General features: G+C 64.4%; 52 protein-coding genes, 2 tRNA genes and 1 pseudogene (2 of these 55 cut by a window edge). 24 read left to right on the top strand and 31 right to left on the bottom strand.

Annotated features, from left to right (window positions below; translation table 11 throughout):
* A protein-coding gene (locus CI15_RS17650; protein WP_062129595.1) for an aspartate/glutamate racemase family protein crosses the window boundary here: on the top strand, nt 1-338 show its end. It extends 361 nt beyond the left edge of the window; 338 of the gene's 699 nt are visible here — the last part of the coding sequence; its start codon lies beyond the left edge, outside the window; the stop codon is at nt 336-338.
* A gap of 149 nt (nt 339-487) precedes the next feature.
* Here the strand turns inward: CI15_RS17650 and CI15_RS17645 are convergent.
* Nucleotides 488-564 (bottom strand) — tRNA-Met (locus tag CI15_RS17645).
* Nucleotides 565-793: 229 nt separating this feature from the next.
* On the opposite strand from CI15_RS17645, the gene xth reads away from it, so the two are divergent.
* A complete protein-coding gene (xth, locus tag CI15_RS17640; RefSeq protein WP_062129594.1) occupies nt 794-1570 on the top strand; it encodes an exodeoxyribonuclease III in 777 nt (258 codons plus the stop codon).
* A gap of 48 nt (nt 1571-1618) precedes the next feature.
* Here the strand turns inward: xth and CI15_RS17635 are convergent, their stop codons facing one another.
* The 4 genes from CI15_RS17635 to glnA form a co-directional block, all read right to left on the bottom strand.
* Nucleotides 1619-3799: a prolyl oligopeptidase family serine peptidase gene (locus CI15_RS17635; protein WP_062129593.1), complete on the bottom strand. Its 2181-nt coding sequence runs from the start codon at nt 3797-3799 to the stop codon at nt 1619-1621.
* Nucleotides 3800-3954: 155 nt separating this feature from the next.
* A complete protein-coding gene (gene ntrC, locus CI15_RS17630) occupies nt 3955-5493 on the bottom strand; it encodes a nitrogen regulation protein NR(I) (protein WP_062129592.1) in 1539 nt (512 codons plus the stop codon).
* A gap of 36 nt (nt 5494-5529) precedes the next feature.
* A complete protein-coding gene (gene glnL, locus CI15_RS17625; RefSeq protein ID WP_062129591.1) occupies nt 5530-6672 on the bottom strand; it encodes a nitrogen regulation protein NR(II) in 1143 nt (380 codons plus the stop codon).
* Between the two features lie 191 nt (nt 6673-6863).
* Nucleotides 6864-8279 (bottom strand): type I glutamate--ammonia ligase, encoded by a 1416-nt coding sequence (gene glnA, locus CI15_RS17620; protein WP_062129590.1) that lies wholly within the window; start codon nt 8277-8279, stop codon nt 6864-6866.
* Between the two features lie 454 nt (nt 8280-8733).
* Between glnA and CI15_RS17615 the strand changes: the two genes are divergently transcribed.
* Nucleotides 8734-9198 carry a rhodanese-like domain-containing protein gene (locus CI15_RS17615; protein ID WP_062129589.1) on the top strand — a complete coding sequence of 155 codons (465 nt, stop codon included), beginning with the start codon at nt 8734-8736 and terminating at the stop codon, nt 9196-9198.
* A gap of 210 nt (nt 9199-9408) precedes the next feature.
* Here the strand turns inward: CI15_RS17615 and CI15_RS17610 are convergent, their stop codons facing one another.
* The 5 genes from CI15_RS17610 to CI15_RS17590 form a co-directional block, all read right to left on the bottom strand.
* Entirely contained in the window at nt 9409-12315 is a 2907-nt protein-coding gene (locus CI15_RS17610; protein ID WP_153041132.1) for a GH92 family glycosyl hydrolase, read from the bottom strand.
* 400 nt (nt 12316-12715) lie between these two features.
* On the bottom strand, nt 12716-13552 hold the full coding sequence (locus CI15_RS17605; RefSeq protein ID WP_062129587.1) for a competence/damage-inducible protein A: 837 nt from the start codon (nt 13550-13552) through the stop codon (nt 12716-12718).
* 19 nt (nt 13553-13571) lie between these two features.
* Nucleotides 13572-14405 carry an EI24 domain-containing protein gene (locus CI15_RS17600; protein WP_062129586.1) on the bottom strand — a complete coding sequence of 278 codons (834 nt, stop codon included), beginning with the start codon at nt 14403-14405 and terminating at the stop codon, nt 13572-13574.
* Between the two features lie 196 nt (nt 14406-14601).
* The gene (locus CI15_RS17595; RefSeq protein ID WP_062129585.1) at nt 14602-15600 is read right to left on the bottom strand and encodes a sterol desaturase family protein; all 999 of its coding nucleotides are present in this window, start codon (nt 15598-15600) and stop codon (nt 14602-14604) included.
* 69 nt (nt 15601-15669) lie between these two features.
* The gene (locus CI15_RS17590) at nt 15670-16689 is read right to left on the bottom strand and encodes a YVTN family beta-propeller repeat protein (RefSeq protein WP_062129584.1); all 1020 of its coding nucleotides are present in this window, start codon (nt 16687-16689) and stop codon (nt 15670-15672) included.
* Between the two features lie 701 nt (nt 16690-17390).
* Here CI15_RS17590 and CI15_RS37720 point away from each other — a divergent pair.
* Nucleotides 17391-17867 (top strand): annotated as a pseudogene (locus CI15_RS37720) (YadA-like family protein); the annotation flags it as partial.
* Between the two features lie 149 nt (nt 17868-18016).
* On the opposite strand, the gene hrpA reads toward CI15_RS37720, so the two are convergent.
* Complete coding sequence (gene hrpA / locus CI15_RS17585) at nt 18017-22612, bottom strand: ATP-dependent RNA helicase HrpA (protein ID WP_062129583.1); 4596 nt, start codon at nt 22610-22612, stop codon at nt 18017-18019.
* A gap of 23 nt (nt 22613-22635) precedes the next feature.
* Here hrpA and argA point away from each other — a divergent pair, with 23 nt between their 5' ends.
* The 3 genes from argA (at nt 22636) to proP (ending at nt 26594) form a co-directional block, all read left to right on the top strand.
* Entirely contained in the window at nt 22636-24024 is a 1389-nt protein-coding gene (argA, locus tag CI15_RS17580; protein WP_062129582.1) for an amino-acid N-acetyltransferase, read from the top strand.
* Nucleotides 24025-24101: 77 nt separating this feature from the next.
* Nucleotides 24102-24374: an oxidative damage protection protein gene (locus CI15_RS17575; RefSeq protein ID WP_026228676.1), complete on the top strand. Its 273-nt coding sequence runs from the start codon at nt 24102-24104 to the stop codon at nt 24372-24374.
* Between the two features lie 750 nt (nt 24375-25124).
* Nucleotides 25125-26594: a glycine betaine/L-proline transporter ProP gene (gene proP / locus CI15_RS17570; protein WP_062129897.1), complete on the top strand. Its 1470-nt coding sequence runs from the start codon at nt 25125-25127 to the stop codon at nt 26592-26594.
* 67 nt (nt 26595-26661) lie between these two features.
* Here proP and CI15_RS17565 read toward each other — a convergent pair whose 3' ends face one another.
* From CI15_RS17565 to CI15_RS17530, 8 genes are all read right to left on the bottom strand, one after another.
* Nucleotides 26662-27150, bottom strand: a complete 489-nt coding sequence (locus tag CI15_RS17565) for a metallophosphoesterase family protein (RefSeq protein ID WP_062129581.1) — start codon at nt 27148-27150, stop codon at nt 26662-26664.
* A gap of 8 nt (nt 27151-27158) precedes the next feature.
* Nucleotides 27159-27965, bottom strand: coding sequence for a hypothetical protein (locus CI15_RS17560; RefSeq protein WP_062129580.1), 807 nt, complete (start codon nt 27963-27965; stop codon nt 27159-27161).
* A 2-nt stretch (nt 27966-27967) separates the two neighbouring features.
* Entirely contained in the window at nt 27968-28543 is a 576-nt protein-coding gene (locus tag CI15_RS17555) for a TMEM175 family protein (RefSeq protein ID WP_062129579.1), read from the bottom strand.
* A gap of 144 nt (nt 28544-28687) precedes the next feature.
* Nucleotides 28688-29044, bottom strand: a complete 357-nt coding sequence (locus CI15_RS17550; protein ID WP_062129578.1) for a cupin domain-containing protein — start codon at nt 29042-29044, stop codon at nt 28688-28690.
* A 10-nt stretch (nt 29045-29054) separates the two neighbouring features.
* Entirely contained in the window at nt 29055-30452 is a 1398-nt protein-coding gene (locus tag CI15_RS17545) for an FAD-containing oxidoreductase (protein ID WP_062129577.1), read from the bottom strand.
* Nucleotides 30453-30588: 136 nt separating this feature from the next.
* Nucleotides 30589-30777, bottom strand: a complete 189-nt coding sequence (locus tag CI15_RS17540; protein ID WP_062129896.1) for a hypothetical protein — start codon at nt 30775-30777, stop codon at nt 30589-30591.
* Nucleotides 30778-30912: 135 nt separating this feature from the next.
* Complete coding sequence (locus CI15_RS17535) at nt 30913-33228, bottom strand: putative bifunctional diguanylate cyclase/phosphodiesterase (protein ID WP_062129576.1); 2316 nt, start codon at nt 33226-33228, stop codon at nt 30913-30915.
* Between the two features lie 193 nt (nt 33229-33421).
* On the bottom strand, nt 33422-34237 hold the full coding sequence (locus CI15_RS17530) for an SH3 domain-containing protein (RefSeq protein ID WP_062129575.1): 816 nt from the start codon (nt 34235-34237) through the stop codon (nt 33422-33424).
* Nucleotides 34238-34526: 289 nt separating this feature from the next.
* Between CI15_RS17530 and CI15_RS17525 the strand changes: the two genes are divergently transcribed.
* On the top strand, nt 34527-35084 hold the full coding sequence (locus CI15_RS17525) for a lysozyme inhibitor LprI family protein (RefSeq protein ID WP_062129895.1): 558 nt from the start codon (nt 34527-34529) through the stop codon (nt 35082-35084).
* A gap of 83 nt (nt 35085-35167) precedes the next feature.
* On the opposite strand, the gene CI15_RS17520 is transcribed toward CI15_RS17525, so the two are convergent.
* On the bottom strand, nt 35168-35458 hold the full coding sequence (locus CI15_RS17520) for a helix-turn-helix domain-containing protein (protein WP_062129574.1): 291 nt from the start codon (nt 35456-35458) through the stop codon (nt 35168-35170).
* Nucleotides 35459-35504: 46 nt separating this feature from the next.
* The gene (locus CI15_RS17515; RefSeq protein ID WP_062129573.1) at nt 35505-36941 is read right to left on the bottom strand and encodes an aminotransferase-like domain-containing protein; all 1437 of its coding nucleotides are present in this window, start codon (nt 36939-36941) and stop codon (nt 35505-35507) included.
* Between the two features lie 141 nt (nt 36942-37082).
* Between CI15_RS17515 and CI15_RS17510 the strand changes: the two genes are divergently transcribed.
* A complete protein-coding gene (locus CI15_RS17510) occupies nt 37083-39428 on the top strand; it encodes an FdhF/YdeP family oxidoreductase (protein WP_062129572.1) in 2346 nt (781 codons plus the stop codon).
* A gap of 2 nt (nt 39429-39430) precedes the next feature.
* On the opposite strand, the gene CI15_RS17505 is transcribed toward CI15_RS17510, so the two are convergent.
* On the bottom strand, nt 39431-39931 hold the full coding sequence (locus CI15_RS17505) for a M48 metallopeptidase family protein (RefSeq protein WP_062129571.1): 501 nt from the start codon (nt 39929-39931) through the stop codon (nt 39431-39433).
* Nucleotides 39932-40126: 195 nt separating this feature from the next.
* Between CI15_RS17505 and CI15_RS17500 the strand changes: the two genes are divergently transcribed.
* From CI15_RS17500 to CI15_RS35400, 4 genes are all read left to right on the top strand, one after another.
* Nucleotides 40127-41194 carry a diguanylate cyclase gene (locus tag CI15_RS17500; RefSeq protein ID WP_062129570.1) on the top strand — a complete coding sequence of 356 codons (1068 nt, stop codon included), beginning with the start codon at nt 40127-40129 and terminating at the stop codon, nt 41192-41194.
* Between the two features lie 78 nt (nt 41195-41272).
* Nucleotides 41273-41357 (top strand) — tRNA-Leu (locus tag CI15_RS17495).
* Between the two features lie 353 nt (nt 41358-41710).
* A complete protein-coding gene (locus CI15_RS17485) occupies nt 41711-42547 on the top strand; it encodes an RNase A-like domain-containing protein (protein ID WP_062129568.1) in 837 nt (278 codons plus the stop codon).
* Between the two features lie 6 nt (nt 42548-42553).
* The gene (locus tag CI15_RS35400) at nt 42554-42847 is read left to right on the top strand and encodes a contact-dependent growth inhibition system immunity protein (protein WP_075643715.1); all 294 of its coding nucleotides are present in this window, start codon (nt 42554-42556) and stop codon (nt 42845-42847) included.
* 140 nt (nt 42848-42987) lie between these two features.
* On the opposite strand, the gene CI15_RS17480 is transcribed toward CI15_RS35400, so the two are convergent.
* The 3 genes from CI15_RS17480 to CI15_RS17470 are packed head-to-tail and all read right to left on the bottom strand — an operon-like array spanning nt 42988 to nt 44207.
* Entirely contained in the window at nt 42988-43419 is a 432-nt protein-coding gene (locus CI15_RS17480) for a lytic transglycosylase domain-containing protein (protein WP_062129567.1), read from the bottom strand.
* 50 nt (nt 43420-43469) lie between these two features.
* Complete coding sequence (locus tag CI15_RS17475) at nt 43470-43814, bottom strand: hypothetical protein (protein WP_062129566.1); 345 nt, start codon at nt 43812-43814, stop codon at nt 43470-43472.
* Nucleotides 43815-43817: 3 nt separating this feature from the next.
* A complete protein-coding gene (locus tag CI15_RS17470; protein ID WP_241495859.1) occupies nt 43818-44207 on the bottom strand; it encodes a hypothetical protein in 390 nt (129 codons plus the stop codon).
* Nucleotides 44208-44473: 266 nt separating this feature from the next.
* Between CI15_RS17470 and CI15_RS17465 the strand changes: the two genes are divergently transcribed.
* From CI15_RS17465 to CI15_RS17425, 9 genes are all read left to right on the top strand, one after another.
* The gene (locus CI15_RS17465) at nt 44474-45568 is read left to right on the top strand and encodes a LacI family DNA-binding transcriptional regulator (protein WP_062129564.1); all 1095 of its coding nucleotides are present in this window, start codon (nt 44474-44476) and stop codon (nt 45566-45568) included.
* Nucleotides 45569-45677: 109 nt separating this feature from the next.
* The gene (locus CI15_RS17460) at nt 45678-46760 is read left to right on the top strand and encodes an ABC transporter substrate-binding protein (protein ID WP_062129563.1); all 1083 of its coding nucleotides are present in this window, start codon (nt 45678-45680) and stop codon (nt 46758-46760) included.
* Nucleotides 46757-47581 (top strand): ABC transporter permease, encoded by an 825-nt coding sequence (locus CI15_RS17455; protein ID WP_062129562.1) that lies wholly within the window; start codon nt 46757-46759, stop codon nt 47579-47581. The genes CI15_RS17460 and CI15_RS17455 overlap by 4 nt, the downstream gene beginning before the upstream one ends.
* A 5-nt stretch (nt 47582-47586) precedes the next feature.
* Nucleotides 47587-48534: an ABC transporter permease gene (locus tag CI15_RS17450; RefSeq protein WP_420915866.1), complete on the top strand. Its 948-nt coding sequence runs from the start codon at nt 47587-47589 to the stop codon at nt 48532-48534.
* Entirely contained in the window at nt 48531-49577 is a 1047-nt protein-coding gene (locus tag CI15_RS17445; protein ID WP_062129561.1) for an ABC transporter ATP-binding protein, read from the top strand. Before CI15_RS17450 ends, CI15_RS17445 begins: the two co-directional genes overlap by 4 nt.
* Nucleotides 49578-49649: 72 nt before the next feature.
* Nucleotides 49650-50474, top strand: a complete 825-nt coding sequence (locus CI15_RS17440; RefSeq protein WP_062129560.1) for a phosphodiesterase — start codon at nt 49650-49652, stop codon at nt 50472-50474.
* 119 nt (nt 50475-50593) lie between these two features.
* A complete protein-coding gene (locus CI15_RS17435) occupies nt 50594-51793 on the top strand; it encodes an MFS transporter (protein WP_062129559.1) in 1200 nt (399 codons plus the stop codon).
* Between the two features lie 228 nt (nt 51794-52021).
* Nucleotides 52022-52453, top strand: coding sequence for an STM2901 family protein (locus tag CI15_RS17430; protein WP_062129558.1), 432 nt, complete (start codon nt 52022-52024; stop codon nt 52451-52453).
* The gene (locus CI15_RS17425) at nt 52453-52806 is read left to right on the top strand and encodes a DUF1493 family protein (protein ID WP_062129557.1); all 354 of its coding nucleotides are present in this window, start codon (nt 52453-52455) and stop codon (nt 52804-52806) included. Before CI15_RS17430 ends, CI15_RS17425 begins: the two co-directional genes overlap by 1 nt.
* 36 nt (nt 52807-52842) lie before the next feature.
* Here CI15_RS17425 and CI15_RS17420 read toward each other — a convergent pair whose 3' ends face one another.
* The 5 genes from CI15_RS17420 to CI15_RS17405 form a co-directional block, all read right to left on the bottom strand.
* Nucleotides 52843-53274 (bottom strand): response regulator, encoded by a 432-nt coding sequence (locus CI15_RS17420; RefSeq protein WP_062129556.1) that lies wholly within the window; start codon nt 53272-53274, stop codon nt 52843-52845.
* A gap of 20 nt (nt 53275-53294) precedes the next feature.
* Complete coding sequence (locus tag CI15_RS17415; RefSeq protein ID WP_062129555.1) at nt 53295-53927, bottom strand: response regulator; 633 nt, start codon at nt 53925-53927, stop codon at nt 53295-53297.
* Nucleotides 53928-54070: 143 nt separating this feature from the next.
* Nucleotides 54071-54616 (bottom strand): ferritin-like domain-containing protein, encoded by a 546-nt coding sequence (locus CI15_RS17410; protein WP_062129554.1) that lies wholly within the window; start codon nt 54614-54616, stop codon nt 54071-54073.
* 100 nt (nt 54617-54716) lie between these two features.
* Nucleotides 54717-54878: a DUF1328 domain-containing protein gene (locus CI15_RS35395; RefSeq protein ID WP_075643714.1), complete on the bottom strand. Its 162-nt coding sequence runs from the start codon at nt 54876-54878 to the stop codon at nt 54717-54719.
* Between the two features lie 67 nt (nt 54879-54945).
* The gene (locus CI15_RS17405) at nt 54946-55122 is read right to left on the bottom strand and encodes a DUF1328 family protein (RefSeq protein WP_075643730.1); all 177 of its coding nucleotides are present in this window, start codon (nt 55120-55122) and stop codon (nt 54946-54948) included.
* 40 nt (nt 55123-55162) lie between these two features.
* Between CI15_RS17405 and CI15_RS17400 the strand changes: the two genes are divergently transcribed.
* Together CI15_RS17400 and CI15_RS17395 are read left to right on the top strand one after the other, a co-directional pair.
* A complete protein-coding gene (locus tag CI15_RS17400) occupies nt 55163-56815 on the top strand; it encodes a sensor histidine kinase (protein WP_241495858.1) in 1653 nt (550 codons plus the stop codon).
* Between the two features lie 218 nt (nt 56816-57033).
* Nucleotides 57034-57171, top strand: a complete 138-nt coding sequence (locus tag CI15_RS17395) for an entericidin A/B family lipoprotein (RefSeq protein WP_018421109.1) — start codon at nt 57034-57036, stop codon at nt 57169-57171.
* Between the two features lie 202 nt (nt 57172-57373).
* Here the strand turns inward: CI15_RS17395 and CI15_RS17390 are convergent, their stop codons facing one another.
* A protein-coding gene (locus CI15_RS17390) for a DUF4397 domain-containing protein (protein ID WP_062129892.1) crosses the window boundary here: on the bottom strand, nt 57374-57671 show its 3' portion. The gene runs 500 nt beyond the window's last position; 298 of the gene's 798 nt are visible here — the last part of the coding sequence; its start codon lies off the right edge, out of view; it ends in the stop codon at nt 57374-57376.

Genomic DNA, 57671 nt, shown 5'->3' with positions numbered 1-57671 from the left:
GCCTGCTCGGCACGCGCTATACGATGGAGCAGACGTTCTATACGGGACGGCTGCGCGAGCGCTATGGACTCGAGACGCTCGTGCCTGACGACGATGAACGTGCGGACGTGCACCGCATCATTTACGACGAGCTCTGTCACGGTAACGTGAAGGACGCGTCGCGCAAGGTCTATCAACGCGTGATCGAGCATCTGGCCGCGCGTGGCGCGCAGGCGGTGATACTCGGTTGCACGGAGATCACGCTGCTGATCAAGCCGGAAGATTCGGTGCTGCCTGTGTTCGATACCACCGCGTTGCATGCGCAGGCGGCGGTGGAGTGGGCGATCGGGGGACAGTGACGATCGGCTTGACGTCGCGCTCGCGCGCAAATCGTGTCGTGGGCGTTCACGCGTGCACAGCATACGCGGCGAGCGCCACAAGCGAGACGCCGGCGCTGAAAGTCAAAAAGCCCGCATGGCTTGCGCGATGCGGGCTTTCAACAATGCTTTGGTTGCGGGGGTAGGATTTGAACCTACGACCTTCGGGTTATGAGCCCGACGAGCTGCCAGACTGCTCCACCCCGCGTCAGAGAAAAAAGATTATATAAGGTCGGAGGAAAAACGTCAAACCCTAAGCAGCACATTTCTCGAACGACATCCTTGCGATCATTGCGTCGATGACGTCATCGACGTTGCTGTGGCGCTACTATCTCGGCATGTGAACGGCGTGGGCGACGCAGCAGACGCCGGCTCGGGCCGGCGTGGCCCCCGCTATAATCGCCGTTGCTCTCACCACGCACGTATCGGATATCTTCGTGAAAATCGCCACCTGGAACGTCAACTCGCTCAAAGTCCGCCAGCAACACGTGATCGACTGGCTCGCGAGCAGCGGCACCGACGTGCTGTGCCTGCAGGAACTGAAGCTCCCCGACGAAAAATTCCCGCGCGCGGATCTCGAGGCGGTCGGCTATCGCAGCTGGTACGCGGGTCAGAAAACCTACAACGGTGTCGGCATTCTGGTGCGCGAAGGCTTGAACGTCGACGAAAGCAGCATCGTGCGCAACATCCCCGGCTTCGAGGATCCGCAGCAGCGCGTGATCGCGGCAACCATCGACGGCGTGCGTATCATCTCCGCGTATTTCCCGAACGGCCAGGCGCCCGGCACCGACAAGTTCGCTTACAAGCTGCGCTGGCTCGACGCGCTGCACGACTGGCTCGCCACCGAGATGACGCTGCATCCGAAGCTCGCGCTGCTCGGCGACTACAACATCGCTCCCGAAGATCGCGATGTCCATGATCCGAAGGCGTGGGAAGGTCAGAATCTCGTGTCGCCCGAGGAACGCGCGGCGTTCGTGCGGCTGATCGGCCTCGGCCTGCTCGACGCGTTCCGTCAGTTCGAGCAGCAGGAAAAACTCTATTCGTGGTGGGATTACCGGATGATGGCGTTCCGGCGTAACGCGGGCCTGCGCATCGACCACATCCTGCTGTCGAAGGCGCTGTCCGAGATCTGCACCGCCTGCGACATCGACAAGGTGCCGCGCAAGTGGGAACAGCCTTCGGATCACGCGCCGGTGTTCGCGCAACTGGGCTGACCACCATCGCGACGAAGCGAGGCAGCGCCGCCTCGCTTGCGCGTTGCTTCATGCGGCGCCCAGCACACCCCACAGGAAGCTGAACACCATCGCATCATGTTCGGCCTGCTCCAGCTCATCGGAGCCGCCGTGCCCGCCTTCCGTATTCTCCCGATACCACACGTTCTGCGCGCCGAGCGCCTGCATGCGCGCGGCCATCTTGCGCGCGTGGCCGGGATGCACGCGATCGTCGGCGGTCGACGTCATGAATAGCACCGGCGGATACGCGACGCCCGCCGCAAGGTTGTGATACGGCGAATAGGCGGCGAGCGCGTGCGCTTCGTCGGGCTCGTCCGGGTCGCCGTACTCGTCGATCCACGAGGCGCCCGCGTGCAACAGGTGATAGCGGCTCATATCGAGCAACGGCACCTCGCACACGACCGCGCCGAATAGCTCAGCCCGCTGCACCATGCAGGCGGCCACTAGCAGCCCGCCGTTGCTGCCGCCCTGTATGCCGAGCTGCGCGGCGCTCGTCACGCCGCTCGCGATCAGCGCTTCGGCGACCGCGATGAAATCATCGAACGCGCGCTGGCGATGCTCGCCCTGCGCCGCCGTGTGCCAGCGCGTGCCGAACTCGCCGCCGCCGCGAATATGCGCGACCACGTACACGCCGCCGCGTTCGAGCCAGCCGATGCCCTGCCCCGTCAGATAGCTCGGCAGCAACGGAATCGCGAAGCCGCCGTAGCCGCTCAACAGACATGGCAGTGTTGGCTTTTCATCGCCGGCGGAGGACGAGGCTGGCTTCGGTCCAATCACCGTGTACGGCACGCGCGTGCCATCGGCCGACACCGCATGTCCGCGTGTCACGGCGAAGCGCGTCGCGTCGAACTGCGTCGGCCAACGGTCGAGCAACTCCCATTCGCCGGGCTCGTCGCGTGCGAGATCGGAGAGCCAGTAGGCGGGCGGTTGCAGATAGTCGTCGGTGTCGACGAACACTTCGTCGTTCAGCGTCGACTCGACCGGCGAGACATCGAACTGCGCGTCGGGCTGCGTGTCGGGCTGCGTGCCGCCCTGCGACGCGAACACGCGCTCGCGCCACTGCCACGTGCCGTCCTGCGACGCGAACACGCGCTCGCGCCACTGCCACGTGCCGTCCTCGCGCTGCGATGGCGTCCAGATCAGCGTCTTGCTGCGTACATCGTCGAGATACGACACGATCAGATGATGGCGCGTATGCGACCACTCGCAGGCCGACGTGAGCGGTGTCGGTGTGAAGAGCGGCGTCACGTCGCGCTCGCCGCGCAGAAACGCGACCTCGCGAATCGCGAGCAGCGTGCCGCCCGGATAGTGCGTTTGCTTGCCGTCCCATTCGCATTCCCAGTCGAGCCGCGGCTCGAGCAGCAGCCAGCCCTGCCACGCACCCACCGCGACGTGCGAGGGCACGTCGTAGCGATGCCAGGCATCGCTCGCGTCGTCGAGGCGATAGGTGTGCGAGTCGAAAAAGTCGACGCTGCTCGTTACCGTATGCCGGCGATCGATCGGATCGTAATGCGCCTCCACGCCGATATCGTCGAACTCGCCGCGAAACACCACGGGTGCATCGGCGAGCTTGGTGCCGCGGGTCCAGCGCCGCACGTCGCGCGGATAGCCGGAGCGCGTCAGCGTCTTGCGGCCATTGTCCCAGCCGACGTAGAGCGTATCGCGATCGATCCACGACACCGTGTGCTTGCCCGCCTTCGCGATCGCGAAACCATCGTCGACGAAACGCTGCGCGTCGAGATCGAACTCGCGCACGACGACCGCGTCCGAGCCGCCCGGCGACATCGTGATCAACGCGCGATCGCCATCCGGATAGAGGATGTCGAGATCGACGCACACCCAGGGCGTGCCTTCGGCCGCGCCGAGCGCGTCGAAGTCGAGCAGGTTCTGCCACACCGGCGCGCCGCTGCGCCACGCAGACCACGCGGTGCGCCGCCAGATGCCGCGCGGATTGCGCTCGTCCTGCCACAGATCGTAGGCCCAGTCCTTCCAGCGATCCGGAATCACCGGACGCTCGCGCGGCAGATAGGCATCGGCGAGCTGGCGCCTCAACGTCTCGAACGACGCGCCGCCGCACCACGCCGCGCGCGTGCGCGCGTTCTGCGCGTCGACCCACGCGCGCGCGTCGGCGTCGTCGAGCGCTTCGAGCGACAGGAAGGGATCGGGGGAAAGCGGCCACTCGAACGGGGTGGCGGAGGCAAAAGAAGGCATCGTCGGCTGTCGAATCGGAACAGCGTTGATTATGCCTTGTGCAAGGCGATGGCCGCTCTGGTGCGAGGTGCGAGGCGCGAGGCTGGAAGCAAAAACGACGAGGGCGGCCTGAGCCGCCCTCGCCTGCCCTGCGCGGATCGCGCGACGCAAGCGCCTCAAGGCTCCAGGTTGAGTTCCTGAATCTTGCGCGTAATCGTATTGCGCCCGATGCCGAGCCGCTCGGCCGCCTCGACCTTACGGCCACGCGTGAAGTCGAGCGCCTCGCGGATCACGGCCGCCTCGAAGCGGCGTGCGAGTTCGTCCATCACATCGGCCGCATTCTCGCGCAGCATGCGCGCGACTTCGGTGCGCAAACCGCCTTCCCATGCGCTCAGTGCGCTCGCCACCGTCACGCCGGCCGCACCAGACGGATGCACGAACGTGCCGTTGCCCGCGCCGGCGAGCGGCGCGCCGCCCACAAATCCCCCATTGGTGGGCGCAGTGCCGTCCGCCGTCGCGCCGGCGGCGACACCCGCGGCAAGCTCGCTGGAGCCGACCTGCGTGGGACCGAGATCGGGCGGAAGATCCTTGATCTCGATCGTCTGCGCGGGCGCCATCACCGTGAGCCAGTTCGCGAGATTCTCGAGCTGCCGCACGTTGCCCGGAAACGGCAGCGACGCGAGATACGCGAGCGCCTCCTCGGACACGCGCTTCGGTTCGACGCCGAGATCGCGCGCGCTCTTCTGCAGGAAATGCCGCGTGAGCAGCGGGATATCCTCGCTGCGTTCGCGCAACGCGGGCAGCCGCAGACGGATCACGTTGAGGCGGTGATACAGATCCTCGCGAAACAGCCCCTGGCGCACGCGCGATTCGAGATTCTGGTGCGTCGCCGCGATCACGCGCACATTCGAGCGCAACGGATTGTGGCCGCCCACGCGATAGAACTGCCCGTCCGACAGCACGCGCAACAGACGCGTCTGCAGATCGAACGGCATGTCGCCGATTTCATCGAGAAAGAGCGTGCCGTTCTCGGCCTGCTCGAAGCGCCCCTGGCGCATCGCCTGCGCGCCGGTGAACGCGCCGCGCTCATGCCCGAACAGTTCGGACTCCAGCAGATCCTTCGGAATCGCCGCCGTGTTCAGCGCGATGAAGGGACCGTTCGCGCGTGGGCTATGTCGGTGCAACGCACGCGCGACCAGTTCCTTCCCGGTGCCTGATTCGCCGGTAATGAGCACGGTGGCCGCCGAATGCGACAGACGGCCGATCGCACGAAACATGTCCTGCATCGCCGGCGCCTGGCCGAGCATCTCGGGGGCTTCCGCGACGCGCTCGTCCCACGTCTGCTCGCCGCGCATGCTTTCATCGACCGCGCGGCGAATCAGCTCGACCGCCTTGTCGATGTCGAACGGCTTCGCCAGATACTCGAACGCGCCGCCCTGGAATGCGGCGACCGCGCTATCGAGATCCGAGAACGCGGTCATGATGATGACCGGCAAACCCGGCACCTTGTCGCGGACCGTTTGCAGCAGTTCGAGCCCGGAGCCCCCGGGCATGCGGATATCGGAGACCAGCACCTGCGGGCTGTCGTGATCGAGCGCGGCCGACGCTTCGCGCACGTTCGCGAAGCTGCGCGTCGCGAAGTTCTCGCGCGCCAGCGCTTTTTCGAGCACCCAGCGAATTGATTGATCGTCGTCTACTATCCAGATCGGCTTCATATAGGTCGGTCAGAAGTCTTGAGGTGCTAGTGATATCTAGAGGTCGAGCGGCAGGAGAATCTGAAACTCGGTATGGCCCGGCCGGCTGTCCACCTCGATCAGACCGTCATGCTGCTGCACGAAGGTTTGCGCGAGCGTGAGACCAAGACCGCTGCCGTCCTCGCGCCCCGACACGAGCGGATAGAAAATGCGGTCGCGAATCTCTTCGGGAATGCCTGGGCCGTTGTCGATGATATGCAAGTCCAATGCCAGCTTGCACAAGCGTTTTGAAATCGTGACCTTGCGCGCGATACGCGTGCGCAACTCGATGCGCGCGTCGCCCTGCGAGATCCGTTCGCGCAAGGCCTCGGCCGCATTGCGCACGATGTTCAGCAGCGCCTGGATCAGTTGTTCCTTGTCGCCGCGCAGATCCGGCACGCTGACGTCGTAGTCGCGCTCGATCGTCAGGCCGCGCGGAAACTCCGCGAGAATCACCTGACGCACGCGCTCGCACACCTCGTGAATATTCACGTCGCCGACGATATGCGGATGCCGGTGCGGTTCGAGCAAGCGGTCGACCAGCGTCTGCAGCCGGTCCGATTCCTTGATGATGACCTGGGTGTACTCGCGCAACTCGTCGCGCTGACGCTCGCCGAGTTCGAACTCGAGCAGTTGCGCGGCGCCGCGAATGCCGCCGAGCGGGTTCTTGATTTCGTGCGCGAGATTGCGGATCAGATGCTTATTGACCGCCGTCAGGTCGTTGATGCGCTCTTCGCGGTCGGTACGCAGATGCCGCTCGTTCTCGAACAGTTCGAGCAGCACGTAGTCCTGCGCGCTCTCCAGAAAGCCGACGATCGCGTGCACATGCAGCGGCTCGTGGCCGGGACGCTCGAGCACGGCGTCCAGATGCGTCGCGTGAAAACGGTGCGCGGCGATCGCGGTGATCGTCGCGACCAGTTCGTCCGCGTTCGAGAAGATGTCCTGCCACGCCATCTGCGTCAATTGACGGCGCGACATCTCCAGCATCGACTCCGCCGACGGATTCGCGAACGCGACGCGCAGCGTGCGCTTTTCGAGCACCAGCACGACCGTCGGCAGCGTCTCGAAGCCCGGCAGCAGCCCCGAACTCGCGAGCTGCACGTCGTCCGACAGCGTCTGCTCGTGTCCTTTCCTTGCCTTGATCAGATTCTTCAGAACCATCTTGCAGTCTGGCCGGTAGGAGATGGTGATAACTCAGGAGTGCTGCCTGTTCGTGCTTCGTCGAATTGCAGATTGCCCGCGGCCGGCCGTGCGGCCTAACGAAAAAGGGACGGCGCCGCCGTCCCTTCGTGACCGATCGCGAGCGTCGGGCCAAGCGCTTCGCCGGGTGAAGGGCGAAGCGCCATGGCCGCTTACAGCGAGTAGTACATTTCGAATTCGATCGGGTGCACCGACTGACGATAACGCTGCAGTTCCTGCGTCTTCAGTTCGATGTACGCGTCGAGCATCGCGTCCGTGAACACGCCACCGCGCGTCAGGAACTCGCGGTCGGCGTCGAGCGAGTCGAGAGCCTGGTCGAGGCCGGCGCACACGGTCGGGATCTTTGCATCCTCTTCCGGCGGCAGGTCGTACAGGTTCTTGTCAGCGGCTTCGCCCGGATGGATCTTGTTCTGCACACCGTCCAGACCCGCCATCATCAGCGCGGAGAAGCACAGGTACGGATTCGCCAGCGGATCCGGGAAGCGCGTTTCGATACGACGGCCCTTCGGGTTCGACACGTGCGGAATACGGATCGATGCCGAACGGTTGCGAGCCGAGTAAGCGAGCTTGACCGGCGCTTCGAAGTGCGGCACGAGACGCTTGTACGAGTTCGTACCCGGGTTCGTGATCGCGTTCAGCGCGCGAGCGTGCTTGATGATGCCGCCGATGTAGAACAGCGCGAATTCCGACAGACCTGCGTAGCCATTGCCCGCGAACAGGTTCTGGCCGTCCTTCCAGATCGACTGGTGAACGTGCATGCCCGAACCGTTGTCGCCGACGACCGGCTTCGGCATGAACGTCGCCGTCTTGCCGTACGTGTGCGCGACGTTGTGGATGATGTACTTCATCTGCTGCAGCCAGTCAGCGCGCTGCACGAGCGTCGAGAACTTGGTGCCGATTTCGTTCTGGCCCTGGCCCGCCACTTCGTGGTGGTGCACTTCGACCGGAATGCCGATCTGTTCGAGCAGCAGACACATTTCCGAGCGGATGTCCTGGAACGTGTCGACCGGCGCGACCGGGAAGTAGCCGCCCTTCGTGCCCGGACGGTGGCCGGTGTTGCCGCCTTCGAATTCCTTCGCCGACGACCACGGTGCTTCTTCCGAACCGATCTTGATGAAGCAGCCCGACTGGTCCGTGTTCCACTGGACCGAGTCGAAAATGAAGAATTCCGGTTCCGGACCGAAGTACGCGGTGTCGCCGAGGCCCGAGTTCTTCAGGTACGCTTCGGCGCGCTTCGCGAGCGAGCGCGGATCGCGCTCGTAGCCCTTGCCGTCAGCCGGTTCGACGACGTCGCAAGTCAGCACGAGGGTCGATTCTTCGTAGAACGGGTCGATGAACGCCGTGTTCGCGTCCGGAACCAGCAACATGTCCGATGCTTCGATGCCCTTCCAGCCGGCAATCGACGAACCGTCAAACGCATGGCCGCTCTCGAACTTGTCTTCGTCGAATGCCGACACCGGCACCGAAACGTGTTGTTCCTTGCCGCGCGTGTCGGTAAAACGGAAGTCGACAAACTTGACGTCCTCGTCTTTGACGAGTTGAACGACGTCGGCCACGGATTTACTCATAACCTATCTCCTGATTAACGAATTCGGCGGATTCAGCCGCCGCCCAATCTAGCTGACCCATCCCGGCGCGTCCACTGATACGGCATCGCAGGCAGAAAAATCCGCCGGGGTAAATCGATCGGCACCAATAAAGCAGGTATTGTGCCACCTCTGACGACAGATGCGCCGATTCGGCGCACGCCTTTGCTGCGCTTACGATTGCGGGCGGCATACGCGGCTCGCGCGGCTTTGTGAACGATCGTGCAGGCGCCCATTTGCACCTATTTCGTGCATTCACCGCTTTGGAAATCGCGCCAGCTTCCATTTTGGTGCATGACCAATAAAATGCACCTTGTTTGCGCATCGATGTTTGTGCGGCTTCCGGTTCCCGGCCCCCGCCGTTCAGTCTGCCCACCCCTGCGTGACATCTGGCGCGCGCTAGAATGATCATTTGGTCCGAAGGAGACTGACACTCATGAGCACGCTCGAACAGCTTTACGCGCAGGCGGACGCCCGCCGCACCGAGAACCAACTGCCCTATGCGGGCGCGGTATTGCCGGCCGAGGCGTTCGAACTGCTGGAACTCGATCCGCGCACCCGGCTCGTCGACGTGCGCACCCGCGCCGAGCTCGACTGGGTCGGCCGTCCGGTGATCGGCGACGGGCAATACGCGCACGTCGAATGGACGCGCTATCCGGGCGCCGTGCCCAATCACGAGTTCATGCAGCAACTCGCGCAGGTGGCCTCGCCCGACACGCCGGTGCTGTTCCTGTGCCGCAGCGCCGCGCGCTCGAAGCTCGCCGCGATCGCCGCGACCCAGGCCGGCTTCACGAAGGCGTATGACCTGCTGGAAGGCTTCGAAGGCGACAAGGACGGCCAGGGGCATCGCAAGACGGTGTCGGGATGGTGTTTTCGCGGCTTGCCGTGGATCGGCGCCTGATGGCGGCGGGTCGCCGCGCCCACGTGCGCAGGCCCGTGCAACGCGCCTAAAACTGGCTGACTAAAATGGAACGCGCCGACCAAGCATGAAATGCATCGTCGGCGCGGGGTGTGACACTGCGATGTCGCGGCTCACGCCAGCCGGTCCCCTCTGGCGCAAACCGCTCACCTCATCGGGCGCCGTGCGCGGCGCCCATCCCAACCCATCCGTTCAGGGCGCGGCCGAAATCCCGAACACGTGCAACTTACCTGCGCTGACCTGCTTCGGCAGCGTGACGCTTGCCACGGTCTTGCCCGGTGTCAACGGCACGCTCTGAGCGAACAGGTAGGTCTTGACGCCGTCGTTGCTACCGTTGCCGGCATTGCGATAGGTCGTCGTCAACGCGATCGGGTCCACCGGCGCAGCACTACCGCCATTGAGCGTCCAGTCGTCGAACGCGAGCGTGAAAGGCGTCGTCGTGCCGTCGGCATAAGTGACGAGCGCGGCGCCCGAACTCGGACCATTGTTGGCCGAACCCAGCAGCACCAGTGAGCGCCCCGCCGTGCCCGGCGGCATCGCGATGGTCTGCCCCACCGTCACCGCGTTATCGAGCGGACCGCCGGACAACACGAAGCTCGCGCCACCGAAGCTGAACGGTTTGCCAGGTGTCGCGCCGGCCGTCGCCAACGCCTGCGACGAGTAGCTGTAGAGCGAGCCGTCGAAGTCCGCGCCGAGGCCATCGGTATCGGTGCTGCCGTCGGTGCCGATGCCATGGTTGTTGAACGCGTCGGCCACATTACGCGCGAGCGGCACACCATACGATGGCGGCGTGTCCGCGGCGTTCGTCCCCCACTCCGAAGGAGACGAACCCATCACGAAGTTCAGCGTGGCGCCGTGGGCCAATGCATCGATGTCGAGCCACGAACTATGGTGGGCCGCGCCGTTCACGCTCAGGCTTTGCACATACTTCGCGCTGGGCGCGCCCGGTGCATTGATACGCAGCGTCTTGCCATTGCCCAGATGAACGGTGATCGACGAGAACTGCGGACTACCGATCGCGAGGCCACCGACACCGGGAATCTCCGGATAAAGACCCAACGCACCCCACACATACCATCCCGACACCGCGCCCAGGTCGTCATTGCCGGGCAAGCCGTTCGGCCCCGTGCCGAAGGCGCTCGCCATGATCTGCTGGACCACGTTCTGCGTGCCCGACGGCGAGGCCGCCCAGTTATACAGCCAGGGCACCTCGAAAGTCGGTTCGTTGCCCATATAGAAATTGGGCAGGCTCATCCCCGCGTTCAACACCGTAAAGAACGTATTCAGCCGCGATACCGCCGCCGTGCTGCCGCCCAGTTGCCCAAACAGTCCGACCGGATTGAACGGCACCATCCATGTGTACTGCTCGGCATTGCCTTCGACGTAATTGTCGGTGCTGCTCTGGGTCTCCGGAATCCAGCTGCCGTCCGAGTTGCGCGCGGCGAGCAGAGGCGGCGTCAGCGACGTGTTGAGCAGGTTCTGCCAATAGGCCGAGCGGCTCAGCAGCATCTTCTGGACCGTCGTATTGCCCAGTTGGCCGGCAAACTGCGAAATGGCGAAATCGCTGCTCGCATATTCGAGCGTCGACGATGCCTGTCCCCATTCGCCGTTCGTGATATAGCCGTACTGCAGATAACTGGCGCGGCCGCCGTTCGTCGTCACACCGTTGCACGCGGTTCCAGGGACGTTGGCCATCTGGATCATGTGCTTCAACGCGCCCGAGGTATCGAACGCGCGCGCGCCGAATGCATAGGCACCCGCGACGATCAGCGAGCCGGCATCGCCCGGCATCACGCCATCCTCGACGTTGTCGTTGACCCAATGCGGAATCGCGCCGCACTGATCCGCATCGTTGACGAGCGACTGCGCCATGTCGCTGGTTTCCTGAGGAAACAGCGTGGCCTTGAGCGGAATCAGCGAGCGATAGATGTCCCAGCCCGAAAAGCTGGTGTACTGCGCCGCGTGGCCTGCGCTGACCGTATGGACCTGCTGGTCGAAGCCGATGTATTGGCCATTGGAATCGCTGAATACACTCGGCGCCCATAGTGCGTGGTAGAACGCCGTATAAAACTTCGTCAACGCAGTCGGATCCTGGCTGCTCACCTGAATCGTATTGAGGCGCTGATTCCATACCGCATCGGCCACTGCCTTGACGCCATCGAAATCCCACGACGGATTTTCCTTCTGGAGATTGTCTTTGGCATTGGCGACGCTGACGTATGAAATACCGATTCTCATCAGCACCGTATTGGCTTTACCGAAATTCATGACGGCGCGGCCCTGGTTAAAGGACGAGGTCTTGGCAAATGGCTGACTGAATTGCGCATAAAAATACACCGGCACATTCGTCGAATTGCCGCAGAAATGTCCGCCCGTGGTACTGCCTGAAATCGTCCTCGTGTCCACCTGTGTGACCGAGCCGGCCACGCCGGTTTGCGTATTCGTGTAAGTCGTATCGAGCACCAGCGTCGACGACTGCTGATCCGGATACGTGAAGCGGCCGAATCCGGTGCGCAGCGTCGCCGTCAACTCGACCTTGATCTGATTGTCGAGCAGCACCGAATAGGCGCCGGCTACCGCCTTCTCGTTCGCGTGGTTGAACGTTTGCGCGAGCGGCTTGGTGGCATCGAGCGTGGGCATCACGGGGAACTCGCCGTCATTGCCGGAACAACCCGCGCCGCTCATATGCGTGAGACTGAAACTCTGGATCGAGCCGATGTCGTAGTAGTAACCGGCCGGCGAACCGGGCTCCGCGCTGTTCGACGGAGCCGGACTGGTATTCGTATCGGGCGCCCACTGCACCATGCCGTTCGGCAGCCCCGCCGCGGGCACCACGCTGCCTGCCTGTCCCGCGGGCACCGGATTGGGAGAGTCGCTCGCGAGGGTACCGATCAACGGATTGACATATTGAGTCAGGCGTAGGGTTGAGTGCGCGGCGGCGGAAGTTTGCGCGTTATCGGTTGGCGCATTGGCGGCTCCCTGCAGTTGGTCCGCCGCTACGGCGGCCGAGCCCGCCTGACTGCCTGGACCATCTCCTCCACAACCCGTTAAAGCACCGGTAATAAGCAAAGCGACCGAAAGACGGCGTATATCTATCACGGCTGCCTCCTGAGTATTGTTTAGTCATTCGTTTAGTCACCCGAATTATCAGTCGACAATCGGTCCGATGACTGGAGGCCATGCTATATGAGCGATTTGAATCGCGTCAATCAATTATCCATTCCGGTTTAAGTTTATTTGAACTTACTAAACAAACTAAAATTTCCGGCGCAATACCCAATTATTGGAATAATTGAGGCAATGAAATGCAGCAGGTCTGGAAAAGCACCTGATTATGCATAACGGATTTTATTTAGCGAGAATTCGCGAATGACGTGAATGCCAGCGATGAATTGCGTCGATAGGCATCGAGAAGAAGCGGCGGAGCGGCGGTTAGTTGCGCGGAGTTGCCGGCTCCGCGCAGATGATCCAGAACAGCGGCCCAGCGGACCGCCGTCACTCAGCTTCGCGGCTTGGCCGTGGCGGCCGCCGCTTCAGGCTCGACGATATCGCCACCGAGCAGATGCACGCCTTCGCGCAGTTTCACGAACGCGGCGGCGACGGCTTCCGGCTCACCCTTCACGCCGAGATCGATGTGATGCCGGGCATAGACGCCACCGCGCTCCGCATCGCCGACGCTCGGCAGGCTGAACACCCGCACGCCTGGGAAATCGCGCTCGATTTTCTCCATCAGCGGTGTCACGCGCGACTCCGGTAACTCGAACACGAGCAGTGACTTTTCGGCGTGCGGCGTCGTGTGATGGAGATGCGCGTAGTGGGTGTCGAGCACCCACTCGATCATCGGCCACGCCATCACCGGGAACCCCGGCACGAAATGGTGCTGGCGGATCGAAAAGCCCGGAATCTTGTTGTAGCCGTTTGGAATGATCTCGGCGCCCTGCGGGTACGTGCCCATATTCAGGCGATGCCGGTTCTCGGGCGAGTTCAGATCGAGCGGCGTGGGCGCATTCGCCGGATACATGTCGCGGATGCGCTCCTGGATCAGCTTCGCGGCCTGCGGATGCAGTTCGAGCGGCACGCCGAGCGCGGCCGCCGCGCACTGGCGCGTGTGGTCGTCCGGAGTTGCGCCGATACCGCCCGTCGAGAACACGACGTCACCCGACGCGAACGTGCGCCGCAGCGTCGCCGTGATGCGCTCGGGGTCGTCGCCGATGTACTCCGCCCAGCCGAGCGACAGTCCGCGCGCGCCGAGCAACTCGATGACCTTCGGCAGATGCTTGTCGACGCGTCTGCCCGACAGGATTTCATCGCCAATGATGATGACGCCAAATGCCATTGCCGCCTCTTTCGTTTGATCAATAGGGAACCGGCGCGACCTCGCGGGCGCTGCCTGGCGCTTCGGCCCGCATGCGCTGCAGCGCGCGCAGGCAGTAGTAACCGAACCACAACGCCGAGAACACGAGGATGAACGCATAAATCCAGATCGTCACCGTCGTGATCACCGGGAACAGCACAATCAGCCAGACCGACGACGCCCACAGCAGCGTCGGCACCGAACCGAGCAGGCCACTGACGATGCCGATCATCAACAGCGGCAGCCGGTGACGCCGCACGAGTTCGCGCCGCTCGTCGCGCGTCGCATGCAACGCGAGCGCGTCGTAGGTCATCACGCGATACGTGAGCCAGCCCCACAGGAGCGGCGGAATCAGCGCGAAGAACGGCGGCACGAGCCACAGCGGCAAGGTCACGATCAGCAGCACGAGACACAGCAGCGTGGTCCACAGCGCCTGACCGAGGCTACCGTACCACGTTCCGCCGCGCCGCATTTCCAGTTCGGCGAACTGGCGCGCCGCGAGATAGCGGATCACGGCCGGCATCGACAGCATGGCGATCAGCAGCAGCACCGTGACGACGATCAGCGGGATCGCCATCGCGATCACGATGAATGGCGCGATGACCGCGTGCAGCGCCGAAAAACCGAGCCAGTCGAACAGATGATAAAGCGTGGCGGTGAAGGACCAGTCGTCGAGCCAGGTGCGGGTCGCGCCGGTCAACGTCTGCCAGAAGAACCACAAAAGCACGCCCCAGCCGACCGTCGCGACGATAAACGGTTTGAAGGTCAGCCAGAGCATGCGCGGATGCAACGCGCTTGCCAGCGCGCGCCCGAACGAGCGCAACAGATCATTCATGCGAGCCAGTGCCTGCGAACGAAACGATAGATGGGAAATCGCGCCGCGCGCCGGCCAGGCATGCTGGGGCACTGGAGCGTGCGCACGAACGTGCACAGCATAAACCAAGGGACGCCGCGCCGGCGGAACTGGCCGGCGCGGCGAAGTGCGTGCTCGAGCGGACTCGGTGTGGACTCAGAACGGGATCAGAATGGGATCAAACGGCGGCGGTGTCGTTGCCGGGTGCGCGGCGCTTCGGCACGAGGCGATGCGCAATGCGCACGAAGGCAAACCAGTGTTGAGCCCAGAAGCCCTCGCCATAGCGACGGCCTTCGAGCTGGTCGCTGATACCGGTCGGCTCCATGTCGCGGCTCCACGACACGCTGCGGAACAGCATGTCCCACCACGGGAACAGGACGCCGAAATTGCAGCCGTACTTGAGCCCTTCATGACCGTAGCCGATCGCATGGTGACGGCGGTGGAACGTCGGGCTGACGAGCAGCCGCTCGCCGAGCCAGCCGTAGTACAGGCGGATATTCGCGTGCTGCACACTTTGCGCGAGGTTCGTGATGGCAACCAGTACAACGAATTGCGACGGCGGCACACCGATCACCAGTGCGATCACCGCGAAAAACGATGCCTGCAGCAAGTCGTCGAGCAGATGGTTGCGATCGTCGGACCACAGGGACATCTGCCGCTGGCTATGGTGCACCGCATGCAACTCCCACCATACGCCGACCCGGTGCTGCCAGCGGTGATACCAGTAGCCGGCGAAATCGAGCACGAGCAGATACATGACGAACGTGACGAGCGGCTGCGTGGTCACGCCGGGCCACAAATTGTCGAAGTTCAGGTTCGCAATGCCGTGCAGCCGCAGCCAGCCCTGGACGGTGTCGAAGAACGGCTGCAGCGCGAAGAAAAAGAACAGATTCAGAATGCCGAGCTTGGCGATCCACGTGTACAGGACGTCGACGCGCACTGCCTTGCGGCTCTCCCATTGCTCGACCGGGCGCAACGCCTCGAGCGGACGCAGGATCGCGTACATCGCGAGCACTTCGAGCACACCCACGATGACCCAGTACAGGCTGTCGTAGGTGTCCTCGTCGTAGTCCATCAGGTTGAACCGGAACAACAGCGGCTGCACCACGTCGACGTACAGCCATGTCTGGATGGCTGAAACGAAGCTGTCGAGCGAAGAGAAAATCAGATGGAACATGGTGCTGGCCTGGTTACTTCGTCCTTCATGGCTCGCGTGGGTGCTCTGCCTTGTTGCGCTCGGGCATTCTCAGGCTCCGTTCGGCGCCGTGATCGGCGCGCGATTGAAGAAATAGATGCCGTGCGGCGAGCGGCCCACTGCAATGGTCTGGATCAGCTTGCGCGTGTTGAGGTCGATGATGCCGACGTGCTTCGCGAAGCGGAACGTAACCCACAGATAGCGTTTGTCGGCGGAAAGTTCCATGTCGTCCGGTCCCGGCAACAGACCGGTGATGTCGCCGACGTTGGTGAGCGTGTCTTCGTCGATGATGCTGATCGTGCTCGCCACGCGGTTTGACACTGCGACATGCTTGCCGTCGGCGAGCGAGCGGAAGTTGTGCGCGCCCTTGCCCGTGTGGATCGTCTTGACGACCTTCTGGTTGCGCCAGTCGACCACGGCGACGTAATCCTCGCCGGTCATGCCGACGAGCAGATACTTTTCGCCCGGCGTCATCCACAGCCCCGCGGGTACCTTGCCTACCTTCATCTTCCACTTGACGGTTTGCGTCGGCAAGTCGATGGCGGCGAGCTCGCCCGAGATCTGCAACGTGACGAACACGGTCTTGCTGTCGTTCGAAAACGCCATGTGGCTCGGCATCACCGCGAGCGGCAGCCGTGAAGCCAGTGTCATCTGGTTTTTCTGGCCGTCATAGTGATAGATGTCGAGGCGGTCGAGCCGCAGGCCCGTGGTCACGAGCCACTTGCGGTCCGGCGAAAAACCGATCTGGTACGGATCTTCGATGTTCTCGACCCAGTGCTGCACCTGACCCGTTTTCGGATCGACGAACATCAGGTTGTTCGATACCGAATTGGCAACGATCAGCGAGGAGTTGTCCGGCGTGGCCATCAGGTGATGCGGCTCCTTGCCCGTGGGCACGGTGCCAACGACCTGGCGGCTGTTCTCGTCGATCAGGCTTAGCGTGGCCTCGCCGGAATTGAGCACGATCACGTTATTGGCGTGCGCCGCCGGAGAAAAAAAGCCTGCGGCGACGACGAGCGCCGCGGTCGCGGCGAACGTAGCAGTCAAGCCGGGAAGAAAAAATTTACGCATGAAAACTCGCTTCGGAGAACAACTGTCATTGTAGAACGTTTGCCGGTCCGAGCGGTTGACGTACGTCACCGCGCGACCACCGGAAAATGAGGGGCGCGATGAAGTATGGCGGCGGGTGGAAGCGTTCGCTTTCCGTGTCCAGTCTCGCGCTCGCGCCGCGCGTTTTCGAGTTCCGAATCAAGGCGCCCTCCGTGTCAATATCATTACTGCACCAGTCACCCGATAAAATCGCGCAAATCACTGGCGGCAAAAATAGGAATATTCCTTTTTCCTTATCAATAAAAATCGATGCGTATTAATATATTTTTTAGCTTGATTGAATTTCGGAGTTCGCTGATATCCGGACTTCATGCCGGGACCCGAGAATTCCCCATACGCACCGCCCCACTCGCGCTCGCCCCTCGGAGTCCGAGCGTATATCGCCGGGGTCGGCGCGTGATTATCCAAAAATAACGCGAGCCTTAATAACGGCCGGTGTTTTTGTATTTTCGATTTTCAAAACCATCCAGACATAACACTCCGTTAATGTCGGATTACGTGCTGCGCGTCGCCATAATAATCAGGAGGCTCTTAAATTGACGAACAAGAATACTTCAATGATCTACCGCGCGGTATCTCAAGTAAAAACGACGATACCGCGTACAGCCTGCCGGCAAACACACTTCGGTTCCACGCGGCCGAGAAGGATCGCCCGAGCGGTTCGAAGCACAGCGGGTGTTGCTATAGCGGCGGCGCTTTACGTCGCGGAAGCGGCCGGCGCCGGCGTTGATTCCGTTGAACTGGGCACGGCCAGCGCGCCCGGCGACGCCGCTGTCGCCATAGGCGCACAGGCCACAGCAAGCGGTAATTCATCGCTGGCAATCGGCTCGCAGGCGAACGCGCAAATCGAAGGCGCGATCAGCGCAGCAAATCGGTATACCGACGACCAGATCCGCTCGGCACGCCGGGACAGCTACGGCGGCGCTGCATCGGCGCTCGCGATGGCGGGCTTGCCACAAGCGGTCCTACCGGGACACGGCATGGTCGCCATGGCTGGCAGCACTGATGGCGGTCAATCAGCGCTCGCGATCAGCGTGTCGCAGTTGTCGGACACCGGCAAGTGGATCTACAAGGTCCCGGGCAGCACCGGCTCGCGCGGGCAGTTCGGCGCATCGATCGGCGCGGGGATGCATTGGTGAAGCCAGCCCGCGCGATCGTCACCGACGGAGGTCGGCCGCGACGTTGCGCACCGGACGCTCGCGGTGCACCGCGCGCATCCGTGCACCGGCCCGCTCGTCGTTTGCTGCGCACCCGCGGTGTTCAGCGACCGGGAGCGAGCGCCCTGGTTTCAACGCTGCATCGACTCCCACACCTTGTGCAGGCGCTTCACCGAAACCGGCATCGGAGTGCGCAGCTCCTGCGCGAACAGCGAGATGCGCAACTCTTCGAGCAGCCAGCGGAATTCCGCAAGTCGCGGATCCACCACGCCGCCGCGCTGCGACACCGCGCGCTGATAGTGCTGCTGCAGCGGCTGGAATTCGGCGAACTGCCGCGCGTCGCGTGTGGGGTCCGCGCGCAGCTTGTCGATACGCAGCGCCATCCCCTTCAGATAACGCGGGAAATGCGCGAGTTGCGCATACGGTGTATCGACGACAAAACGCTTACCGATCAGCGCGTCGAGCTGACTCTGCAGATCGGTGTACGCAGCCGCGAACGGCTTTGCCTGCAGAAGCTTCTTAGTCAGACTCGCGTATTCGCCGAGGATCTGCCCGACCAGCCGCGAGATTTCCTGTGCAAGCAGTGTGAGGCGGCTGCGCCCTTCGTCGCGTCGGGTGTGGAAACTCGCATCGTCGTCGGGCAGCGGGTCCTGCAAACACGCCCGGTCAAGCGCCATGTCGATCAACTGATCGCGCAGTTCTTCCTGCGTGCCGCGTGGCATGAACTGCATGGCCATTTCGCGCAAGCCCGGCAGATTCTTCTCCAGATACTTGATCGGCTCCTTCAGCTGCAGCGCGAACAGTCGACGCAAACCCGCGCGATGAATCCGCGCGGCTTCTTCCGGCGAATCGAATACCTCGACATCGCAATGCGTGCCACGGTCCACCAGCGCCGGGTAGCCGAACAGTGTCTGACCGCCGCGGCGAATTTCGAGCAGCTCGGGCAGCTTGCCGAAATTCCACGTGCTCAGGTTTTCATACAGCGCTGTGCCCGGCGTGCCATCCGACGTTGCGGGCTGTGGAGCACTCGCGCCCTTGCCGCGCGGCGCGCCAGTCGCCGTGGAATCGGGAGATTGTGCGGGTGTTGCAACACCGCCGCCGCCCGCATCGGCCAAGGCTGCGCCCGCCGCACCCGAGACCAGCTTCTGGAAATGCTGCTGCGCCTGACCGCCGAGTTCGGCGCGCAGTTGCGACAGATTGCGCCCCATCGCGAGCTGGCGGCCATGTTCGTCAATGACCTTGAAGTTCATGAACAGATGGGCCGGCAGCGTCTCGAGTTTGAAGTCGGACTGCTTCATCGCGACCTGCGTCTGCTCACGCACGTCGGCGATCAGCGTCTCCAGCAAGCCGCCAGCACCAAAGCGCTGAGCGCTGTGCCGCTCGGCGAAACCCGCCGCGTACTCGGGCAGCGGTACGCAATGCCGGCGCAGCTTCTGCGGCAACGACTTCAGCAGCAGTTGCGCCTTCTCCTTCAGCATGCCGGGCACGAGCCACTCGCAACGGCGCGCGTCGACCTGGTTCAGCGCATACAACGGCACCGCGAGCGTCACGCCGTCGCGCGGGGTGCCTGGCTCGAAGTGATAGGTCAGCGCCATCTCGATGCCGGCCATCGTCAGTCGCTTCGGGAACAGATCGGTCGTGACGCCTGCCGCTTCGTGCCGCATCAGATCGTCGCGCGACAGATACAAGAGGCGCAGCTTGTCCTCCGCCTGGCCGCTCTTTTTGACCTCCTCGCGATACCAGCGCTCGAACGACGCGCCGGTATAAATGCCATCCGGCAGCGCCTGATCGTAGAACGCGAAGATCAATTCGTCGTCGACCAGAACGTCCTGACGGCGCGACTTGTGCTCGAGTTGCTCGATGTCGGCAAGCAGCTTGCGGTTGTGCGCGAAGAACGCGAGCTTCGTGTCGAATTCGCCTTCGACGAGCGCACCGCGAATGAACAGCTCGCGCGCCCGCGCCGGGTCCTGCTTGCCGAACGCGACGCGGCGCCGGTGATAAATCGGCAGGCCGTACAGCACTGCGCGCTCGAATGCGGACACCTGCGCCGCGCGCTTTTCCCAATGCGGCTCGGACAACGACTTCTTGAGCAGATGCGCACCGACCTTCTCGACCCACTCCGGCTCGATTTTCGCAATACAGCGCGCGTACAGGCGGCTCGTTTCGACCAGCTCGGCGGCCATCGCCCACTTACCCGCTTTTTTCACGAGCGCCGAACCTGGCCACAAATAGAACTTGATGCCGCGCGCGCCGAGGTAGTACGGCTCGTCGTCGGCTTTCAGACCGATGTTGCCGAGCAGACCGGTCAGCAGCGCCAGATGGATCTGCTCGAACGTCGCCTCCGCTTCGTTCAGCCGCCAGCCGTGCTCGCGCACCACCGTCAGCAGCTGCGAGTGGACGTCGCGCCATTCGCGCAGCCGCAGTTGCGACAGGAAGTTCTTGCGGCACTCGTCCTGCAACTGCCGGTTCGATTTCTTGTGCGCGATCGCTTCCTCGAACCAGTTCCAGATCTTCAGCCACTGCAGGAATTCGGAGCGCTCGTCGGCGAAACGGCGATGCGCCTGGTCAGCCTGCTCCTGCGCTTCGATCGGTCGATCGCGCGGGTCCTGCACGGACAGCGCGCTCGCAATGATCAGCACCTCCTTCAGCGCCTGCTGGTCGCGCGCGGCGAGGATCATGCGGCCCACGCGCGGATCGAGCGGCAGGCGCGCGAGTTCGCGGCCGAGCGGCGTCAGCTCGTTGTCATCGTCGACCGCGCCGAGTTCGTTGAGCAACTGGTAGCCGTCGGAAATCGCGCGGCCCGGCGGCGGCTCGATAAACGGGAAGGTTTCGATCGCCGTCAGATGCAGCGACTTCATGCGCAGAATCACCGAGGCGAGCGAAGAGCGCAGGATTTCCGGGTCGGTGAAGCGCACGCGGCCCTGGAAGTCGCTGTCCTCATAGAGACGAATGCAGATGCCGTCGGCAACCCGGCCGCAACGCCCGGCGCGCTGGTTCGCGGCAGCCTGCGAAATCGACTCGACCTGCAACTGCTCGACCTTGTTGCGATACGAGTAACGCTTCACGCGCGCGAGCCCGGTATCGACCACATAGCGAATGCCGGGTACCGTCAGCGAAGTTTCGGCGACATTGGTCGCCAGCACGATGCGGCGCGCGTTCGACGTGCGGAACACGCGCTCCTGCTCGGCGGCGGAAAGCCGAGCGAACAGCGGCAGAATCTCCGTATGCGGCGGATGATGTTTGCGCAGCGCCTCGGCGGCGTCGCGAATCTCGCGCTCGCCGGGCAGGAATACCAGCACGTCGCCGGGGCCTTCGCGGCACAGTTCGTCGACCGCGTCGACGATTGCTTCCATCAGATCGCGATCGGTCTCGCGCTGCGTCTTCGGGCGCTCGCGGCCAGACGACGCAGTACCCGCAGTACCTTGCGCCGCCTTGATCGCCGGGCTGTCCTCGACGACCGGGCGGTAACGTACCTCCACCGGATACAGCCGTCCGCTCACTTCGATCACCGGCGCGGGCTTGACGTCGCTGCCGAAGTGGCGCGCGAAACGGTCGGCGTCGATCGTTGCCGAGGTCACGATCAGCTTCAGGTCGGGGCGCTTCGGAAGAATTTCCTTCAGGTAGCCGAGCAGAAAATCGATGTTCAGGCTGCGCTCGTGCGCTTCGTCGATGATCAGCGTGTCGTATGCCTTCAGCAACGGATCGGTCTGCGTTTCGGCAAGCAGGATGCCGTCGGTCATCAGTTTGACCGATGCGCCCGGCGCGAGGTTGTCGTTGAAGCGCACCTTGTAGCCGACCACCTCGCCGAACGGTGTACCGAGTTCCTCGGCGATACGGCGGCCGGTCGCCGACGCGGCGATCCGGCGCGGCTGCGTATGGCCGATCAGACCGTTGCCGCCGGCACCGAGGCCACGGCCGAGCGTGAGGCAGATTTTCGGCAGCTGCGTGGTCTTGCCCGAGCCGGTTTCCCCCGACACGATCACGACCTGGTTCTCCGCAGTCGCACGCGCGATCTCGTCACGGCGACCGGAGACGGGAAGCGCCTCGGGGAACGTGATCGGGGGAATCGGATTGGGCTCGACGACCCGCGACGGCCGCGGTTCGCGAGGCGCGCGCGGCTCCTTGCGCGCCTCGCCGGATTGCGTGTCGCGCGAAGTGTGACGTTGCTCGCCGCGGGCAGACGCGGGTTGCTCGTTTCGCCGCCCGCGGTTCTCCTGCTCCTTGCGAGGCGCACGAGGCTGTTCAGCGCGAGGTGTGTCGGAGTGCGCGACGGCGGATTCGCCACGCCGCTCGCTTTGCCGCGCGCCATCTCGCTGGTCGTGAGCCCGTTGACCATGCTCACCGCGAGCCCCGTCCGAAGGCGCCTTAGGTCCGCGCTGGGGCTCACCTCGCTGCCCGCCTTGCGGCCCACCGCCCTGCTGCTCACTGGCGGCGTGATGGAGCGTGGTACGGAATTGCCCGAGTTGCTCGCTCAACGACGCGCCGCGTCGTTCATCACGCGCCGCGCCCCGCGTACCAGCGTGCTCTTCGCGACCTTCACGGCTTGCACCGATTCCTTGCGGCGGCACGTTCGCAGCAGACGCGCCAGCCCCCCGACGCGCGTCGCGCGTCGGCCCGGGTTTCGCATCCTGCACTGGGCGGCGCTTTGTATCGCCGGAGTTCGCCTGCTCGCCGGCCGACACCGGTTTCTCGTTCGCCCCAGTGGGACTTTTGGGTACATTCGACATGGGGGCGCATTATAATCCCCGGCATGAATTCCCAAACCGACCTCGTCCCCGCAGCCGCGAGCGTTCCGGCCCCCGCCGACTCGCCGGAAAACCTCGCACAGCACGCGCAATTCGTCGACTGGATGCGTTCAGTCGCCCCGTATATCCACGCGTTCCGAAACAAGACGTTCGTCGTCGGTTTCGGCGGCGAAGTGGTGCATCAGGGGCTGCTGAATGCACTCGTGTCGGACATCGCGCTGTTGCAGGCGATGGGCATCCAGATCGTGCTGGTGCACGGCTCGCGCCCGCAGGTCGAGGAGCAGATGAGTCTGCACGGCGTCGAATCGGAGTTTTCGCACGGCATGCGCATCACCGACGCGCGCGCGCTCGAGTCCGCGAAGGAAGCGGCCGGCGAAGTGCGTCTCGATATCGAGGCCGCGATCAGCCAGGGTTTGCCGAACACGCCCATGGCGCACGCGCACATTAGCGTCGTGTCGGGCAACTTCGTGACGGCGCGCCCGGTCGGCATTCTGGACGGCGTCGACTTCCAGCACACGGGTCTCGTGCGCAAGATCGACGCGGATTCGATCCGCCACTCGCTCGCGAGCCGCAAGCTGGTGCTGCTGTCGCCGCTCGGTTTCTCGCCGACCGGCGAGGCGTTCAATCTGTCGATGGAAGACGTGGCCTCCGCCGCGGCGATCGCGCTGCGCGCCGACAAGATCGTGTTCCTGACCGAGACGCCCGGCCTGATGGAAGCCGGCGAAAGCGGCACCGAGCTGATCCGCGAACTGTCGCTCGACGACGCCTACAAACTGCACGAAAGCGGCGAAGTGACCGGCGACGCCGGGTTCTACCTCAAGCATTCGATCCGCGCGTGCCGCGGTGGCGTGCCGCGCGCGCACATCATCCCGTACGCGCTCGACGGCAGTCTGCTGCTCGAACTGTTCCTGCACGATGGCGTCGGCACGATGATCTCGTACGAGAATCTGGAAAGCCTGCGCGAAGCCACGCCAGACGACGTCGGCGGCATTCTCGCTCTGATCGAGCCGCTCGAAGCGGACGGCACGCTGGTGCGGCGCGGCCGTCACCAGATCGAGCGCGACATCGACCATTTCTCGGTGATCGAGCACGATGGCGTGCTGTTCGGCTGCGCGGCGCTGTATCCGTATCCGCAGGAGCGCATCGGCGAAATGGCGTGCCTGACGGTCGCACCCGAAGCGCAAGGCACGGGCGACGGCGAGCGCCTGCTCAAGCGCATCGAACAGCGCGCGCGGGCACGCGGCCTCACGCGCATTTTCGTGCTCACCACACGTACCGAACACTGGTTTCTCAAGCGCGGCTTCGTCAAGGTCACGGTCGACGACCTGCCCGAAGACCGCCGCCGACTCTACAACTGGCAGCGCAAGTCACTCGTGCTGATGAAACAGCTTTGAGTGGCCGATGATCGCCCCCATCTGATCCGAACAGGCGTCGTCTGCCCGCCCCAACACGATTACAGGAGAAGCACAGCATGACTCGTATGGTTCAATGCGCGAAGCTCGGCAAGGAAGCCGAAGGCCTCGATTTCCCGCCGCTGCCGGGCGAACTCGGCAAGCGGATCTACGAAAGTATCTCGAAGGAAGCCTGGCAGGCCTGGTTGAAGCAGCAGACCATGCTGATCAACGAAAACCGCCTGAACATGGCCGATCCGCGCGCGCGTCAGTATCTGATGAAGCAAACTGAAAAGTTCTTCTTCGGCGAAGGCGCGGATACCGCGTCGGGCTACGTGCCGCCGTCGGCCTGAACCTGCCTCGTCCGGGGCGACGCCACGCGCCGCCAGATCCGAACGAACGCACGTCAGAATCCGCGCCGCGAGCGCGGATTTTTTTCGTCCCTTTCGTCCCAATACGCTCGCTTATCGCGTCCACGCTTCGCCTCACTTCCGCCTGGTTTCCGCCTCGAAAAGCACCCGCCATATGTTCTAAGCAGTCCGTTTTCAAACCTGTTCCGACCCCGCCAGATCCCCCGCCCCGCAGTAGATTGAGCCGCATCGACGTGCTCGCGCCACACCCCCGGTTTGCACGATCCTCTGCCCTCGTGCTAACATGTGCATCGTTTCAACGGCAATTCACCTTCATTCGCGTTCTTTTCAAGCTGGCTCACCGTGCGTTTTGCGCCCGTGCGTCATCCTGAATCGAGCTGTTTTTAAACAAGAAGGCTCGTCGGTCGTTTCCCCGCGTCAGCGGAAAATTCAAGACCGGCCTTTTTCGTTTCAAGCCTTCAGTGGCGCATGGGCGAGCTTCCCGCCAGCTCAGCGTCCTTCATGCATCTGCCCCCCATCCACGGCCACGCAGATGCAAACAGTCAGCACAATCTAGACGAGTGTTTTTTCGCGAACTGATCGCGAGGCACGGGCGTTTGCTTTTTTCGCCATCTGTTCCGCCGCCGGATGACCGGCGCCGCGGATGCCCTCGCCTTGCTCGCGAAACTGCACTTCCCAGCAACCGTGGCGGAACGCATCACGAGTTTCGTCGCAGTCATTGGAGTTTTAACCTTGACCGCTTCCAGCAACGGCTTCTGGCGACATCACAAACAAGAACAACGCCTTTCCCTCGACGACATCACCGTCGTCGATCACTCTCTCCTGAAACGGGCCGTCGGCGCGATGGCGCTCGGCAACGCGATGGAATGGTTCGACTTCGGCGTGTACAGCTATATCGCGGTCACGCTCGGCAAGGTGTTCTTCCCATCGTCGAGCCCGTCGGCACAGCTCATTGCGACCTTCGGCACGTTCGCCGCGGCGTTTCTCGTCCGACCGATCGGCGGCATGGTGTTCGGGCCGCTCGGCGACCGTATCGGCCGTCAGCGCGTGCTGGCGATGACGATGATCATGATGGCCGCTGGCACCTTCGCGATCGGCCTGATTCCCAACTACGCGACGATCGGCATTCTTGCGCCGGCGCTGTTGCTGCTCGCGCGCCTCGTGCAGGGCTTTTCGACCGGCGGCGAGTATGGCGGCGCCGCGACCTTCATCGCCGAATTCTCGACCGACAAGCGCCGCGGCTTCATGGGCAGCTTCCTCGAGTTCGGCACGCTGATTGGCTACGTGCTCGGCGCGGGCACGGTCGCGCTGCTGACGGCGACGCTGACGACCGACGCGCTGCTGTCCTGGGGCTGGCGCGTGCCGTTCCTGATCGCCGGCCCGCTCGGTCTGGTGGGTCTCTACATCCGCATGAAGCTCGAGGAAACGCCCGCGTTCAAGAAGCAGGCCGAAGAGCGTGAAGCCGAAGACCGCGCGGTGCCGAAGCAGTCGTTCGGTCAACTGCTCGCGCAGCAGTGGAAGCCGCTGCTGCTGTGCGTCGGCCTCGTGCTGATCTTCAACGTGACCGACTATATGGCGCTGTCGTATCTGCCGAGCTATCTGTCGGCGACGCTGCACTTCAACGAAACGCACGGCCTGTTCCTCGTGCTGCTCGTGATGATCCTGATGATGCCGATGACGCTCGCCGCCGGCCGTCTGTCCGACGCGATCGGCCGCAAGCCGGTGATGCTGCTCGGCTGCGTCGGCCTGTTCGCGCTGTCGATTCCCGCGCTGCTGCTGATTCGTATGGGCACGGTGCTGCCGGTGTTCGGCGGACTCATGATCCTCGGCGTGCTGCTGTCGTGCTTCACGGGCGTGATGCCGTCGGCGCTGCCGGCGCTGTTCCCGACGAAGATCCGTTACGGCGCGCTCGCGATCGGCTTCAATATCTCGGTGTCGCTGTTCGGCGGTACGACGCCGCTCGTGACCGCATGGCTCGTCGACCGCACCGGCAATCTGATGATGCCCGCGTACTACCTGATGGGCGCATCGCTGATCGGTATCGTGTCGGTACTCGCATTGCGCGAAACCGCGCGCAAGCCGCTGCTCGGCTCGGGTCCGTGCGTCGCGACACGCGCTGAAGCGCACGCGGTGCTGCGCGGCGAGCGCGAGGCCGAGGAGATGGATGAACGGTTCGCGGCGGCAGCAACCGCGCGTGCCTGATCCGCGCGGTCATTTTCCGCAAACGTAGTGTCGAAGCGGGCCGGCGAAATTTGCCGGCCCGCTTTTTTTACGTCAGCAGCGAATCGAATGTCGCGCTGACCTGCGCCCCTTCGACGATCAGCCTGCCCGCGCACACCGGCAGCTTGAAGCGCCGTGGCCCGGCGCTGCCCGGGTTCACATACAGCACGCCGTCGCGCTCGGCGATCGACGGCTTGTGCGAATGACCGCTCACCACGACGCGAATGCCCTCGTCGCCCGGCGCGCGGTCGAGATCGGCGATATCATGCACGACCAGAATCGTCACCTGCTGCACGGTCAGCCTCGCATGCGTCGGCAGCGCCGCGGCCCAGTCGCCGCTATCGTTGTTGCCGCGCACCGCGGTGAGCGGCGCGATCCGCGCGAGCGCGTCGAGCACGTCCGGGTTGCAGATATCGCCCGCGTGAATGATCGCGTCGCAGCCGTCGAGATAGTGCAAGGCTTCGGGACGCACGAGGTTGTGCGTATCGGAGATGAGCCCGATACGGGTGGCAGTGGAAGGCGCCCTTCGTGCTGTCATGTGCAGTCTCACTCCGCCTGCGGCCCGGCCAGTTCTCGCGCCGCCGCCTGAGCGCGCCGCTGCCCGGCGAGCATGCGCCGCGTCAACCCCTGCACGACGACCGACACCACCGCCGCGCACACAAACCCGGTCGCGACACCGTACTGCGGCAGCAGCGTGGCCGTCACCGCGAAGAACGCCGCGAACGAGCCGCGCCCGAGCACCATGCCGCGCATCAGCAGCGCCACGAAGTCCGCGCCATGCGCGCGCTGCGCGGACACCGCGAGCACGATGCCGAGCAGCGGAAACACCGACAGCACGCCACTCCACGCCGCGCCCATCGATGCCGACGCCGTCGTCACCGCGAGCGTCAGGAACACGCCCGCGAGCATCCGCACGGCCAGATCCGCAAGCCCGACGCGCGCGGCCGGCACATGGCCCGTCACGCGCGGCAAGCTGTTCTGCGACACCGCGACGGCCACGCACGCCGCCACCACCGCCCAGCCGAGCGAGCCGGGCAGCCGCACGAGCAGCAAGGCCGCGCCGAGCCAGCCGGCCATCCCCGCGAGCAGCGCTAGCGGCCAGTCGAAGCGTCGGCAGGTCCACGCATAGGCAAGATTGAACGCCTCGGACGCGGCGATCGCCGCCACCGACGCCGCCGACGCCTGCGCCGCAAACGCCGGTCCGCGTTCGAGCGCGAGCAGCAGCACGATCGGTCCGGCGACGACCGGCAGCCCCGCGAGCCATCCCGCGACCGACGGTCCCCAAACACGCGCAGCCGCCGTCAGCGCGGCGAGAAAGGCCGGCACCAGCATGAGCTTCAGGGCGAGCAACATGCTCAGGCCTCCAGCACGTGTTCGATACGCCGGTCCGGCACGAACCACCATGCGGCGGCGAGCGTGTAAAGCGCGGCCGACGCCAACGGCATCACGAACGCGAACCCGATGCCGACCAGGTAAATAACGACGGAGACCTTGCCCTTGAAGTCGCTACCGAGCGCTTTGGCCAAAGTCGACTCGCGATCGTGCTGAGCGATCAGCGCGCGCGTCAGGATGAAATACGCGATCGCCGACATGAACAGCACGATGCCGTACAGCGCGGTCGGCCATGCGGCCAGATGGTTTTCGCCGACCCAGTGCGTGACGGCCGGCAGCAGCGACAGCCAGAACAGCAGATGCAGGTTCGCCCACAGCACCTTGCCGTCGACCTTCTGCACCGCATGGAACATGTGATGGTGATTGTTCCAGTAGATGCCGACGTAGACGAAGCTCAGCACGTACGCGCAGAACACCGGCACGACCGGGCGCAGCGCCGCGAGATCGTGGCCCTCGGGCACCTTCAGTTCGAGCACCATGATCGTGATGATGATGGCGATTACGCCATCGCTGAAGGCTTCGACGCGTCCCTTGCCCATGCGTGGTCCCGGAGATGAATGCGGTTCGGCGCACAGCCCGCGCGCGCCTTGCGCGCGGGCCGCGCCGCTGCCGATTATCGGCGATGGCGCGAGGCTTTGTCGATCCGCGGTAGCCGCCGCGCGGATCGCTCTACCCTGTGCGTCTCACGGGTAATGCACGGCGAGCCAAACGGTGGGCTCGGTATCGCTCGTCCACGCGACGCGGTGCCGGCAATGCGCTTCGATCAGCACGTGATCGCCGGGCTTCATCGGATGCGGTTCGGCGCCGCCGTCGAATTCGAGCACCGCCGCGCCGCTCAGCAGCACAACCCATTCGGCGCGCGGGCTGTCGTACCAGAAGCCGGGCGGGCTCGCCTGCGCGGTCGAAACGATCCGCTCGATCGTCACCCCGCCCTGCTCGACCAACGCGTCGATCTGCTCATCGGGCGATGCCGCCCCCGACTGCGCGATGCCGTCGAACAGATTGCCCCTGCTGCGTGCGGGTTTGAGCGAGCCTGTCATGTCATGCCGCTCATTGCATCGGCTTGAGCCCATCGAGCAGCGTCGGCACCAGTTCGCTGATGGTCGGATGCACGTGCATCGCGTATTGCAAAGTCGGATACGGAGCGCCCGCGGTCATGATGTCGACGAACGTGTGGATCGCCTCGTCGCCCTCGATGCCGTGAATCGCCGCGCCGAGTATCTGTTTGCTCTGCGCATCGACGAGCGCCTTCATGAAGCCATCGGTTTCGCCGCGCTCACGGGCGCGGCCCACGCGCGACATCGGCATCGTCGCGATCAGCGCTTCGCGGCCGCTCTTGCGCACCTCCTCCTCGGACATGCCGACGCGCGCGAGCGGCGGATCGACGAACACCGCATACGTCATGATCCGCGTGTCGACGCTGCGCGCGCCGCCGTCGAGCAGGTTCGCGGCGACGATCTGGTAGTCGTCGTAGGACGTATGCGTGAACGCGCCGCGTCCGTTCACGTCGCCGATCGCCCATACGCCCGGCACGCTGGTGCGCAGTTGGCCGTCGACGATGATCGTGCCGTGGCGGTCGGTCTCGATGCCGGCGGCGTCGAGACCGAGGTCGTTGGTATTCGGCGTGCGGCCGGTCGCGAGCAGCAGGTGCGACGCCTCCATGGCCGGGACGTTCTGCTCGAAGCCGATGCACACGTCGTTCGCCCGATGCGGATGCGGCTCGACGCGGGTCGGCTGCACGCCGAAATGAAACTCGACGCCCTCGCGCGCGAGCACCTTCTGCACCGACTCCGCGAAATCGGCATCCTCGCGATTGAGCACGCGCTCGCCGCGCACGAGCACGCTGACGCGGCTGCCGAAGCGGCGAAACACCTGCGCGAATTCGAGCGCGATATAGCTGCCGCCGACGATCACCAGATGATTCGGCACCTCGGTGAGTTCGAGCAGCGTCGAGTTCGTGTAGTACGGAATCCGCCCGATGCCTTCGAGCGGCGGCACCACGGCGCGCGTGCCGGTGTTGATGAAGATTTCGTAGGAGCTCAGTTCGTCGACCAGTTGGCCGTCGCGCCCGCTGATCGCGAGCGTGCGCGCACCGGTGAAGCGCGCGTGGCCGTTGAATACCGTGATGTTGTCCGTGCCGCGCAGCCAGTTTTCGACGCCGCTGCGCGACTGTCCGATGATTTTGTCCTTGCGCGCCTTCACGGCTGCCAGATCGACGCTGACCGAGCCCACCTGCACGCCGAGTTCCGCCGCATGGCGCGCTACGTGCGCCGCGCGGGCGCTCGCCACATAGGATTTGGTGGGCGTACAACCCACGTTCACACAGGTGCCGCCAAACTCCCCTCGTTCGATCACGGCGGTGCGGCGGCCGCTTTGAGCGAGACGCACGGCGAGCGGCGAACCGCCTTGTCCCGTACCGATCACGACTGCGTCGAAGTGCTGTGGCATGGCAACTCTCCCGGGGCTGGGTGCAGGTCGTAGCATCTTACGCTTAGTGCCACGGGCTGCCATGCCTGAATGTGCGCGCCCTCCTCCGGGTCGGCGCGATCTGTTTCGGATTACTGCAAACCCTGCCCGGAACCTCTCAAGCGTGGCAATGAACGGCGCAAATCAACTCGCGCGAGCGTTGCAACGCGGCCTGCGCGCCGCGCGCCGCGAACACCCAGCCGACCTGGCCCAGATTGAAGTCCTGCGACACCATCACCTGCATCAGCGCAACCATCGGCAGCACGACCGCTGGCCGGTAAAGCTGGTTTCTGATCAACTCTGACATGACGACCCCCATCGCGGGGCGCCGCTTCGGCACCACGCACCCATAACATTTCGATGGAGGAATTTTAGGGATTGGGCCGCCGGCGATAAATACCGGCAACGCGAAGTCACTTGTTCGGCAATCTGAACAATCGCGTCAGGACGCCTTGGCCATGCCGATCATCTGCGCGTCGTACAGCGTGCGCGCATAGGCGCTCGCGCCGACCGGCCGGCTGTACAGATAGCCCTGCTGCTTGTCGCAGTCGATCGCGCGCAGAAACGCCGCCTGCTCGGCGGTCTCGACGCCCTCGGCGGTCACGTTCATGCCGAGCGAGTGCGCCATCGCGACGACCGCCTGGGTGATCGCGATCGAATCGCGATGGTCGGGCAGACCCGCCACGAACGAACGGTCGATTTTCAGGTTATGCAGCGGAAAGCGCTTCAGATATGACAACGACGAATAGCCGGTGCCGAAGTCGTCGACCGAGACGCGCACGCCCATCGCGTTCAGCGCGCTCAGCATCGGCAGGACGGTGTCGCTGTCGCTCATCAGCAGCCGCTCGGTGATCTCGAGTTCGAGCGCGGCCGGTTCGAGCCCGGACTGCGCGAGACAGCGCTCGATGCGCTCGAGCAGCCCGTCGTTGAACTGCCGCGGCGACAGGTTCACCGCGACGATCAGATGCGGCGCGAGCGTGCGGCGCCACTGCGCGACCTGCTCGCAGGCGTGCTCGAGCACCCAGTCGCCGATCTCGACGATCAGTCCGGCGTCCTCGGCGACCGGGATGAACTCGCCCGGCGACACGTTGCCAAGCTCGCCGTTGTACCAGCGCAGCAGCGCTTCCGCGCCGATCGTGCGGCCGCTCTGGCTATCGACGATCGGCTGATACACGAGGCTCAGCTCGTTGCCGGCGAGCGCGCGCCGCAGCGACTGCTCGATCGTGAAGCGCCGCTGCAGATGCTGGTTCAGCTCGGCGGTGAAGAACTGGAAGTTGTTGCGGCCGCGCTGCTTCGCGTGATACATCGCCGAGTCGGCGTTGCGCATCAGCGTCGCGACGTCCTGGCCGTCTTCGGGAAAGAGGCTAATGCCGATCGACGCGCCCAGGTAGTACTCGTTGCCCGCCACCGCGAACGGCACCGCGATCATGTCGAGAACACGATGCGCGAGCCCGATCAGTTCGCCCGTATTGCCGCACGCGCTGGCGACGATCACGAACTCGTCGCCGCCGACGCGCGCGAGCGTGTCGCCGCGCCCAACACAGGCCGACAGCCGCTCGGCGACGCTGCACAGCAACGCGTCGCCCGCTTCGTGGCCGGCGGTGTCGTTGACCTTCTTGAAGCCGTCGAGATCGACGAACAGCACGGCGACGCTGGCGAGCTCGCTGCCGTTGTCGTCGATGGCGCGCGGCGCGAACAGGTCGCGCATGCGCTCGGTCAGGTAGGCCCGGTTGTAGAGGCCCGTCAGCGAATCGCGGGTGGCGAGGTACTTCAGCTGACGCTGGGCCTCGCGCACCGGCCCGATGTCGGAAAACGAAATCAGCACGGAGTCCGGCTCGCTCTCGCCGGGCCGCAGGATCGGAACGACGTTCTCCGTGATCCAGACGACTTCGCCGCTCGTCAGCTCGAGGCCGATCGTCACGCCGAGCATCGGCTTGCCGGTCGCGAGAACCTGCGCGACCGGACGGTTGGACTCGCCGATGACCGAGCCGTCCTCGCTGAACGCACGCGTCATCAAGCTCTGCATGCTGCGGCCGACGACTTGCGGCGTCACGTGCAGCATGCGCTGCGCGCTCGGATTGCAGGCGAGCACGATGCCGCTGCGCGACTGCACGACGATCCCCTCGCTCAGATGATCGACGACCAGCCGGTGACGCTCCTCGCTATGCGCGAGGCGTTGCGCCATCTCGTCCTGATGGACCGCGAGGCCGACGCTGCTGCCGATGTCGCGCAGCATCGCCTCTGCCTCGGGGGTCGGACGGCGCGTGGTGCGGTAGTAGACGGCGAACGCGCCGAGCACGATGCCGGCGTCGTTTTCGAACGGCACGGACCAGCATGCGCGCAGTCCGTGCGGCAACGCGAAAGCCCGGAAGTCTTCCCACAGTGGATCGCTTTCGATGTCGTCGACGATCACGAGACGCCGCTCGTACATCGCGGTGCCGCAGGAGCCGGCGCGCGGCCCGATCGCGGCACCCTCGATCGCGGCGCTGAATGCGGGCGGCAGCGACGGCGCGCCGCCGACGCGTACGTGCACGCCGTCAGGGTCGAGCAGCAGAATCGAGCAGCACGCGCCGTCGCCGAGCAGCGCCTCGGCGCGCCGGCAGACTTCGTCGAGCAGCTCGGGCAGCGGCGTGTTGCGAGTGATCAGCCGCAACACGCTGCGCTCCGATGCGAGTACTTCCTCGGCCTTTTCCGGCCGGTAACGGGCGCCTTCTGGCGCGGCTGTCGTCGTGCCACGTGATGTCGCTTCGCAATTCATAGTTGCGCCCCCCAACCCAACATCGGCACGTCAGTGTACGCGGCACACCGGGGTTTACACTAACCCGGCGGAAAAAATTGCAATGCATCGCGGGCGCGCGATTGCGCGTGGGGCGTGCAAGCATGGGCTGACGCGGCACGCTTCGGCAGCCGGTGGCTTCCATTGTCCCCAGCGGGACGGCCGCGTCAATGCCTCAATTGTTGCCGCCACCTCCGGGGGGGCGTTGCCCGCCGCCTCCGCCGCCTCCTCCGCCTTGGGGGCCGCCTTGATGGCCGCCCGGGGGACCGCCCTGAGGTCCGCCTTGATGACCGCCCGAAGGACCGCCTTGGGGTCGGTTGCCACCGCCTTGCGGGCCACCTTGATGCCCCGGCGGCGGACCGCCCTGCGGTCTTCCACCCGCGTTGCCTGGCGGCGGCCCACCCGGCGGCCGTCCACCCTCGTTGCCCGGCGGTCTTCCGCCCGGGTTACCCGGAGGCGGTCCGCCCGGCGGCGGACCACCCGGCGGCCGGCCTCCCGCATGTCCCGGCGGCCGGCCACCCGGGTGCCCTTGCGGCGGCCGGTAGTTCGGCGGCGGACGCCCAGCGCCGGGACGCGGCGGCGGGGGCGGCGCATGGTGCGACCAGCGCGATTGCTGGCCATACCACGGCCGCCCGCGATAGTAGTTGCCCCAGTAATCGCCGATCGAGAATGCGAGGATCGGCAAGCCGAGCGTGGCCCCGTAGTTCAGCGGCATGTAGCCGCCCTGGTACGGCGAACTGAGCCGCGATGCATAGACCCAGCCGCGCAGATTCGGCGCGGCGACGTCGCACCATTGATAGTTGCTCAGGCACCCCATCACCGAGACCGGAACGCCGGCCGGCAGTTGCGTGACGATCGGGTAGTCGGATGCCGGACCCGCGCGCACGTTGGTCCCGCTGTTCGTATAGGCCTGCGACTGCGCATTGGCCGCGCCGGGCAGCGTCAGAAGGCCCGCCACCACGTAAAAACCGACAACAACTTGTCGCTTCATTCTTTCTCCCTTTTTGATGGCCGCGTTTTCACCGGCCCGGCCTGCGTACCCCCACTACCAATATATAGACGTTGCCTCCACTTCGTGACACGCGAACGCGCATGCGCGCCGACCGCACACGCCTTGCAGCGCCGCCCTGCCGCCCACGCACGACATATGCCAGCCGGCGCCCCGCCCGGCAACATCTGGTAACGACTCGCCCGAACTCCCGCGTTGTTCGGCGGTCTGCTAGGCGCGTGGCCGGCCGATCATCGGCAGCATGATCAATCCATGCATCGCCGGGACCCCGATGAACCTCTTCCGCCCACTTCTGATCGCCGGACTGCTGCTCGCACATCCGTGTGCCCACGCCACGAGCTTCGACTGCCAGCGCGGCCGCTCGCCGACCGAGCGCGTGATCTGCGGCGACCCCGCGCTGTCGACGCTCGACGACACCTTGGGCCGACTCTACTGGAAAGCCCGTCGACGAGTCACCCAGCGCCGCATGTTCATCGACGACAGCGATAGCAAGTGGGCCTGGCGCGAAGCAAACTGCCGCGACGCCGCGTGCTTGCAGAGCTGGTACGCGACGCGGATCGACGAATTGCAGCGACTGCTGGCGAGCCTGCCGGGCGGCGCGCGACACGCGGTGTCCACGGAACCGATCGTGGACGCTTCGACGCTGCAATGCACGGCCGCGAAGCCGGGTCTCAACGTGAACGAGCAATGTCCGAGCGTGATCGGGCAATCCGGCAAGCGGTGGAAGTATCAGCCGCACGATGCCGACTGGTTCTGCGGCGTGGCGACATTGGAGGCGGCGGACATGGCGTCCCCGCAAGCGCAGGTGCAAGCGAGCACCGGGCAATGAAACGGCGGCATACGCCGGCAAGAGCGGTTGACCTCGCGCGGATCGGATGACTTGCGCTTGCAGCGGCAATTACGCCGGCAGACTCAACCGGCAGCGGACGGCTCGTCGCCCTCGCCGGTGCCGAACAGTTCCGCGCAAAGCTGCGCGCCGATCTCGCTCAGCGACGCGGCACCGGTGCCGTCGTCGTGGAACATCGTGTCGACGAGGCCGCCGTCCGAGAGCGCAGTCAATTGCCGCCGCAAGCTGCTCATCGGCACGCCGGCCTGCTTCGACAGCTTCGCGAGCGACCACGCGCGCCGCGGCGTCTCGCGATGCGCGCGCCATAGCTGCGCGAGTATCGCGGCCAGTTGCGGGTCGATGTCGTCGTCGTTCATGGAGTCTCCCTGTCGTCGTGCGCCAGTTGCGTGGCCGTTGACCCGCTCACGCCATCCCGGTGGCGAGCTCGCCGAGCGTCTTCAACGCCGCTTCGGCCTGCGCGGTCCACGGATAGCTGTAGTTGAGCCGGATGAAGTGCCGAAAATCGTTGCGAGTCGAAAACATCATCCCCGGCCCGACCGTGATCCCGCGTTCGAGCGCCGCCCGATAAAGCCGCATCGAATCGATCGCGGCCGGCAGCTCGACCCACAGCACGTAGCCGCCCTGCGGCGTCGACACCCGCGTGCCGACCGGAAAGAAGCGCAGCACCAGCGCGCTCATGATGCTCGCCTGCTGCCGATACACCCGGCGCAAGTGCCGCAAATGCCGGTCGTAGCCATCCTGACGCAGATAATCGGCGACCGCGACCTGCGGCACCGACGGCGTCGTCAGCGTATTCAGGAACTTGAGCTTCTCGACCTGCGCGCGATAACGCCCCGGCAACGCCCAGCCTATCCGGTAGGACGCCGTCAGGCTTTTCGAAAACGACGCACAGTGCAGCACGAGCCCTTGGGTGTCGAAGGTTTTCAGCGTCGACGGCCGCGTGTCGCCGAAATACAGCTCCTGGTAGACGTCGTTCTCGATCGCCGGAATCTCGTGCGCGGCCAGCAGTTCGACCAGCTGCCGCTTGCGCTCGTCGGACATGCAGAAACCGAGTGGGTTCTGGAAATTCGGCATCACCATGCAGGCGGCGATCTTCTGTCGCGCGATCACTTTCGCGAGCGCGTCGATATCGATGCCGTCGACCGGATGGGTCGCCACCTCGATTGCGCGCATGCCGAGACGCTCGATCGCGTGCAGCATCGCGTAGTAAGTCGGCGATTCGACCGCGACAGTGTCACCCGGCTTCGCGACCGCCTGCAGGCTCAGGTTGATCGCCTCGGTCGCGCCGAGCGTGATGACGATCTCGCCCGGATCGACCGGCAGCCCGTTTTCCGCATAGCGCCGCGCGATCTGCCGGATCAGCTCGGGGTTGCCCGGCGGCAGATCGTCGATCAGGTTCCAGCTCGCGTGACGGCGCGCAATCGCGTTCGCGTACTGGTTGATGCGCCGCCACGGGAACAGCGACGGATCAGGATACGGCGAGCCGAACGGCACGGCGTCGTGGGCGCGGATGCTGCGCAAAGTCGACAGCACGAGGCGGCTCACGTCGACCGTCGCGGGCACCGGCGGCGGCGCCGCCGACTTGCGGCCCGCGCGTGCCGCGGGCGGGGCCGGCGCGAGCGCCCGTGCGGCCGCGTCGCGCACGAAGTAGCCCGATTGCGGCCGGCTCTCGACGATGCCGCGGCTCTCCAGCAGCGCATATGCATGCAGCACCGTCTTGATGCTGACGCCGTGCTGCTGGCTCGCCTGGCGCACCGACGCAATCCGCTCGCCGGCCGTGAATACGCCGCGGCGCACGGCTTCGGTGATTTCGTCGGCGAGTTTCTCGTAGAGCTTCATGCGAGTCGGACGGCTTCAGGTACGGTCGCGCAACTGTACTCCTATTCTTTCCGATTTTCTGTATCCGACGCAGTTTGTGGAACACAGTAGGCTCTGGGACATTGGTCTGCAAGGCCTGTCGAATCCGTCCATTGCCACGTCATGAAGAACGAAGCCCGCATCGAAACTGGTTCAGAAGCCCGCATCGAGCCGTACAAGCACCCCGCCGCCGGTTGGGGCGCGCTGAAGTATGTCGCGATCAACCTGATCAAGGAGAAAGTCGCGGGCGGCAACTACCGCACGCTGCTCAAGCAGAACCAGCCCGACGGCTTCGACTGCCCCGGCTGCGCGTGGCCGGATCGCGAGCATGCGTCGACCTTCGAGTTCTGCGAAAACGGCGTCAAGGCGGTGGCCGCCGAGGCTACGGCCAAGCGCGTGACGCCCGCGTTCTTCGAGCGGCACAGCGTCGCCGAGCTGATGACGCAATCGGACTTCGAGCTCGAACAGCATGGCCGTCTGACCGATCCGCTCGTCTACGACGCCGCGCGCGACCGCTACGTGCCGATCGGCTGGGATGCGGCGTTCGAGCTGATCGCGAGTCATCTGAAACACCTCGACGATCCGAACCGCGCCGCGTTCTATACGTCGGGTCGCGCGAGCAACGAAGCCGCGTTCCTGTACCAGTTGTTCGTGCGCATGTACGGCACCAACAATTTCCCCGACTGCTCGAACATGTGCCACGAAGCGACCAGCCGTGGCCTGCCGCACACGGTCGGCATCGGCAAGGGCACGGTCACGCTCGAGGACTTCGAACACGCGGACACCTTGCTGATCTTCGGCCAGAACCCGGCCACCAACCATCCGCGCATGCTCGGCGAATTGCGCGAATGCGCGAAGCGCGGCGCGACGATCGTGTCGATCAATCCGCTGAAGGAGCGCGGTCTCGAACGCTTCGCGAGCCCGCAGCATCCGGTCGAAATGCTGACGATGGGCAGCACGAAGATCAGCTCGGTGTTCATCCGGCCGAAAGTCGGCGGCGATTTCGCGCTGATCAAGGGCGTCGCCAAGCGCGTGCTCGAACTCGACGATGAAGCGCTCGCCTCGGGCCTCGAGCGCGTGCTCGACGTCGGCTTCATCGCCGAACACACGGTCGGCTTCGAGGCATTCGCCGACGATCTGCGCGCCGAGCGCTGGGACACGATCGTCGCCGAGGCAGGCGTGCCGTTCGACGAGGTCCTGAAGCTCGCCGACATCTACGTGAAGGGCCGCGCGGTGATCTCGACGTGGGGCATGGGCCTCACGCAGCACAAGAACTCGGTCGCGACGGTACAACTGCTGTCGAACCTGATGATGATGCGCGGCAATATCGGCCGGCGCGGCGCGGGCTTGTGCCCGGTGCGCGGCCACTCGAACGTGCAGGGCAACCGCACGGTCGGCATCGAGGAAAAGCCGACCGACGCGTTTCTCGACAAGCTCGGCGCCGCCTACGATTTCGCACCGCCGCGCGAGCATGGGCTCGACGTCGTCAACACGATTCAGGCGATGCTCGATGGCAAGGTCAAGGTGTTCATCGGCCTGGGCGGCAATTTCTCGATCGCGACGCCGGACACGCCGCGCACGTGGGACGCGATGCGCGCGTGCGATCTGACCGTGCACGTGACGACCAAGCTCAATCGCAGCCACCTCGTGCATGGCCGCGACGCGCTGATCCTGCCGACGCTCGGGCGCACCGAGATCGATCTGCAAAACGGCGTGGCGCAAGGCGTCAGCGTCGAGGATTCGATGAGCATGGTGCACATCTCGTATGGCATGAACAAGCCGGCATCGGACAATCTGCTCTCCGAAGTGGCGATCGTCGCCGGCATGGCCCACGCGACGTTGGGCAGCGCCAAGGTGGACTGGCTCGCGCAGGCGGCCGACTACGCGCTGATTCGCGACGGCATCGCGAAGGTGATCGACGGCTTCGACGCCTACAACGAGCGCCTGAAGAAGCCGGGCGGTTTCCATCTCGGCGTGGCGTCGCGCGATCGCATCTGGAAGACGCCGAGCGGCAAGGCGCAGTTCATCGCCCACGCGATCGCGCTCGACACGCCGATTCACCAGGCGCGGAAGCGTCACGGCGAGCGCCTGATGACGCTGATGACCACCCGCTCACATGATCAGTACAACACGACGATTTACGGTCTCGACGACCGTTATCGCGGCGTGTATGGCCAGCGGCGCGTGCTGTTCGCCAACCGCGACGATCTCGCGATGCTCGGTTTCGCGGCCGGTCAGCGTGTGGATATCACGAGCGTGTGGGCCGATGGCATCGAGCGGCGTGTGGACGGCTTTCTGCTCGTCGAGTACGACATTCCGCGCGGTTGCCTCGGCGCCTACTATCCGGAGACGAATCCGCTGGTGCCGCTCTCCTCGGTCGCCGATGGCGCGGGCACGCCGACGTCGAAGTCGATTCCAGTCTTGTTGAGCGCGTCGGCGCCGAGCGATGGCGCGACGCTGGCGGCTTGAACTCAGGCCTTCTTCGCCAGATCGCGATGCGTCAGATACAGACGTAGATCGAATTCGATCTGGTGGTAACCCGGCTGCATGAACTCGCACAGACGATAGAACGCCTTGTTGTGATCGCTCTCTTTCAGATGAGCGAGTTCGTGCACGACGATCATCTTCAGAAACTCCGGCGCCGCCGACTTGAACAGCGACGCAATGCGGATTTCCTTCTTCGCCTTCAGCTTGCCGCCTTGCACGCGCGAAATGCTCGTGTGCAAACCGAGCGCGTGACGCACGACGTCGAGCTTGCTGTCGTACGTGACCTTGTCGATCTGCTCGGCGCTGCGCAGGTGCTCGCGCTTGAGCTCCGCGCAGTACGCGTACAGCGCGCGGTCGGTCTGCACGTCGTGCGTGTTCGGGTATTTCTGCGCGAGGTACGAGCCGAGCTGATCGGCCGCGATCAGCGTTCTCACCTTGTCTTGCAGAGGTGCGGGGTAGCCGGTCAGGTATTTCAGGTGAGACATCGAGTTCGGACTCCGTCGAATCCAGTATTTTCGCCGATTTCGAATCGACCATCGAGACGGCATCGACGTAAATCCCTGGTTTCCCTTGATTCGATCGCGAGCAAATTAATGCAGAAGGCCCACCTTAACGCGGCATAATAAGCAAGCGCTAAATTCGAATCGGCGTTCAAGGCGCGCGCCAACCGAAGGGGCCTTATGACACTTGCAGTGAAACACATGCCGGGCAAAGGCAAGCGTTTCGTCGAACGCATCTATCGTCTTCGCGTCATAGGGCTGGCACTGGGATTTTTTTGCGTGGCGTCGGTTTTCCAGAAACAGGATCGCGGTCCGTTGCTATGGGGACTACTCGTATTTCACGGATTTATCTGGCCGCATGTCGCACGCCGCGCCGCCCACGCATCGAGCATTCCCTATCGCGGCGAACAGGCCAATTTACTGATCGACGCCTTGTTCGGCGGATTCTGGGTCGCGGCCATGCGATTCAACGTGCTGCCCAGTGCGGTCATCCTCGTGATGCTCAGCATGGACAATATGGCGGCAGGCGGGCTCACGCTATTTGCGTGGGGCCTCGTTTGTCATGTTGCCGGCTTGCTAGTTGGTCTCGCCGTCGTCGGGTACGCGTTCGAGCCGATGTCGCACATGTCGACCATTCTCGCGTGCTTGCCGTTTCTCATCGCTTATCCGCTCGTATTGGGGTGGTCGATGCACCGGATATCGCAGCAACTGGCTCAGCAGACCCGTTCGCTTGAGCAACTCAGTCGGACGGACGGGCTGACCGGATTGCTGAATCGTCGCACGTGGGAAAATCTGCTGGCCGCGGAATTCGCGCAATGCCGGACCGCGGGATGGACATCGTCGCTATTGCTGATCGATCTGGACCATTTCAAGCGGATCAACGATACCTACGGACATCCGACCGGAGACGCGGTATTGAAAACGCTGGCCGGGATGCTGCGCGAGCATTTTCACGACAGCGACTGCATCGGACGATACGGCGGCGAAGAGTTCGGTGTCGTACTGCGTGGCACGACGCTGTCGATCGCATCGGGCGCCGCCGAACGACTCGTCGCGGCAGTCAGGCAGAACGCGCAGGGAGACAATCCGAGCTTCCCTTGCACGCTGAGCATCGGCGTCGCTCAATTCGATCCGGCGATGCGCCACCATGTCGAATGGCTGCAGAAGGCCGATGCCAATCTGTACGCGGCAAAACTCGGCGGGCGCGATCGCGTGGTCATCGCGAACGAAACGGCGTCGACGTCATAGCGTGCAACCGCCGATCGCGTCGATCGCGTCGATCGCGAGCAATGGTAGAATTCGCGTCCGCGCAAAACGCATACCCCTGCCGGGGTGATGAAATTGGTAAACATAGCGGACTTAAAATCCGCCGCTTCACGGCTTGCCGGTTCGAGTCCGGTCCCCGGCACCATCTCCCTCCGTCGATTTCAACGGTTCGCGATAGCGCCCGCGAAAAGCGGGCGGCGAACACTGATCCCCCGAACCAAACAAGAACCGGAATACGCGCCGCCCGTCTTGCGTCGCCCCGCCCACGCACAGACGCCATGGCGTGGACGGTCGCGTTGCGGTTCGTATCTGGCGACAACCGCACGAAGTTCATCCGCGAGCGCCGCGAAATGATGCACGAGCGGCGTGCGTTCCGGCGCGAACAAATATTGACGTTTGTTGACGCAGCAAAAGCCAAAAATCATCCTTCGCCCATTCCCTGTTCCTGTAGGCGCCGGCTAGGCTAACTGTTCCCCCACAGCGACTGAGGTACTCGGAATGGCGTATCAACAGGATTCGGACGGTGTGCGCGTCGTGCTTAGTGCGCCTCAACTGGCGGCGGTGCTAACCCGCCAGTCGATCAGCCCCACGGAAATGCTTTCCAAACGGCTATGGGGCGGTTTGCAACTCGTCGGTGGCCTGCTCGAAATGGTCGGAGCCGGGGCGCTGTGTGTGATGCCAGAACCGACGATGGCAAGCAAGGCCGGGTGCATTGTGTTCGGCGCACATGGTTCTGACTCGGCTGCGGCTGGCCTGCGTCAGGTCTGGACGGGACGCGATACTGACTCCCTCACCCGGCAGGGTACGACGAAGCTGGCTGAGGCGATGAAGGTCAGTCCCGACATGGCCGACAATATCGGCCTGTCGCTTGATATTGCCGTGTCGGTAGGCGTTGCGAGCTCGATCAAGGCAGTGCGGGCGTCCCAGATCACGATGGGCCGGATCAAGCTGGTAGATCACGAAGCGAGAGAGGGCAGCCGCATCGGTGGACACACTATCGATAAACACGTTGGAAAAGATAAGGCATGGCTGCAAGCGAGGCTCGCACGCGAGACTGAACTCGCAATGGTTACGTCATTCCGCAATCTGGCAATGGCAGAATGGGCTATTTCTCAGGTGATGCAACAAAACGCATCGACCATCAGAGCGTGGGCACGGGCGAGCAATGGTGCGAACAGGCTTCCGTTGGTCGGTGATACAGGGCGCAACGTGGGATATGGCTTAGTCCGGAAAACTGGGGAAATGATCGAACTTGGCAAGGTTCGAATGTTCCTGCAAAGGCAACAATATAACGGTATGCCGTATTACATTATCACTGCCTATTTGATCAAGTGAAGCCTTATGGAACAGACCGACAAATATCCGGAATTATCGAATTTCATTCAGATTTATTTTGGAGAAGATTTCTCTTTGTGGGGAAATACCATAGAGGAGATTTTTGCCTTGTACAGAAGCGAAAGCGATCCGGCAGCGCGTTCAACGTTGCAACATGAAATCGACAGATTCCTTTCCGATAATTCTCGCGAATTGGATGCTTCCTTTGAAGCTGCCTATGGACTTTTCGTTGATCCTCCGCTATGGGGCCACACGACCGCGTCTTTCCTTGGTAAGTTGAAGCGTCTACTGAGCGAGTAGTTCACCTATCGCCGCGCGTGGCCCGTTTCATGCTGTCGGGTGCGTCCACGCAGGCGATCTTCGCATTTGTCCCAAGCCATCTGCATGAGGGTTCGCATTATTGCCCCCAAGACTTGCACGCACTGAAATTGCATGCCTCCTCAAGGCTGCGCCTGCAACACCCCCCAATTCACGAGTATCTGCTGAATGCTGCGCGCGTAGGCATTGCGCTCCTTCGGCGACTCCGAGTGATACGCGCCAATGGCGCGCCACGTATTGCCATAGCGCACCATCTTCTGCTTCAGCAGCCACGCGGCCACATAGACGTTAATGCACGGATCGGTCAGGGCGCGATGCGGGATGCCCTGCTTCGCCAGTTCCGGAAAATGAACTGAATTGATCTGCAGTTGCCCCACGTCGATCGAGCCATTGGCGTTGCGGTTGATCGCGGCGGCATCCCCTTTCGATTCACGCCATGCGACCGCCCGCAGCACAAGCGGATTGACGCCCTGATACGTGCCCGCCTGCTCGAAGCAATCGTCGGCGCGAGCGGCGCCGCACAGCGCGAATAGACCGAGCGCAACACCGGCCATCCATACGGATGCCGTGCGCGGGGAGCGTCGCTCCGTCACCGGGGCGCCCCTCATCGTGCGGACGCCACGTCGATCTGCCGCTCGACGTCCTTCAGATAGGCGCGCGACTGCTCCGACACGACCAGACGCGCGAGAGGCATGCTGATCCTCGGCTCGCTGCGGCGCGTTTTCTTTTTCTTCGCGGACGGACGCGGCGGCGCATCGTCGTCCTCATCGGCGGAAGCTGGCAGCATCGTCAGCGATGGCAGCGGCGGATAGACCCTGTCGGCGGCGGGCGTGGCGAGTGCAACGGTCTGCGGGCTGGCGAGCGCGGGCGTCGCGCCCGGACCCTGCTGGCCAGCCCACACGGTCGACGCAAGCAGCAGCGCCGCGACGGTCACGAGAATACGGCGCATGGCTTAGCTTCCTGATTGCATCGGCTTGATCGACACGCTGTACGGCTGGTTCGGACCGGCCGTCAGGTTCTGCAGGTCCAACCGGGCAGCGTGCTGCGCGGGCACCCCTTTCCAGATCGCCTGATTGATATAGGGGAAGTCCTGACCGAGCGCCGTGACGAGGATCGTGGTCGGCTGCTTTTGCGCCGCGGCGAGCGCACCCGCCTTGGCCAGCACCGCGCTCAGCTGCGGATCACGCGCGCCCAATGCGTCGGCGGGAATCTGAAAGCTGATGACGTCGGTCGACACAGCCGGCTTGTCGCTTTGCACAGTATTGGCCGGCGGCAATTGCGCGCAGCCGCTCACGACAAGTAGAGCAAGAAAATACGCCATCCACTTCACGGGTGACTCCATGGGTATTCAGGTCATATGGACGTTGACGGCCGGCAAGAGGCCAACTTGAGAGCGAACGCGCAAACGTTTGCGAAATAGGAAAAGTCAACCCGCGAAGCCGGAAGTCGACGAAAGATCTACGAGCCAACCCGGCCTGCGGAAGCAGAAATTCTCCGCGCGATACGGTGGTCGGAACCGGCGGAGTCGCGCCGGAGCGCATTCATCCCCAGGTCACAAACGTTCCCGATAATCCGCAAACGAAAACGTTTACAGCGGATCCGAAACCGATGACGCCGACGATCAAGGATGTCGCCGCCCACGCGGGCTTTTCCATCGCCACGGTGTCGCGCGCGATCAACGCGCCGCATACCGTGAACCCCATCACGCTCGACAAGGTACGCCAGTCGATCGACGCGCTGAACTTCCGTCCGAGCCCGCTCGGCCGGCAATTGCGCGGCGAGCGCACCCGCCTGATCGGCGTCGTTCTGCCGACGCTCGCGAACCCGGTGTTCGCCGAATGCCTGCAGGGCATCGACGATCTCGCGTCCGCGCAAGGCTATCGGCTGATGCTGATGACCACGCAGTACGACGTGGACCGTGAACGTCACGCGATCGAAACGCTGCGCGAGCATCGCGTCGAGGGCTTGATCCTGACGGTCGCCGATGCCGACACCCATCCGCTGCTCGACCAGCTCGACCGCGACGGCCTGCTCTACGTGCTGATGCACAACGACACGGTGCGGCGCCCGTCGGTGTCGGTCGACAATCGCCTCGCCGCCTACGACGGCGTGCGCCGCCTCATCGCGCACGGCCACCGCCGCATCCTGATGCTGGCTGGCTCGTTCGCGGCGTCGGATCGCGCGCGTCAGCGGCATCTCGGCTATACCCAGGCGATGCAGCAGGCTGGCCTCACGCCGGCCCCCGCGCTCGAAGTCGACTTCAACGCGGAAGAACTCGCGCCGTCGGTGCTCGCGCACCTGACGCACGGCGCAAACCGTCCGACCGCCCTCTTCTGCAGCAACGACCTGCTCGCGATGGTCGTGATGCGCGGCCTGCGGCGCGCGCGTCTGTCGATTCCTCAGGACATGTCGATTCTCGGCTTCGACGGCCTCGCGATGGGCGAGCTGCTGTCGCCGGCGCTCGCGAGTATCTGCGCGCCGAATCGCGAGATCGGCTGCGCGGCGTGGCAGCGTCTGCTCGCGCGCATCGGCGGCGCACGCGAGGATCGCGGCTTCGCCGCGACCTCGCTGGCATTGACCTTGCCGCACAGCGTGCGCGAAGGCGCAACGATCACGGCACTCGCCTCGCAGGTGGATCTCGACCGAGCGTCGCCAGCCTATGGACTAGCCGCCCCGGCAGCCACGGAAAAGCCGTTCGCATAAGAAGCTGCATGACGCCATGCGCAAGCGCATGCACAGATTTCGTCACCCACTCGCGCAACACACACACGCCCGCAACAGAGTTGCATGGGCTCGACCAAGGAGATCCGCAGTGACCCGCTCGACCTCACGCTTTGCGTCCCCGCTCAAGCCGCTCTGGCAAAAACTCGCACGCGCCGCCGCGACCGCGCTGCCGGCGAGCGTGCTCGTCGCGGGCGCGGCGCTCGTCACGCTCGCGCCGCAAGCCGCGCGTGCCGACGAAACCGCGATCTGCTACAACTGCCCGCCCGAATGGGCCGACTGGGCGAGCCAGATCAAGGCGATCCAGCAGAAGACCGGCATTCGCGTGCCGTTCGACAACAAGAACTCGGGGCAATCGATCGCGCAATTGATGGCCGAGCAGAAAAGCCCGGTCGCCGACGTGGTGTATCTCGGCGTGTCGTCGGCCTTCCAGGCGAAGGACAAGGGCGTGATCCAGCCGTACAAGCCCGCGCACTGGGACGACATCCCCGCCGGCCTGAAAGACCCGCAAGGCTACTGGTTCACGATCCACTCGGGCACGCTCGGCTTCTTCGTCAACAAGGACGCGCTCGAAGGCAAGCCGGTGCCGCGTTCGTGGGCCGATCTGCTGAAGCCCGAATACAAAGGCATGATCGGCTACCTCGATCCGTCGAGCGCGTTCGTCGGCTATGCGGGCGCGGTCGCGGTGAACCAGGCGCTCGGCGGCACGCTCGAGAACTTCGAGCCGGGCCTCGACTGGTTCAGGAAGCTGAAGGCGAACGCGCCGATCGTGCCGAAGCAGACCGCGTACGCGCGCGTGCTGTCCGGCGAAATTCCGATCCTGCTCGACTACGACTTCGACGCGTATCGCGCGAAGTACAAGGATCTCGCGAACGTCGAGTTCGTGATTCCGAAGGAAGGCACGATCTCGGTGCCGTACGTGATGAGCCTCGTGAAGGGCGCGCCGCACGAAGCGAACGGCAAGAAGGTGCTCGATTTCGTGCTGTCCGACGAAGGCCAGAAGCTGTGGGCGCAGGCGTATCTGCGGCCGGTGCGCGCGAGCGCGATGAGCGCCGAGACCGCCGCGCAGTTCCTGCCCGCGAGCGACTACGCGCGTGCCAAGCCGGTCGACTTCGCGAAGATGGCCGACAAGCAGTCGGCCTTCGGCGAGCGCTATCTGCAGGTGATGCATTGAACGACGTCACGTTCCCGCTGCGCTGGCGCATTGCGTTGCTCGCGCCCGCGCTCGCGGTGTTCATCGCCTTCTGGCTGCTGCCGATGGGCGCGCTCGCGCAACTCTCCGGCGGCGGCCACCCGTTCGCGACCTATCGCGCGATGCTGACCAATCCGCGCTACATGTCGAGCCTGGGTTCGACCGTCGTGCTGTCGGCGGCGGTCACGGCGGCCACGCTGGTGCTGTCGGTGATAGCGGGACTGCTGCTCGCGCGTCGCGAGTTTGCGGGCAAACGCACGCTGCTCGCCCTGCTGACCTTTCCGCTCGCGTTTCCGGGCGTCGTCGTGGGCTTCATGGTCATCATGCTGGCGGGACGTCAGGGGCTGATCGGCGCGTTGTCGCTGAAACTCGCCGGCGATCGCTGGGTGTTCGCGTATTCGATGAGCGGCCTCTTTCTCGGCTACCTGTACTTCTCGATTCCGCGCGTGATCGTCACCGTGATGGCCTCGGCGAGCAAGCTCGATGCCTCGCTCGAAGAGGCCGCCCGCTCGCTCGGCGCGTCGCCGTGGCGGATCATGCGCGACATCGTGCTGCCGGCGCTGTCGCCCGGTCTGATCGCGGCGGGCGCCGTGTGCTTCGCGACCGCGATGGGCGCCTTCGGCACGGCGTTCACGCTCGCCACCGACATCGACGTGCTGCCGATGACCATCTATACCGAGTTCACGCTGAACGCGAACATGGTGACGGCCGCGGGGCTGTCGATCGTGCTCGGCATCGTCACGTGGGCGGTGCTGGCGCTGGCGCGCAGCGCGAGCGGCTCGGGCGTGGCGGCGAGCGCATGAAACCTATGGACTCGATCACGGCCTCTTCACCCTCCTCGCCCTCCTCGCCCTCCTCGCCCTCCTCGCCGTCACAGCCGGCGGCGGGACCGCGCGCGCGACGCACGTGGCCTTCCTCGCGAAGCTGGCTCGCCGCCGGTCAATGGTTCGTCACCTTGCTGCTGTGCGCATTCCTGATCGTGCCGGTCGTCATGTCGATCGAGGCAGGGCTGACGGTCAACTACTTCAAGGGCGTGTCGAGCGGGCTCACGCTGCGCTGGCTCGTCGAAGTGTGGACGCAGTATCACGACTCGGTGTGGCTATCGCTCGAAGTGGCCGCGGCGACGCTCGTCGTCACGCTGCTGACCGGCGTACCCGCCGGCTATGCGCTGGCGCGCAGCAAGACGCGCTTCGCGCGCATCGTCGAAGAGTTTCTGGTGCTGCCGATCGCGCTGCCCGGCCTCGCCTCGGCGCTCGCACTGCTCGTGATCTATGGCGGCTTCACGTCGTTTCGCATGAGCGCGGCATTTATCGTCGTCGGCCACGTGGTGTTCACGCTGCCGTTCATGGTGCGCGCGGTCGCGGCGGTCTGCGCGAGCAGCGACCTGCGCACGCTCGAAGAAGGCGCGGCGAGCCTCGGCGCGAGCTTCTTCACGCGCTTCGTGACGATCGTGCTGCCGAACGCGCGGCCCGGCATCGTCGCGGGCGCGCTCGCGGTGCTCACCCTGTCGATCGGCGAATTCAACCTCACGTGGATGCTGCACACGCCCGACACGAAGACGCTGCCGGTCGGCCTCGCCGATACCTACGCCTCGATGCGCATCGAGATCGGCAGCGCGTACACGATCCTGTTCCTGATCATGACGATGCCGCTGCTCGTCGCGATGCAATGGCTCGGCGTCGATGCGACCGGCCAGCGCAGCGCGTCGAAAAAGCGCGCCGCCGTCGCTCCCGCCAAACTCATCGACACGCCATGAAACTGACCTCGGTTCCCATCACGCTCACGCAGTGCGCCAAAACGTTTCGCGGCACGCGCGTGCTCGAACCGCTCGATCTGTCGATCGGCGCGGGCGAAACCCTGGTGCTGCTCGGACCGTCGGGCTGTGGCAAGACGACGACGCTGCGTCTGATCGCGGGCCTCGAAACGCCCGACGCGGGCGGCCGCATCGCTTTCGGCGACGACGACGTCACCGCGCTGCCGATCGAAAAACGCGCGGTCGGCATGGTGTTCCAGAGCTACGCGCTGTTTCCGAACCTGACGGTGCGCGGCAACATCGGCTACGGTTTGAAGATCAGGCGTGTGCCGGCCGCGCTCGCGCGGCAACGCGTCGACGAACTGCTCGGCATGATGCGGCTCACCGCGCATGCCGACAAACCGATCGATCAACTGTCGGGCGGCCAGCGTCAGCGCGTGGCGCTCGCGCGCGCGCTCGCGGTGCAGCCGCGCGTGCTGCTGCTCGACGAACCGCTGACCGCGCTCGATGCGCGTCTGCGCGACACCTTGCGCACCGAGATGAACGCGTTGTTGCGCGAGCTCGGCATCACGACCGTCTACGTGACGCACGATCAGGCCGAAGCGATGGAGCTCGGCGATCGCATCGTCGTGATGAGCGCGGGGCGCATCGAGCAGATCGGTTCGCCGCGCGACATCTACTATCGCCCGGCCAATCGGACGGTCGCGCAGTTCGTCGGCACGATCAACCGGGTCGCGGGCGAACCGCGCGACGGCCTGCTGGCGACGACCGGCGGCGCGGTGCCGTTGCCCGCGCAGGCGTCGAATGCAAACGTCATGCGCGAAATCTTCTTTCGCCCCGAGGATGCCCGGCTTACCGACCCCGCGCTCGCGCAGCTACGCGGCCAGATCGAAAGCACCGCGTTTCTCGGCGAACGCACGCGTCTGACGATTGGCGGCGCCGCGCCGGAGCCGCTCTACGTCGACGTCGCGGGGCGGATCGAGCTTGCGCGCGGCACGCCGGTCGGCATTTCGATCGAGCCGGACGCGCTCATTGCGTTATCTTAGGGCCTGTTCAGACTAAGCAAAGCCGGCGCCCACTCACGGCGCTCAACGAGAAGGAACCGAAGGACCACTGTCATGCTGCTGGCTCAAATTAGCGACCTGCATATCAAGCAACCCGGCGCGCTCGCGTATCGCCGCGTCGATACCGCCGCCTATCTCGGGCGCTGCGTCGACGCGCTCAACGCACTGACGCCGCGCCCCGACGCGGTGCTGATCACCGGCGACCTCGTCGATCAGGGGGACCCGCAACAGTACGCATACCTGAAGACCCTGCTCGCGCCGCTCGCGATCCCCTACTTCCTGATGGTCGGCAATCACGACGAACGCGAGGCATTGCGCGCGGCGTTTCCCGAGCGCGAGGAATTGCAAAGCGGTGGCGAGTTCGTGCAGTACGCGTTCGACGTCGGCCCGCTGCGCGTGATCGCGCTCGATTCGCTGGTACCCGGTTCGAGCGCCGGCATGCTGTGCGACGCACGGCTCGCCTGGCTTGCGCAGCAGCTCGATGCCGCGCGCGGCAAGCCGGTCGTGGTCGCTCTGCATCATCCGCCGTTCGCCTGTCACATCGGGCATATGGACGACATCGGGCTCGATCCCACGGCATCAGAACAACTCGCGGCGCTGATCGCGCGGCATCCGAATGTCGAGCGCGTGCTGTGCGGGCACGTGCATCGCTCGATGTTCGCGCGTTTCGGCGGCACGATCGCGAGCGCGATTCCCTCGCCCGCGCACCAGGTCGTGCTCGATTTCCGCGAGGACGCACCGTCGGCGTTCGTGATGGAGCCGCCCGCGTACGCGTTGCATTACTACGACCCCGCGACCGGCCTCGTCACGCATCATGCGTACGTCGACGCGGCCGATGGCCCGTATCCGTTCTTCGACCATGGCGCGTTGATCGACTGAATTAGCGCTCGCGCGGGCCGCCGACGGCCTGCGCGGCCGTCAGCAGGAACCCGGCCGCTCCGGTATGATCGGCACGCTTGAGGACCGCGCATGGGCCGGTCCGTCGATCCGCCCCAGTCATGTCCACTTCCGACGCTTCCACTACCGCTCCCTCCACCCGGTCGTTGCGCGGCCTGCTGTTGCTGCTCGCAACCATCGCCGGTATCTCGGTGGCGAACATCTATTACAACCAGCCGCTGCTCGACAACTTCCGCCAGTCGTTTCCGGCCAGCGCGTCATGGGTCGGCGTGGTGCCGGCCGTCACGCAGCTCGGCTATGCGGCCGGCATGCTGCTGCTCGCGCCGCTCGGCGACCGCTTCGACCGGCGTCTGCTGATCCTGCTGCAGATCGCGGGGCTATGCGTCGCGCTCGTCGTCGCGGCGGCGGCGCCGACACTCGTGGTGCTGATCGTCATGAGTCTCGCGATCGGCGTGCTCGCGACGATCGCGCAACAAGCCGTGCCGTTCGCGGCCGAGATCGCGCCACCGCACGAACGCGGCCACGCGGTCGGCACCGTGATGAGCGGCCTGTTGCTCGGCATCCTGCTCGCGCGGACCGCGGCCGGCATCGTCGCCGAATACTTCGGCTGGCGCGCGGTGTTCGGCGCGTCGGTCGTCGCGCTGCTCGCGCTGGCGGTCGTCATCATTCTGCGTTTGCCGAAGAGCCAACCGACCTCGACGCTGCCCTACGGCAAGCTGCTCGTGTCGATGTGGCATCTGGTGACCGAGCATCGCGCGCTGCGCGAGGCGTCGTTGACCGGTGCGGCGCTGTTCGCCGCGTTCAGCATTTTCTGGTCGGTGCTCGCGCTGCTGCTCGCAGGCGCGCCGTTTCATCTCGGGCCGCAGGCAGCGGGGCTGTTCGGCATCGTCGGCGCGGCGGGCGCGTTGGCCGCGCCGCTCGCCGGCAAGTTCGCCGACCGGCGCGGACCGCGCGCGATCATCACGGTGTCGCTCGTGCTGGTCGTGATCGCGTTCGTGATTTTCGGCGCGTCGGCAAAGAGCATCGCGGGGCTGGTGGTCGGCGTGATCATTCTCGACATCGGCGTGCAGGCCGCGCAGATTTCGAATCAGTCGCGCATCTATGCGTTAAAGCCCGATGCGCGCAGCCGCGTGAATACCGTGTACATGGTCGCGTATTTCATCGGCGGGGCGCTCGGTTCGGGGGTCGGCGCGATCGTGTGGCCGATGTTCGGGTGGCTCGGGGTCAGCATCGCGGGGATCGCGTTTGCGGCGCTCGGTGCGTGGAATCACTTGCGCTTGCCGGCGCGGGCGGGGCATTGAAGGGAGGCTGATCAGTTGCGGGCATCAACACGCTTGTGATTTGCCTCTGCTGGTCGATGCCTGGCAACCTTTTTCGCATTCGGTCCCTGAAAATCATCCTGCGCCCATTTCGTCATTCGTCGCTACTGGGTAGCCTAATGGACTGGTGTGGCACAAGTCGAAGACCTGCGCCATTGTTCGTAAGACGCTTTGCGCGTCGTTCCCGTCTGATTGAGCCCATACGCCGGTATGTCGAATACCTATAACTACGGAATTCACAGCGACCTAACTCCTACACAACTGTTCTTTCTAATCGCCGTGGATCAAACCATGGCCGAAACGGGTATCAGTGATGTCGTCGGTGCCTCCATGATCCTTGCAGGGTCGCGCTTCATTCCTACGCGAGGCAAATTTGGGGGTGCCGTAAAGGGCACGTCGGTGGCGTCGAAGGTATCCCGCTCGCTATTGCCCTTCGAGTTAAAACATCGAATTCTGCCCACATTCACGTCATGGACCAGCGTCGTGCTGCTGCGCGTAAAGTTGACGAGCCATCTTGGCGTATTTGTGGGGCGAGCCATTCCGGGGGTCGGCTGGGTGATCGCCGCATCTGATGTGGTAAGGATCGGCTACAAGACCGTCGACACCTATAACCGCCTGGTAAAGCGGGAGGATCGTCTGTGATGAACGATGCGTGGCCCGATCTCGAGCGGTTCATCCGAGAAAAACGCGCCCCCGCTGCGTTGCCGCTTGACGACAAGCTGACCCGCGACATGGATCTGTATCACGATCTCGATTGGGAACCGGCGAAAATCGTCGAGGTGATGCGTGCATGGGCCGACCGATTCCACGTGGACCTCCACGACTTCGACGTCCGCTACTACGTTCCATCCGCCAACATGCGAAAGCGCGACATCGTCATGACCGCGTTGAAGTCTCCGTTCAGCGCCAGCGCGCGAGAATTGCTTGGTGGGCGCTCGCTTACGCTTGGAATGCTCGAAGAAGCGATGAAGCGCGGAGCATGGAAACAGGACTAAAGAAGAGAACTGGAAACGCCGACCACCTTCAAGTTCTCACACCCCGCCGTCCCGCTCCAACGCATACTCGTGCAGCGCGTCGAGCACGCGATCGAACTCGAACGATTTGTCGTAGAAGTGCCGCACGCCGTACTGCTCGCAGCGCGCCCGATACGCGGGCAGCGCGTGATTGGTCAGCACCGCCGCGAACATCGAATCGAGCAGCCCCTCGCGCTGCAGATACGCGAGCACCGGCACGCCAGAGCCCTGCTTGAGCTGCAAATCGACGATCACCGCGTCGAACGCTTCGTCGCCGAGCAGCGCGATCGCCTGATCGGCGGAATCGGCATAAGCGGCGACCCGCAGCAAGCCCGATGCATCGATCGCTTCGACGAGGCTGCGACGGATCAGCGGCGAATCTTCGATCAGCAGCACGCGCAACGGCGCGCGGCTGGCTGGCTCGGCATCAAGGTTCGGTTCGCTGTTCATCGGAATGTCTCTAGCGTCCGTCATTCGATCAGGCCGTTCTTGATCGCGTAATACGTGAGGTCCGCGTTGTTCGCGAGGCGCATCTTCTCGAGCACCCGCGCGCGATACGTGCTCACCGTCTTGACGGACAAATGCAGTTCCTCGGCGATCTCGGTCGGCAACTGACCGGCCGCGAGCTTGCAGAAGATCTGGAATTCGCGCTCCGACAACGCTTCATGCGGACGCCCGGCGGCGGGCTTGTCGAGATTGTCGGCGAGCGTATCGGCGACCGCCTCCGACAGATAGCGATGCCCGCGCGCGACCGAGCGGATCGCGCGCACGATTTCTTCCGGCTCGCAGTCCTTGTTCAGATAGCCGTTCGCGCCCGCGCGCAGCAGATTGATCGCGTACTGGCTCTCGGGATAGCCCGACAGGATCAGCACGCCCTGCTCGGGACGCACCTGCTTGATCACGCGCAACGTATCGATGCCGTTCTTGTCCGGCATCGCGATGTCGAGCAGCACGACGTCGAACGCCTGCTCGCGCACGAGGACGATCGCTTCCTCGCCGGTGGCGGCCTCGGCGGCGACGCACATGTCCGGCTCGTCGGCGACGAACTGTCTGAAACCACCTCGAACGATCGCATGATCGTCAGCTATCAGCACTCGAATCATCGGTTGGGTGTCCGTGCAAAGGAAGTCGCTCGAAGCGGATATTGTAATGACCCGGGCAACGACTGGACGGGAAATGGGGGGGCGGCTGCGCCTGTCGGACCGCCCCCGGCATTGCTGCGCCCCCCGCTTCGTCGCGCCTCGCGCTACTCGCGCCCGGTGAGCAGATCCGCCATATCGTCGGCGTGCTCTTCTTCGACCGCGAGAATTTCCTCGAACATCCTACGCGTCGTCACGTCCTTCTCGCCGAGATAGCGCACGATCTCGCGGTACGTGTCGATCGCGATGCGCTCGGCGATCAGATTCTCGCGGATCATATCGGTCAGATCCTTGCCTTCCTTGTATTCCGAATGCGCGCGCGCCTTGATGCCGTCGGGCGCGAAATCGGGTTCGCCTCCGAGTTGCACGATCCGCTCGGCGATCCGATCGGCGTGCTCCTGCTCTTCGGTCGCGTGCTCGGCGAACTCCGTCGCGACCGCTTCGGAGTTGATGCCCTTCGCCATGAAGTAGTGACGCTTGTAGCGCAGCGTGCAGACGATCTCGGTGGCGAGCGCGTCGTTGAGCAGCTTGAGCACCGTGTCGCGATCCGCGCCGTAGGTCTGCGTGACCGCACCGTCCGACATATGCTTGCGCGCGTCCTCGCGGATCTTCTTGATGTCCATCACGAACGTGTCGCCAGATTGCTTCGTCATCGAACTTCTCCTTTATCCGGTATGGGGAAATGGCGCATCAGCACGAACCGCACCTGATGCGCCGGGATTGAAATGACTGCTCTCATCCAGACTCGCAGGGCTAGGTTCGGAACACGCCGAGCAGCAATGTGACCACGAACACGACGAGAAAGATGTAGAACAGGATCTTGGCGATTTCGGCCGCGCCGGCCGCGATGCCGGTAAAGCCGAACACGGCCGCGATGATCGCAATCACGAAGAAGACGACGGCATAGTGAAGCATGGCGTTTCTCCCTTTTGTTGGCCTCGAATGGACTACGAGCAAACCGCTCGCCTGCCAGGAGGCCGCGCTAATCGATCATTTTCTTCGTCACCACGAAGCCCAGCACGAGGAACACCACGCACAGCACGACGAAGACGAAGAACAGGAACTTCGCGATCGCGGCCGCGCCGGCCGCGATGCCGGTAAAGCCGAGAAGACCCGCGATCACCGCGATGACCGCGAAGAACAGTGCCCACTTCAGCATGATGGCTTCCTCCCGAAACATTGAATGAACGATCGGGTCCATGCTATCGATGCAGCGCGCCGCGCGCATTCCGACGCTCGCCGTTTTTCGTGTGAGAATCCGCTTACATTGGATTACGACGACGTTACGCGCGCGGCTTCGCGCGCGGCTTGAGTCGAAGCCTGAATCGAAGCCTGAGTCGAAGCCCTCTATCGTGGAGCCGAACGTGTCGAACGTGCAGAACCCGCCGGAACCACACAGCCCGCGCGCCGCGGCGCGGCTCGCCGACTGGATGCGTAATCGCAGCTGGGCGATCGCGATGACGGTGGCGATCGTCATCACGGTCGGCGGCCTCGTGATTCTCGAGACCGCGCGTCAACGCATCACCGCCGAGTACGAGACCGCGCTCGAAGCGCGCGACGTCACCGTGCAACTGAGCACGCTCGCGAGCGACCTGTCCCGCCTCGCCGCTGACCAGAACCAGTTTCTTCTGACGAAGGACGATGCGTCCGCTCACGCGTTCTGCGCCAGTGCCGCGCGCATCCGCGACACCACGCGGCAACTGGAGCGCTTCTATCGTGGCGGCCGCGCGGACAGCGCGGAGCTTGCGAGCTTCACGCAGATCCTCGCGCTGATCGATGCGCGCATCGGCGCGGGCGCCAGCGCGATGCAGCACGCCGCGCCGCATCCGCTCGAGCTCGGCGCATGCGGGCCGGCAAGCGACGTCAATCCGGCGGACGCCGCGCTGATCGACAGCACGCTCACGCTGCTGCGCGATAACGAGGAGCGTCGCGCGCAGCACGCGCTGGCCGCGAGCCGCGCCGATCAGCGACTCTCGACGCTATGCGCGGCGGGTCTGTCGGCATTGAATATCGTGTTGTTCATCCTGCTATTTCGCAATCTCGGCATCCAGATCGACCGGCAGGCGCGCGCGCAGCGGCAGCTGATCACGCAGCAGGAAGAACTCGACCAGCTCGTCGAGGAGCGCACGCGGCAGCTCGAAACGCTCGGCTGGCATCTGCAGGCGGTCAGCGAAAACGAAAAGACCCAGCTCGCGCGCGAGTTGCACGACGAGCTTGGCGCGATTTTGACCGCATGCCGGATGGACGTCGCGTGGACGCGTCGCAAGCTGAAGGAGAGCGACCCGGACATCGCCGACAAGCTGCAGCGCGCGCTCGCCAATCTCGACCAGGGCATCGCGTTGAAGCGGCGCATCATCGAGGACATGCGGCCGACCGTGCTCGCCAATTTCGGGCTCGTCACGGCGCTGCGCACGCTCGCCGACGAAGCCGCGCAGCGCAACAACTGGACGCTCGAACTCCACCTGCCCGCCGACGACATCCAGCTCGACGAGCAGACCGAGATCGCGCTGTTTCGTGTCGCGCAGGAGTCGCTGACGAACGCCGCGAAATACGCGCGGGCCTCGACCGTCTCGATCGCGTTGCGGGTCGGCGACGGCGAGGTCGCGCTGCATATCGCGGACAACGGCGTCGGCATCACGCCGGCCGATCTGAAGCGCACGCATACGCACGGCCTGCTCGGCATGCGCCAGCGCGTCGCCGCGCATGGCGGGCGCTTCGACATCCGCCGTGGCGCGCAAAACGGCACCGAAATCGACGTCGTGATGCCGAGCGCGAGCACCGCGACGCCGTCGGTCGATCTGCCGCCGAGCGCGCCGGCCGCGCCCGCCACTTCGTCTCAAAGCCCCGTCTGACATGGCCTCGCCGCGGCGCCGCGGCATCGCTGTAGGAGTGCGCCGACGCAAACACCGGAGCCCGCCTACAGCAAAATCGCGGCGCCGCCGACAGCGCCGCCCCCGCCCTTTTTTTACCATGCAATCAGGCCGGTTCGAGACCGGATCGACACCTGATCGACTGGCATGGCCCCGGTCGGACGATATCAACCGATGCATTCTCGACAAGGAGAACTTTCATGACTCGACTGATCGCTTTGCTGGTGCTTGCGGGAACCGCCATGCTTGTCACCGGTTGCAACACGATGGCGGGGGCTGGCGAAGACATTTCGAAGGGCGGCCATGCCATCACGAACGAGGCGGACAAGGCTAAATAAGCCGACGCACTACAGCAGGATATAGAGAACCCGTCGCGGGATGCCGCGGCGGGTTTTTTTCGTGAGGCATTGCCGGTACCCGATAAACAGAACGGCGACCCACTCGCGTGGATCGCCGTGCCGTCCCCCCAATATCCAATCGTCCGGAGTCCGTTATTTTCTCGCTAGCGCGCGCGGCTCATCCGGCGATCGGCGGCCCTCGTCATTGCCCGGTCAAAGTATTCGACAGCTCCACGCTCGGCGTGCTCGTGTTGCCGTTCTGCGCGATCAGCAGATGAATCTGCCCCGGTATCAGTTGGCTCAGCGCGCCCGCGATCGGCACCGACGTGATCAGCCAGTCGGCGTTGTTCGCAAGCGAGAACGAGTTGGACTGGAAGATCGGCGTCTTGCTGCCGGCCACGGTCGCGATCAGCACGTACTGGCCGCCCGAGACGTAAATCGAATCCTGGCCGCTCGCCGGCACTGCGTTCTTGAACGACACGCCGGCGATCGTCGGCGAC

Source organism: Paraburkholderia monticola, assembly GCF_001580545.1.
Classification (GTDB): domain Bacteria; phylum Pseudomonadota; class Gammaproteobacteria; order Burkholderiales; family Burkholderiaceae; genus Paraburkholderia; species Paraburkholderia monticola.
The sequence above is the reverse complement of the archived record's forward strand: the minus strand, read 5'-3'. Positions and strand labels throughout refer to the sequence as shown.

Excerpts from the sequence above, each read along its gene's own strand:
- CI15_RS17555 (WP_062129579.1), bottom strand. The coding sequence starts at position 28,543 with ATGGGCAAGGGACGCGTCGAAGCCTTCAGCGATGGCGTAATCGCCATC.
- CI15_RS17535 (WP_062129576.1), bottom strand. The coding sequence starts at position 33,228 with ATGAATTGCGAAGCGACATCACGTGGCACGACGACAGCCGCGCCAGAA.
- CI15_RS17605 (WP_062129587.1), bottom strand. The coding sequence starts at position 13,552 with ATGGCATTTGGCGTCATCATCATTGGCGATGAAATCCTGTCGGGCAGA.
- CI15_RS17450 (WP_420915866.1), top strand. The coding sequence starts at position 47,587 with ATGGACTCGATCACGGCCTCTTCACCCTCCTCGCCCTCCTCGCCCTCC.
- CI15_RS17440 (WP_062129560.1), top strand. The coding sequence starts at position 49,650 with ATGCTGCTGGCTCAAATTAGCGACCTGCATATCAAGCAACCCGGCGCG.
- CI15_RS17410 (WP_062129554.1), bottom strand. The coding sequence starts at position 54,616 with ATGACGAAGCAATCTGGCGACACGTTCGTGATGGACATCAAGAAGATC.
- CI15_RS17400 (WP_241495858.1), top strand. The coding sequence starts at position 55,163 with ATGCTATCGATGCAGCGCGCCGCGCGCATTCCGACGCTCGCCGTTTTT.
- ntrC (WP_062129592.1), bottom strand. The coding sequence starts at position 5,493 with ATGAAGCCGATCTGGATAGTAGACGACGATCAATCAATTCGCTGGGTG.
- CI15_RS17415 (WP_062129555.1), bottom strand. The coding sequence starts at position 53,927 with ATGATTCGAGTGCTGATAGCTGACGATCATGCGATCGTTCGAGGTGGT.
- CI15_RS17525 (WP_062129895.1), top strand. The coding sequence starts at position 34,527 with ATGAACCTCTTCCGCCCACTTCTGATCGCCGGACTGCTGCTCGCACAT.
- CI15_RS17500 (WP_062129570.1), top strand. The coding sequence starts at position 40,127 with ATGACACTTGCAGTGAAACACATGCCGGGCAAAGGCAAGCGTTTCGTC.
- hrpA (WP_062129583.1), bottom strand. The coding sequence starts at position 22,612 with ATGTCGAATGTACCCAAAAGTCCCACTGGGGCGAACGAGAAACCGGTG.
- CI15_RS17615 (WP_062129589.1), top strand. The coding sequence starts at position 8,734 with ATGAGCACGCTCGAACAGCTTTACGCGCAGGCGGACGCCCGCCGCACC.
- CI15_RS17595 (WP_062129585.1), bottom strand. The coding sequence starts at position 15,600 with ATGTTCCATCTGATTTTCTCTTCGCTCGACAGCTTCGTTTCAGCCATC.
- glnL (WP_062129591.1), bottom strand. The coding sequence starts at position 6,672 with ATGGTTCTGAAGAATCTGATCAAGGCAAGGAAAGGACACGAGCAGACG.
- CI15_RS35400 (WP_075643715.1), top strand. The coding sequence starts at position 42,554 with ATGGAACAGACCGACAAATATCCGGAATTATCGAATTTCATTCAGATT.
- CI15_RS17430 (WP_062129558.1), top strand. The coding sequence starts at position 52,022 with ATGTCGAATACCTATAACTACGGAATTCACAGCGACCTAACTCCTACA.
- CI15_RS17530 (WP_062129575.1), bottom strand. The coding sequence starts at position 34,237 with ATGAAGCGACAAGTTGTTGTCGGTTTTTACGTGGTGGCGGGCCTTCTG.
- CI15_RS17480 (WP_062129567.1), bottom strand. The coding sequence starts at position 43,419 with ATGGCCGGTGTTGCGCTCGGTCTATTCGCGCTGTGCGGCGCCGCTCGC.
- CI15_RS17545 (WP_062129577.1), bottom strand. The coding sequence starts at position 30,452 with ATGCCACAGCACTTCGACGCAGTCGTGATCGGTACGGGACAAGGCGGT.
- CI15_RS17565 (WP_062129581.1), bottom strand. The coding sequence starts at position 27,150 with ATGACAGCACGAAGGGCGCCTTCCACTGCCACCCGTATCGGGCTCATC.
- CI15_RS17510 (WP_062129572.1), top strand. The coding sequence starts at position 37,083 with ATGAAGAACGAAGCCCGCATCGAAACTGGTTCAGAAGCCCGCATCGAG.
- CI15_RS17405 (WP_075643730.1), bottom strand. The coding sequence starts at position 55,122 with ATGCTGAAGTGGGCACTGTTCTTCGCGGTCATCGCGGTGATCGCGGGT.
- CI15_RS17470 (WP_241495859.1), bottom strand. The coding sequence starts at position 44,207 with ATGGAGTCACCCGTGAAGTGGATGGCGTATTTTCTTGCTCTACTTGTC.
- CI15_RS17600 (WP_062129586.1), bottom strand. The coding sequence starts at position 14,405 with ATGAATGATCTGTTGCGCTCGTTCGGGCGCGCGCTGGCAAGCGCGTTG.
- CI15_RS17505 (WP_062129571.1), bottom strand. The coding sequence starts at position 39,931 with ATGTCTCACCTGAAATACCTGACCGGCTACCCCGCACCTCTGCAAGAC.
- CI15_RS17520 (WP_062129574.1), bottom strand. The coding sequence starts at position 35,458 with ATGAACGACGACGACATCGACCCGCAACTGGCCGCGATACTCGCGCAG.
- argA (WP_062129582.1), top strand. The coding sequence starts at position 22,636 with ATGAATTCCCAAACCGACCTCGTCCCCGCAGCCGCGAGCGTTCCGGCC.
- CI15_RS17550 (WP_062129578.1), bottom strand. The coding sequence starts at position 29,044 with ATGACAGGCTCGCTCAAACCCGCACGCAGCAGGGGCAATCTGTTCGAC.
- CI15_RS17485 (WP_062129568.1), top strand. The coding sequence starts at position 41,711 with ATGGCGTATCAACAGGATTCGGACGGTGTGCGCGTCGTGCTTAGTGCG.
- CI15_RS17445 (WP_062129561.1), top strand. The coding sequence starts at position 48,531 with ATGAAACTGACCTCGGTTCCCATCACGCTCACGCAGTGCGCCAAAACG.
- glnA (WP_062129590.1), bottom strand. The coding sequence starts at position 8,279 with ATGAGTAAATCCGTGGCCGACGTCGTTCAACTCGTCAAAGACGAGGAC.
- CI15_RS17395 (WP_018421109.1), top strand. The coding sequence starts at position 57,034 with ATGACTCGACTGATCGCTTTGCTGGTGCTTGCGGGAACCGCCATGCTT.
- CI15_RS35395 (WP_075643714.1), bottom strand. The coding sequence starts at position 54,878 with ATGCTTCACTATGCCGTCGTCTTCTTCGTGATTGCGATCATCGCGGCC.
- CI15_RS17575 (WP_026228676.1), top strand. The coding sequence starts at position 24,102 with ATGACTCGTATGGTTCAATGCGCGAAGCTCGGCAAGGAAGCCGAAGGC.
- CI15_RS17515 (WP_062129573.1), bottom strand. The coding sequence starts at position 36,941 with ATGAAGCTCTACGAGAAACTCGCCGACGAAATCACCGAAGCCGTGCGC.
- CI15_RS17420 (WP_062129556.1), bottom strand. The coding sequence starts at position 53,274 with ATGAACAGCGAACCGAACCTTGATGCCGAGCCAGCCAGCCGCGCGCCG.
- CI15_RS17425 (WP_062129557.1), top strand. The coding sequence starts at position 52,453 with ATGAACGATGCGTGGCCCGATCTCGAGCGGTTCATCCGAGAAAAACGC.
- CI15_RS17635 (WP_062129593.1), bottom strand. The coding sequence starts at position 3,799 with ATGCCTTCTTTTGCCTCCGCCACCCCGTTCGAGTGGCCGCTTTCCCCC.
- CI15_RS17590 (WP_062129584.1), bottom strand. The coding sequence starts at position 16,689 with ATGCGTAAATTTTTTCTTCCCGGCTTGACTGCTACGTTCGCCGCGACC.
- CI15_RS17475 (WP_062129566.1), bottom strand. The coding sequence starts at position 43,814 with ATGCGCCGTATTCTCGTGACCGTCGCGGCGCTGCTGCTTGCGTCGACC.
- CI15_RS17435 (WP_062129559.1), top strand. The coding sequence starts at position 50,594 with ATGTCCACTTCCGACGCTTCCACTACCGCTCCCTCCACCCGGTCGTTG.
- CI15_RS17540 (WP_062129896.1), bottom strand. The coding sequence starts at position 30,777 with ATGTCAGAGTTGATCAGAAACCAGCTTTACCGGCCAGCGGTCGTGCTG.
- CI15_RS17465 (WP_062129564.1), top strand. The coding sequence starts at position 44,474 with ATGACGCCGACGATCAAGGATGTCGCCGCCCACGCGGGCTTTTCCATC.
- CI15_RS17560 (WP_062129580.1), bottom strand. The coding sequence starts at position 27,965 with ATGTTGCTCGCCCTGAAGCTCATGCTGGTGCCGGCCTTTCTCGCCGCG.